Source organism: Butyrivibrio sp. WCE2006 (assembly GCF_000701985.1).
Classification (GTDB): domain Bacteria; phylum Bacillota; class Clostridia; order Lachnospirales; family Lachnospiraceae; genus Butyrivibrio.
Genome location: NZ_JNKH01000024.1, coordinates 1 through 48,923, shown reverse-complemented (window position 1 = coordinate 48,923; position 48,923 = coordinate 1). Strand labels below are relative to the sequence as shown.

Annotated in this window: 39 protein-coding genes and 1 tRNA gene; 28 read left to right on the top strand and 12 right to left on the bottom strand. The window is 37.9% G+C overall.

The genetic code is table 11. From position 1 onward, the window contains the following. Positions 1-328: 328 nt before the first annotated feature. Positions 329-1,384 (bottom strand): SGNH/GDSL hydrolase family protein, encoded by a 1,056-nt coding sequence (locus T501_RS13625; RefSeq protein ID WP_242832926.1) that lies wholly within the window; start codon positions 1,382-1,384, stop codon positions 329-331. Positions 1,385-1,458: 74 nt separating this feature from the next. Continuing rightward, complete coding sequence (locus tag T501_RS13620) at positions 1,459-2,850, bottom strand: MBOAT family O-acyltransferase (RefSeq protein ID WP_242845529.1); 1,392 nt, start codon at positions 2,848-2,850, stop codon at positions 1,459-1,461. A gap of 288 nt (positions 2,851-3,138) precedes the next feature. Here T501_RS13620 and T501_RS13615 point away from each other — a divergent pair, with 288 nt between their 5' ends. Next, positions 3,139-5,409 carry an ABC transporter substrate-binding protein gene (locus tag T501_RS13615; protein WP_044915381.1) on the top strand — a complete coding sequence of 757 codons (2,271 nt, stop codon included), beginning with the start codon at positions 3,139-3,141 and terminating at the stop codon, positions 5,407-5,409. Positions 5,410-5,625: 216 nt separating this feature from the next. On the opposite strand, the gene T501_RS13610 is transcribed toward T501_RS13615, so the two are convergent. Further along, complete coding sequence (locus tag T501_RS13610) at positions 5,626-6,483, bottom strand: MurR/RpiR family transcriptional regulator (protein WP_044915380.1); 858 nt, start codon at positions 6,481-6,483, stop codon at positions 5,626-5,628. 213 nt (positions 6,484-6,696) lie between these two features. Here T501_RS13610 and T501_RS13605 point away from each other — a divergent pair, with 213 nt between their 5' ends. Together T501_RS13605 and T501_RS13600 are read left to right on the top strand one after the other, a co-directional pair. Then, positions 6,697-7,236, top strand: a complete 540-nt coding sequence (locus T501_RS13605; protein WP_026509021.1) for an NADH peroxidase — start codon at positions 6,697-6,699, stop codon at positions 7,234-7,236. 138 nt (positions 7,237-7,374) lie between these two features. Further along, positions 7,375-8,079, top strand: coding sequence for a 5'-methylthioadenosine/adenosylhomocysteine nucleosidase (locus T501_RS13600; protein WP_044915378.1), 705 nt, complete (start codon positions 7,375-7,377; stop codon positions 8,077-8,079). Positions 8,080-8,255: 176 nt separating this feature from the next. Here T501_RS13600 and T501_RS13595 read toward each other — a convergent pair whose 3' ends face one another. Beyond that, positions 8,256-9,434, bottom strand: coding sequence for a cation:proton antiporter (locus tag T501_RS13595; protein ID WP_044915376.1), 1,179 nt, complete (start codon positions 9,432-9,434; stop codon positions 8,256-8,258). Between the two features lie 194 nt (positions 9,435-9,628). Between T501_RS13595 and T501_RS13590 the strand changes: the two genes are divergently transcribed. Further along, the gene (locus T501_RS13590; protein WP_026509024.1) at positions 9,629-11,209 is read left to right on the top strand and encodes a glucose-6-phosphate isomerase; all 1,581 of its coding nucleotides are present in this window, start codon (positions 9,629-9,631) and stop codon (positions 11,207-11,209) included. 62 nt (positions 11,210-11,271) lie between these two features. Here the strand turns inward: T501_RS13590 and T501_RS13585 are convergent, their stop codons facing one another. Together T501_RS13585 and T501_RS13580 are read right to left on the bottom strand one after the other, a co-directional pair. Next, on the bottom strand, positions 11,272-12,342 hold the full coding sequence (locus tag T501_RS13585; RefSeq protein WP_044915374.1) for an undecaprenyldiphospho-muramoylpentapeptide beta-N-acetylglucosaminyltransferase: 1,071 nt from the start codon (positions 12,340-12,342) through the stop codon (positions 11,272-11,274). A 140-nt stretch (positions 12,343-12,482) separates the two neighbouring features. Then, positions 12,483-14,165 (bottom strand): hypothetical protein, encoded by a 1,683-nt coding sequence (locus T501_RS13580; RefSeq protein ID WP_044915373.1) that lies wholly within the window; start codon positions 14,163-14,165, stop codon positions 12,483-12,485. A gap of 210 nt (positions 14,166-14,375) precedes the next feature. Here T501_RS13580 and T501_RS13575 point away from each other — a divergent pair, with 210 nt between their 5' ends. After that, positions 14,376-15,821 (top strand): glucosyltransferase domain-containing protein, encoded by a 1,446-nt coding sequence (locus T501_RS13575; RefSeq protein WP_197027962.1) that lies wholly within the window; start codon positions 14,376-14,378, stop codon positions 15,819-15,821. Between the two features lie 80 nt (positions 15,822-15,901). Here the strand turns inward: T501_RS13575 and T501_RS13570 are convergent, their stop codons facing one another. After that, positions 15,902-16,825, bottom strand: a complete 924-nt coding sequence (locus T501_RS13570) for an alpha/beta hydrolase (RefSeq protein ID WP_044915370.1) — start codon at positions 16,823-16,825, stop codon at positions 15,902-15,904. 159 nt (positions 16,826-16,984) lie between these two features. On the opposite strand from T501_RS13570, the gene T501_RS13565 reads away from it, so the two are divergent. From T501_RS13565 to T501_RS13545, 5 genes are all read left to right on the top strand, one after another. Next, positions 16,985-18,862 (top strand): HD-GYP domain-containing protein, encoded by a 1,878-nt coding sequence (locus T501_RS13565; protein ID WP_044915369.1) that lies wholly within the window; start codon positions 16,985-16,987, stop codon positions 18,860-18,862. Positions 18,863-19,009: 147 nt separating this feature from the next. Beyond that, positions 19,010-20,137: a sensor histidine kinase gene (locus T501_RS13560; protein ID WP_026509029.1), complete on the top strand. Its 1,128-nt coding sequence runs from the start codon at positions 19,010-19,012 to the stop codon at positions 20,135-20,137. 27 nt (positions 20,138-20,164) lie between these two features. Beyond that, entirely contained in the window at positions 20,165-20,854 is a 690-nt protein-coding gene (locus T501_RS13555; RefSeq protein WP_026509030.1) for a response regulator transcription factor, read from the top strand. A gap of 226 nt (positions 20,855-21,080) precedes the next feature. Then, complete coding sequence (locus tag T501_RS13550; protein ID WP_044915368.1) at positions 21,081-22,460, top strand: MATE family efflux transporter; 1,380 nt, start codon at positions 21,081-21,083, stop codon at positions 22,458-22,460. 24 nt (positions 22,461-22,484) lie between these two features. Then, a complete protein-coding gene (locus T501_RS13545; RefSeq protein ID WP_044915366.1) occupies positions 22,485-23,273 on the top strand; it encodes an RluA family pseudouridine synthase in 789 nt (262 codons plus the stop codon). A gap of 76 nt (positions 23,274-23,349) precedes the next feature. Here T501_RS13545 and T501_RS13540 read toward each other — a convergent pair whose 3' ends face one another. Next, on the bottom strand, positions 23,350-23,865 hold the full coding sequence (locus T501_RS13540; protein WP_026509033.1) for a hypothetical protein: 516 nt from the start codon (positions 23,863-23,865) through the stop codon (positions 23,350-23,352). Positions 23,866-24,084: 219 nt separating this feature from the next. Continuing rightward, positions 24,085-24,795 carry a hypothetical protein gene (locus T501_RS13535; RefSeq protein WP_044915365.1) on the bottom strand — a complete coding sequence of 237 codons (711 nt, stop codon included), beginning with the start codon at positions 24,793-24,795 and terminating at the stop codon, positions 24,085-24,087. A 158-nt stretch (positions 24,796-24,953) separates the two neighbouring features. On the opposite strand from T501_RS13535, the gene T501_RS13530 reads away from it, so the two are divergent. The 3 genes from T501_RS13530 to T501_RS13520 all read left to right on the top strand — a co-directional run bounded on the left by T501_RS13530 (position 24,954) and on the right by T501_RS13520 (position 28,189). Further along, the gene (locus T501_RS13530; protein ID WP_044915388.1) at positions 24,954-26,006 is read left to right on the top strand and encodes a DUF3810 domain-containing protein; all 1,053 of its coding nucleotides are present in this window, start codon (positions 24,954-24,956) and stop codon (positions 26,004-26,006) included. Between the two features lie 122 nt (positions 26,007-26,128). Continuing rightward, on the top strand, positions 26,129-26,800 hold the full coding sequence (locus T501_RS13525) for a response regulator transcription factor (protein WP_044915362.1): 672 nt from the start codon (positions 26,129-26,131) through the stop codon (positions 26,798-26,800). Positions 26,801-26,824: 24 nt separating this feature from the next. Further along, a complete protein-coding gene (locus T501_RS13520) occupies positions 26,825-28,189 on the top strand; it encodes a sensor histidine kinase (RefSeq protein ID WP_081843164.1) in 1,365 nt (454 codons plus the stop codon). Here the strand turns inward: T501_RS13520 and T501_RS13515 are convergent. Continuing rightward, positions 28,172-29,212 (bottom strand): putative manganese transporter, encoded by a 1,041-nt coding sequence (locus tag T501_RS13515; RefSeq protein ID WP_044915360.1) that lies wholly within the window; start codon positions 29,210-29,212, stop codon positions 28,172-28,174. The two genes, T501_RS13520 and T501_RS13515, sit on opposite strands and share 18 nt — an antisense overlap. 216 nt (positions 29,213-29,428) lie before the next feature. Further along, positions 29,429-29,986, bottom strand: coding sequence for a hypothetical protein (locus T501_RS13510; RefSeq protein ID WP_026509038.1), 558 nt, complete (start codon positions 29,984-29,986; stop codon positions 29,429-29,431). A gap of 359 nt (positions 29,987-30,345) precedes the next feature. Here T501_RS13510 and sufC point away from each other — a divergent pair, with 359 nt between their 5' ends. The 5 genes from sufC (at position 30,346) to sufU (ending at position 35,497) form a co-directional block, all read left to right on the top strand. Next, positions 30,346-31,128 carry a Fe-S cluster assembly ATPase SufC gene (gene sufC / locus T501_RS13505; protein ID WP_044915358.1) on the top strand — a complete coding sequence of 261 codons (783 nt, stop codon included), beginning with the start codon at positions 30,346-30,348 and terminating at the stop codon, positions 31,126-31,128. Between the two features lie 76 nt (positions 31,129-31,204). Then, positions 31,205-32,614 carry a Fe-S cluster assembly protein SufB gene (sufB, locus tag T501_RS13500; RefSeq protein ID WP_044915357.1) on the top strand — a complete coding sequence of 470 codons (1,410 nt, stop codon included), beginning with the start codon at positions 31,205-31,207 and terminating at the stop codon, positions 32,612-32,614. 4 nt (positions 32,615-32,618) lie between these two features. Beyond that, entirely contained in the window at positions 32,619-33,782 is a 1,164-nt protein-coding gene (locus tag T501_RS13495) for a SufB/SufD family protein (RefSeq protein ID WP_050008311.1), read from the top strand. Positions 33,783-33,792: 10 nt separating this feature from the next. Continuing rightward, on the top strand, positions 33,793-35,007 hold the full coding sequence (locus T501_RS13490) for an aminotransferase class V-fold PLP-dependent enzyme (RefSeq protein WP_044915356.1): 1,215 nt from the start codon (positions 33,793-33,795) through the stop codon (positions 35,005-35,007). Between the two features lie 28 nt (positions 35,008-35,035). Beyond that, on the top strand, positions 35,036-35,497 hold the full coding sequence (gene sufU, locus T501_RS13485; RefSeq protein ID WP_026509042.1) for a Fe-S cluster assembly sulfur transfer protein SufU: 462 nt from the start codon (positions 35,036-35,038) through the stop codon (positions 35,495-35,497). 344 nt (positions 35,498-35,841) lie between these two features. Here sufU and T501_RS13480 read toward each other — a convergent pair. Next, a tRNA-Lys gene (locus T501_RS13480) sits at positions 35,842-35,914 on the bottom strand. A 403-nt stretch (positions 35,915-36,317) separates the two neighbouring features. Between T501_RS13480 and proS the strand changes: the two genes are divergently transcribed. From proS to T501_RS13430, 10 genes are all read left to right on the top strand, one after another. Then, a complete protein-coding gene (proS, locus tag T501_RS13475) occupies positions 36,318-37,754 on the top strand; it encodes a proline--tRNA ligase (RefSeq protein WP_026509043.1) in 1,437 nt (478 codons plus the stop codon). A gap of 96 nt (positions 37,755-37,850) precedes the next feature. Continuing rightward, positions 37,851-39,200: a CCA tRNA nucleotidyltransferase gene (locus tag T501_RS13470; protein ID WP_044915385.1), complete on the top strand. Its 1,350-nt coding sequence runs from the start codon at positions 37,851-37,853 to the stop codon at positions 39,198-39,200. Positions 39,201-39,232: 32 nt separating this feature from the next. Continuing rightward, on the top strand, positions 39,233-41,026 hold the full coding sequence (locus tag T501_RS20345; RefSeq protein WP_050008310.1) for a PEGA domain-containing protein: 1,794 nt from the start codon (positions 39,233-39,235) through the stop codon (positions 41,024-41,026). After that, the gene (locus T501_RS13460; RefSeq protein ID WP_022761750.1) at positions 41,023-41,262 is read left to right on the top strand and encodes an RNA-binding S4 domain-containing protein; all 240 of its coding nucleotides are present in this window, start codon (positions 41,023-41,025) and stop codon (positions 41,260-41,262) included. Before T501_RS20345 ends, T501_RS13460 begins: the two co-directional genes overlap by 4 nt. 188 nt (positions 41,263-41,450) lie before the next feature. Continuing rightward, positions 41,451-41,768 (top strand): FtsB family cell division protein, encoded by a 318-nt coding sequence (locus tag T501_RS13455; protein ID WP_026509045.1) that lies wholly within the window; start codon positions 41,451-41,453, stop codon positions 41,766-41,768. Positions 41,769-41,810: 42 nt separating this feature from the next. Next, complete coding sequence (gene tilS / locus T501_RS13450; RefSeq protein WP_044915355.1) at positions 41,811-43,241, top strand: tRNA lysidine(34) synthetase TilS; 1,431 nt, start codon at positions 41,811-41,813, stop codon at positions 43,239-43,241. Between the two features lie 40 nt (positions 43,242-43,281). Beyond that, the gene (hpt, locus tag T501_RS13445; RefSeq protein WP_026509047.1) at positions 43,282-43,806 is read left to right on the top strand and encodes a hypoxanthine phosphoribosyltransferase; all 525 of its coding nucleotides are present in this window, start codon (positions 43,282-43,284) and stop codon (positions 43,804-43,806) included. 12 nt (positions 43,807-43,818) lie between these two features. Next, complete coding sequence (gene ftsH, locus T501_RS13440; protein WP_044915353.1) at positions 43,819-45,693, top strand: ATP-dependent zinc metalloprotease FtsH; 1,875 nt, start codon at positions 43,819-43,821, stop codon at positions 45,691-45,693. Positions 45,694-45,896: 203 nt separating this feature from the next. Continuing rightward, complete coding sequence (locus T501_RS13435; RefSeq protein ID WP_049945620.1) at positions 45,897-48,002, top strand: glycoside hydrolase family 13 protein; 2,106 nt, start codon at positions 45,897-45,899, stop codon at positions 48,000-48,002. Between the two features lie 35 nt (positions 48,003-48,037). Further along, positions 48,038-48,601: a YfhO family protein gene (locus T501_RS13430; RefSeq protein ID WP_044915351.1), complete on the top strand. Its 564-nt coding sequence runs from the start codon at positions 48,038-48,040 to the stop codon at positions 48,599-48,601. Positions 48,602-48,923 lie beyond the last annotated feature (322 nt).

Here is a 48,923-nt window from a genome sequence, read left to right as displayed (position 1 = left end):
AGCCGTCTAATTGCTCTATAGAAAGATGTAGGATGAATGTCATGCAGGGTACACCATGCTCTGTCAGTCAAGCCACTACTACGGCAGTCCTGGATCAGGCAAAGCCATTGTTCGTTACTCAGTTTTTTCTTTGTCATGCGAATCCCCCTTGTAAATGTGATACGTTTACTACACAGTGACTGGAAGAAATGTGAGACGTTTACTACACATAATGTATCATCATGGTGTAGCAGTATAGCATAGCTGAAGTGTAGCTCTATCTTACAAGATCTATTTTATGGCAAAAAGAGACCCCCGTAACTACGGGGGAGTAAAAAGCGCTTACTTTCTATTCGTATATTTGCTCGTAATTTATCATATTATTATTTTCATAAGGCTTGATCAGTTCATTTACAATCTTATCTGAGAAGTTTTTCATATCATCAAGAGATTCTTCATAGTTATCTAATGTTAATAGATATTCATCATTAATCATCTGATCAAGCATAAGCCTATTGATTTCAGGTGAAAAATGGATTGAATCCATATAGTTATCAAGATTAGTTATAACATCAGGTTCATTCTGAAAACAATAGAGTTTAACATTATCAAACTGGAGCAGAGCTTTTGTCATTTCCTTTTCACAATGAATGAATGCATCCCTCTCTCCTGTTCTATATATTCCATCCCACCAAAGCATTGAATAAGCAGGATAAAAGAAATAAAACTCAGTATCAGGATGGTTACGTACTTCGTTTGTAAGAAGCTCAATATTTCCCTGCAACTCTTCATCATATACGGACTCTTCCATCATGGGTTTAACATCATTTGGTCTGAAATATAGTCCGAGAGAAGTTTCTTTGTTAAAGCTTTTCCATTTTGCCCAATTGTATGAAAGATTCTCATCGTAATCTACAATATAAGAATTTACTATCATATATGGAATCTTTTCAAATAAAACGCCTTTATTAAAAAGATACTGAATATCATTGAAAGGATTATGATCATAAAGATACATCGGGCATCCTGTGGATTCATAAGTAGGTTCTGTGCTGGCATTTAGTGATGAAGGATCAATATTGTAAAAAACCTTTTTAATATCATTACCTGATGAAAATGCTTCATCCAGCAAATAACATAGGTCAGCTGTAGCGCCATAGGATCTAATTGCCTTAATGGATTTGCAATTAAAAGCTTCATCATACCATCCATTATCATTATTTTCTGCTACTGATGAACCAACTATGATTGCATCATAATCAAAATGTCTAAGAGTCCCGATACACTGATATTCCTTATCATTCAGTACCGCTTTTAAACCAAACCAGGGTTTATGGTAATGAAAGAAAGGATCTATAAGGAATACAATAAATCCAATCAGTATGATGATCAGCAGTGTGATCAAGCAAAATCTTTTTAAAAATTTAATATCGTTCTTTATGGTATTCAAGAAAATTCACCTGTTTTAACTAATAAGTTTTAAAACTGAAAATAAATAAAGGTACTTACCTGAGACAATGATATAAATGACCATACGAATAATATAATCAAAAATGCAGTGTACTTTTTAGAAGGAATACCTTTATATGCAATTTTTCTGGCATTTTTATTAAGTATTACTATTGCTGAAATAACTAACAAAATAAGCCAGCTGATTACATATATGATGCTTGTATATTGCTTTGCAAACAGATTAGTTGCGGTTATTATGAGATAGTTTTCTGAAATATCAAGCATTTCAGAGGTTTTATACATAAATCCGGGCCATGTAAATATAAAAAGTTGTTTAAAAAACTGAATAGCATATTTAAGGTCCTGTGATCTGAAAAATACGAGAGAAATCTGAAATACAATAAATGTAAATATATTTCCAAGCCATTTTGGAATAACAAATAAGGGCTTATTTCTAAGAAGATAATGCTTTTTAATATCTCCGGTTACTGCTATGATTCCAAGGTCATCCCAAACAACCATCAGTCCCATTAATAATCCCCAGCAGATATATGTCCAACCTGCTCCATGCCAGAAACCGCTTAAAATGAAAATAATAAGGACATTCAATGCGGTTCTGAGATTTCCCTTTCGTGAACCGCCAAGAGGAATATATACATATCTTACGAAAAATCTTGTAAGAGTCATGTGCCATCTTTGCCACAGATTACGTACACTTATAGCTTTATAGGGAGAATCGAAATTTTGGGGCAGCTCTATGCCTAACATAATACTGACGCCCTCTGCCATGTCACAATAACCTGAAAAATCAAAATATAATTGAAAAGTGTAGGATAAAAGCACAAGAAGTCCTGTGATTGTATCCATATAATAAGTGTACCTAAAGCCATAATCCACAATTTTAGAAAGGTTATCACCAAGTAAAACCTTCTTTGAAAGACCGATAATAAAGAGCTCCACTCCTATTCTGAAATTGGCAGGATTAGCAATTCTTCTTGTTCTATCTCTGAACTGAGAAATAATTTCGTAAGGAAGGGCTATTGGTCCCTGTACTATTTTTGGAAAGTAAGTTATATAAAGAAAATATTCTGAAAAACTTACATTTCCAAGTCTTTCTTCAACATTTAGTGTATTATTCTTCTCTCTGTACTGATCTATTAGAAATGCAATTTGTGAAAAAGTATAAAAACTTATTCCTACAGGGAGAATTATATTGAGTTCTGAAAAGTCTTTATTTAATACTGAGTTGATATTCGAAATAAAGAAGTTAGAATATTTAAAATAACCTAACAGTAAAAGATTGAGACAAATACTGGATATAAGAACCGGTTTATTTTCTATCTTTTTAGATAAAAGATAATTTACCAGACTTGAGGCCAGAAGTATAATTACGAAATTTACTGAAAAAAATCCGTACAAAATCAAAGAAGCTGCTATAAGAAAAATATCAGCCAGCTTCCACTTTTCGATTTTATTGAGCCCGTACCAAACTATGAGTACAAGCGGTAAATATATTAAAATAAAAGAAAATGAATTAAACGACATGTATCAATTATATGATGCAAACTCGAAAAGGTCAAAAGTCATCCTCTAATTCTTAAGATTTTCTTTATTTTTTTATTTAGAGTCTATTTTTAATTGCTATTTCCATGCTTCTAATTTATCATGCTATTAACTTTCAACCAGTAATAAATTTGGAAAAATAAGATGATAAAAGGCTTTAGTAAATTTGCAACCATTGCTTTAGCTGTAAGCAGTATGCTATTTGTCTGTTCATGTGGCAGTTATGAAAATAGTATACTTAACACTTATGACAAAGCAGAAAATGGTGACAATAATGCATATGAATATGTTTATGAATTCAATGATATAAGTTTTAATATGTCATCAAATTCTGAGTATACCTGCGTAGAAAGCAATAAAGACGGTATATATGGTCTGAAAAAAACAAGCAGTGAAGGTCATACAAATTACAGTTTTTTAAGTCTTAAAAATGATGATACCAAGCCAAAAGAAACTTTTATTGGATCAGGAAATTATGATTTTGAGAAAGTTATAATGGGCAGTGATGGATGCTTTTATGTTATCCGAACTTTTTATCCGGAAAAATCTGCAGTACAGGAAACTGGAAGCGATAACTCTTTATCAAAGACCGGAACCAGGAGGCTTGTTAAATATTCATCTTCCGGAGATGAATTGTGGAAAACATTTTTATTGGATTCGGATAAAAATGCAAATTCCAGAAATATAGCATATTTAAAAAATAAAGGGATATTGATTTACACAAAAACCGGATTCTCATTCTATGATGAAAATACTGGAAAGGGAAAATTTCTAGAAATTGAGGATAAAGGTAATGTTCATAACGATCGAATTCTGATTACAGGACAGGATGGAAAAGTTTTTGTCTTTGAAACTGATAGTGAGTGGAATTATGTAATATATGAATTTGATGTAAAAAAGATGACGCTCAAAAATAAAAAGGATGCTCCTGATGGAGTATATACATCGTCATACCTTTTTACAGGTATCTCCTATGATTTCTATTATGTGGATAATGAATGTGTTTACGGATTTAATTTTGGAGATAAAAGTGTTGATAAAATTTGTAGTTTTATAGATTCCGGTTTTTATATAGATAATACGGTCATGTTTAATGAAATATCGCCAGGAAATTTTAGGATTATTGCTTCCTATAACGAAGATACCGGCAAGATTTATTCCATGACAAAAAAAGAAAAAAATACTGATGATAAAACTGTAATTACTATTGGAACAGCCTTTACAGATGAAAACATAAAAAAGAGAATCATAGATTTTAATCAGAATAATGATAAATACATGATAAAGGTCAAAGAATACTCTGAGGGAGGGTATTCAAGCTATTATTCAGTTTATAAATCGATGAATGAGGATATTGAATCAGGAAATGCACCGGATATTCTGGTTTTAAGTTCCTATTCATCTATAGATTCGTATATATCAAGAGGATTTTTGGAGCCTCTCGATTCATATCTGAAAAAAGATACTGAAATACAGAAAAATGACTATCTTGACAATATAACTGAACTTCAGAAAAGGAATGGAAAAACCTATATGATAATTCCATTCTTTTCAGTTGATACCTGTGCAGTGTCAAAAAATCATCTGGATGGAACAAGTGTAAGTCTGCAGAATTATCGGAATTTATGTAACAAGCATAATATAAAAATTCAGTATATGCTTGGAGATGTACATTTTGAAGGCATTGATGATTTTTATACTACATCCGGATTTGATTTCATAGATTTTGAAAATAATACCTGTGATTTTGAAAACTACAAATTTGTAAATCTTCTGATCTACCTAAGAGAGATTAAGAAACTTGAAGATAATAAAGGACCACGAATTGGTCAGGATAGTTATAGAAATGAAAATGCACTACTACTCCCCTATTTCATAACTTCATTTGAGGATTATAAAATAATAAAAGACGGATATTTTGGAGAAGATATAGTATTTAATGGATATCCTTCTATCGATGGTGGATCATCCTATATTAATCCCTGGATGATGTTTGCTATCAGTAGTTCAAGCAAAAATAAAGAAATCGCATGGGAGTTTATCAGATATTTCCTGCTGGATGAATATCAATACAGTATTGACTGGGGATTCCCGGTTAATGAGAAGGCACTTGATATAATGATGGATGCTTCCTGCCATGAAAAATACTATATTGATGAAAATGGACATAAGATAATAACAAAAAGTAAAACAACAATCGGCGACAGGATTTACTCTATAAAGTCTCTTAACAAGAAAGAGGCAACGGAGTTAAAGTCATTTATAATCAAAATAAATAAGCTAAGGCATCAGGATACTGAGCTTATTGGAATAATAAGTGAAGTTGCAAATCATTTTTATAATGAAGAAATAACAGCAGAGAGAGCCTCAACTTTAATTCAACACCGTGTGGAAGAATATTTAAGAAAAGAATAAAAAAGAAAAAACTGTAAGAATTCTTATTTCAATTAAGGAGTCTTACAGTTTTTTAGAATTCTGAATTTATAGGAACTAGTGCTAATGTCGTCAAATAAGTCGACTTTATCACTTACCTGAATTGTCCTCTGCTGCGTTATCATCAATCGCCGTATCGCCCGATACGACTCATTCCTCCGTTTTGCAAAAAGAACAATTTATACAGTTATAAACTTCTTAGTAGGAACCCATTTCGTGGAACAAATCATAGGAATCCTGAAGATGTTGTCTTATATTTGTAAAATCTTTATTAGCTACTGCTGTATACAAAGTATCAACAAGGAACAGCTGTGCAAATCTTGAGCTTGTTACACCACTCTTCTTGTCAATCTCGGGAGAAGTCGTAAAAAGTACGTGGTTGCAGCCCTGTGCCAGTGGACTGTTACCGAGTTTTGTAATTGCTATTGTCTCTGAATTTTTCTCATTTGCAATTTTAAGAATTTGCATGATTTCTTCTGTTCTGCCTGAATCGCAAAGGAAAATGGCTACATCATCTGACTGAAGCTGAGCAGCATTCATCAGGCTATTATGGAAGTCCTCATTGTATGTCACATTATAAGAAAGTCTTTGGAATTTGGTGAAAAGATCATATGCTGCAAGAGAGCTGCTACCAACACCAAATATGCGGATCATTCTGGCAGCTACAATAGCATTAACAGCACCCTCAAATGATTGAGTATCAAAGAGTCTATAGGTTGTCTGAATTGCCTGGGAACTGGTAGCACATATATTGTCAGCTATAGCCTGCATGGAAGTATATTGATTGATATCCTTGAATTCTATATGTGGTGATGCCTTTTCCGCTTTCTTGGCATCAGAAAAAATTTCTCTTTTTAATCCCTTTAGGCCGGAATACCCAAGTGATTTTGAAAATCTGCTCCAGGTCGCCTGAGTAGTACCGGAAGCTTCGGCTAATTCTGCTACAGTGTTATTATAAATACTTGAATCATTTTTTAAACAATAATCAGCTGCCTTTTTTTCTTCTCTTGTAAGATTGGCATAAACACTTTTAATTCTTTCCTCTAATAATGACATAGTCCTTCTCCATTTTCTTTAAGTGAGAACAACATAAATAACCATTTATAGTATAACGCAAAAACAGTAACTACATTATTAAATAACAATAATATCTTCGCGTAATTATTAAAATTCTATAAACGATAAAATGTATATAAATAATTTGCTATACTATTTAATAGTTATTACTATATTTTTTTGGGCATAAGTTAAGAAAGGAGATATTAGGCTATGAAATGGGTATGTGCTGTTTGTGGATATGTACATGAAGGTGACGAGCCACCAAAGGAATGTCCGATTTGTCATGCACCTGCAGAAAAATTCAGTAAGCAGGATGGAGATTTGACATGGGCAGCTGAACACGTTGTTGGAGTTGCAAAGGGGGCTCCGGATGATATTATTGAAGACCTCCGTTCCAATTTCAATGCTGAGTGTTCAGAAGTTGGTATGTATCTGGCTATGAGCCGTCAGGCGTATAGAGAGGGTTATCCCGAAATTGGTGACTATTATACAAAGGCTGCTTTTGAAGAGGCAGATCATGCATCAAAGTTCGCAGAACTCTTAGGAGAGGTACTTACAGATTCAACAAAGAAGAATCTTGAAATGCGTGTAGATGCTGAGAATGGTGCTACAGCAGGAAAAACTGATCTGGCTAAAAGAGCTAAAGCTCTTGATCTTGATGCTATTCATGATACGGTTCATGAAATGGCAAGAGACGAGGCAAGACACGGAAAAGCATTCAAGGGACTTCTGGACAGATATTTCAAATAATAGTATTAAAGAGTGCAAAGCAAACGTTTTGCACTCTTTATTTGAGATGAGCACTTGACGAGATATGCTATAACTTGTTATTTTTCCAGGATTTGATAAAGTAATCTTAAATAAAAATTTAGTGAAAGTGAGTATAATATGAGTTATAAAATCGGAATAATAGGTGCAATGGAAATTGAAGTGGAAAGCCTTAAAAATGAAATGTCTCTTTCCAGAACACTTACCAAGGCAAATATGGAATTTAACGAGGGCAAGATTGGAAAGATAGATGTTGTTGTGGTTAAGAGCGGAATCTGTAAGGTAAATGCTGCTCTTTGTGTACAGATTCTTGTAGATGATTTCAAGGTTACTCACATCATCAATACCGGTGCAGCAGGTTCACTTGATGCAAAAATTGACATTGGAGATTTCGTAGTATCAACTGATGCTGTTTATCATGATGTTGATGCTACTATATTTGGTTATAAAAAGGGTGAAATCCCTCAGACGGGAAGGCTCGAATTTACAGCCGATAAATGGATGATAGATAATATTAAAAAGGCTGCAAAAGATGCAAATATTACAGGAAAGCTCTGGGATGGCAGAATATGCTCAGGAGATCAGTTTATATCTGATAACGTTGTAAAAGATAGTATCAAGAACGAGTTTGGCGGACTTTGCTGCGAAATGGAAGGTTGTGGTATTGCTCAGGCATGCGCACTCAATAATATTCCATTCGTAATTTTAAGGGCTATCTCTGATAAAGCTGACGGAAGTGATATCATGGATTATCCTGAATTTGAGAAAAAAGCTGCCAGGGACTGTGCTGCTCTTACAGAAAGCTTTATAAAGGGAATTGAATAAAGGTATTTCAAATCTCATTTTTGGTGTATAAGAATCCCCTCATTACCGGGTTTTCCTGTAATGAGGGGATTTATAGTAAATATAAATTCTGATTTTCTCTCAGAAAAACAGAAGCCGTACCGGACTAGTGCAGCTTTAATCTTTAGATGAAAGCGTATCTGGCATTAGCCTGAAATTCACATAGATTTCTCATCGGCGGCATATATTGCCTTAAGAATGATAGGTGTAAGTACTGAACTAATCACGATCAAAAGTATTACTGCCGTAAAATATCTGCTATCAATAATCTCAGCCTTTAGACCTCTTTGAGCAACAATAAGAGCAACTTCTCCTCTTGTCATCATTCCGACACCAATCTTAAGTGAATCAGATGGTGTATAACCAAGAATCTTAGCCACAAGACCACATCCTACAACTTTTCCTAAAAGACCAACAATTACAAAAGCAATTGAAAATGCAAGAATTGTCAGATCTACTGTTCGTAGATTTGTCTGAAGCCCAACACTGGCAAAAAATACAGGACCAAATATCATATATGAATTGATATCCATCTTTCTGTCTATATATTCTGAATCATCAAGAGAACTCAAAATTATTCCTGCAACGTATGCGCCGGTAATATCAGCTACTCCAAAATACTTATCTGCGACATAAGCAAGTATAAAGGCAAGAGTCATTCCTATGATCGGAATTCTTCTTGTGTGAGGCCATCTCTCATCAAGTTTCTGCATGATTTTGAAAATAACTATTCCCAGGACAAGTGAAAGAGCAAAGAATAAAACAGTTTTTATACATACCGCTCCCAAATTGGCATTAGGATCTTTTAAACCAAGTACAGCTGTCAGAACAACGATACCTATAACGTCATCGATGATTGCCGCACTCATTATTGTTGTGCCTACATCAGTGGATATTTTGCCAAGCTCTTTAAGCGCCTGAACAGTAATACTTACTGATGTTGCTGTGAGTATGGTTCCTATGAAAAGTGCCTGCATGAATCCTGTGGATCCCGGAGCCTGAAATCCGTAGAAGCACATAAAAAGTATAGTTCCAAGAATAAGAGGTACTGAAACACCTGCACAGGCAAGAATTGTAGCTTTGATTCCTGATTTCTTCAGGTTATCAATATCTGTCTCAAGGCCTGCACTGAACATTAAAAGAATTACGCCTATTTCTGCCATGCCTGCCAGAAAGTCATCTGTGGAAACTACATTCAAAAGTGTGGGGCCAATAAGAAGACCCGCAATGATCTCTCCTGCAACCTGAGGAGCTTTTAGCTTTCTTGCTATAAGACCGAAAGCTTTGGCAGTTATGATAATAATTGCAAGATTTCTTAGAATTTCTAAAGTATCCATTTCCATTTCTCCAAATTAATTTTTCTTATAAAAAATATTTCAAGATAGCATTTTATGCCTATATAATAGTTTTATCAAGATTAATATAATTTAAATTAATCAATATTTAATTAGTTAATTGTTGCGACATCATTCATGTTTTGTTAAACTTGAACGCGAAAGTGGAAAGAATCAAAGACAGGAGGATTCTACAAATGGTTAATTGGAAAAACCTTGATACACTTGATTCCTACAAGGAATTGGGAAATGTTAAACACATTGATCTTGTTTCAGCTATGACCGGTGAGTCAGGAGCAGAGAGAGTAAAGAAATACTCAGTAAAAATGGCAGCAGGACTTAATTATAATTATGCTGCTAAAGAAATTGATGACGATATCCTTTCAGCACTTGATAAGCTTGCCAAGGAAGCTCAGCTTTCAGAGAAATTTGAAGCTCTTTATAACGGCGAAGTTATTAATACAGGCGAGAAGAGACTGGTTCTTCACCAGTTGACCAGAGGCCAGCTTGGAAATGATGTAGTAGCTGATGGTGTTAATAAACGTGAATTCTATGTAAAAGAGCAGAAAAGAATTGCAGATTTTGCAGATAAGGTTCACTCAGGTGAAATAGCAAATGAGAAGGGTGAGAAATTCACAACTGTAGTTCAGATTGGTATTGGTGGTTCAGATCTTGGCCCCAGAGCAATGTATCTTGCACTTGAGAACTGGGCTCACAGAACCGGAAACTTCAAGATGGAAGCAAAGTTCATTAGCAACGTAGACCCTGATGATGCATCTGCAGTACTTAGTTCAGTAGATGTTGCACATTCTATCTTTATCCTTGTATCAAAGTCAGGTACTACACTTGAGACTTTGACAAATCAGTCCTTTGTTATGGATGCGCTTAAAAAGGCCGGACTTAATCCTGCTAAGCACATGATTGCTGTTACTTCTGAAACATCACCTCTTGCTAAGAGCGATGATTTTATAGAAGCATTCTATATGGATGATTATATCGGTGGAAGATATTCTTCAACTTCAGGTGTAGGTGGAGCAGTGCTTTCACTTGCATTTGGTCCTGAAGTATTTGCAGAATTCCTTGATGGTGCTGCAGAAGAAGATAAACTTGCTGCAAACAAGGATATGATGCAGAATCCTGCTATGTTAGATGCTCTCATCGGTTTTTATGAGAGAAATATTCTCGGCTATCCTTCTACAGCAGTACTCCCCTACTCACAGGGACTTAGCCGTTTTCCTGCTCATCTTCAGCAGCTTGATATGGAATCAAATGGTAAGAGCGTAAATAGATTTGGTGAACCCATTGATTATGTGACAGGCCCTGTAATCTTTGGTGAACCCGGAACAAACGGACAGCATTCATTCTATCAGCTTCTTCATCAGGGTACAGATGTTATCCCGATGCAGTTCATTGGCTTTAAGAACAGCCAGTTACAGAATGATGTTGATATTCAGGGAAGCACAAGCCAGCAGAAGCTCTGTGCAAATGTTGCAGCTCAGATAGTTGCCTTTGCATGTGGTAAAAAGGATGAGAACCTTAACAAGAACTTTAAGGGTGGTCGTCCTTCAAGCATAATTATAGGTGATGAGCTTAATCCCAAGTCACTTGGTGCACTCCTCTCCCACTTCGAGAATAAGGTAATGTTCCAGGGATTCATATGGAATCTCAACAGCTTTGATCAGGAAGGCGTTCAGCTTGGTAAGGTACTTGCAAAGAAAGTTCTTGCACACGAAACAGATGGCGCACTTGCTGTTTACAGTAATCTGCTTAATATTTGATCAATATAAATTTAAAGACCTCAGTTTTCTGATTTCAGATAACTGAGGTCTTTTAGCATCTATTATTTTGAAGCAGCTTCTTCTATGATTTTAATGATTGTTTCAGTAGCACCGGACTGGTTACTGTCATGCATCTTCTGTATGAATTTATCTCTGTTTTCATAAACATCAAAAATGCTTTCCACCAGAATATCTTCATCAAGTTCTTCATTATCAATGACAACTGAAAAGCCCTGCTGCTCGAAGGATTTCGCATTTATTATCTGATCTCCTCTGCTGCTTTTTGCAGATAAGGGAATAAGTACGTTGGGCTTTCTAAGAGCTGCCAGTTCACATATGGCATTCGCACCGGCTCTTGAAACAACAACATCAGACATGGCGAAAATATCTTTCATCTCATTTTTTACATATTCAAACTGTTTGTAACCTTCCATGTTTAGTTTAAGGTTATCCATCTTCTCTTTTCCACATAAATGAACTATGTTGAAAGTAGGTAGAAGTCTTGGAAGTGCATATCTTATGGTTTCATTTATACTCTGGGCACCGAGACTGCCACCTGTTACCATGATCACCGGTTTATCATCAGTAAATCCGCAGAGCTTTTTACCTGCCTCCTTTGAACCCTGAAGAAGTTCTTTTCGGATTGGAGTACCCGTAAGTACAGCCTTGTCTGCAGGAAGAAGATCCAATGTTTCAGGGAAGTTGCAGCATATAGTCTTTGCTGAGGAAAAACTAAGCTTGTTCGCAAGGCCGGGAGTCATATCTGATTCGTGGAGAACACAGGGAATACCCAGTGTAGCGGCTGCACGTATGACAGGAACTGAAACAAATCCTCCCTTTGAAAAGACAACGTCAGGCTTAATTTTCTTAAGAATCTGCCTGGCTTCAACAAAGCCCTTTATTACACGGAAAGGATCGGTGAAGTTTTTGGGATCAAAATATCTTCTTAGTTTTCCTGTTGAAATTGAATAATAAGGTATATGAAAATCTGCTATCAGCTTCTTCTCAATTCCTTCGTGGGATCCTATATAGTTGATTTCATATCCAAGCTTTTTAAGTTCAGGAATCAGCGCCATATTCGGTGTAACATGACCTGCTGTACCTCCGCCTGTTAATACGATTTTCTTAGACATATCAAATATCTCCTCTAATAACGACAGTTTATTATCTTATAAAGTCCAGTCGGATGTCAGTACCGTTACCCACTCACTTCGTTCATGGACGGTACCAGGCTCCTTAATTCATAAGATTATCATAAAAATGACCGGTATGTTCATAAATCTTCAGGAAGCTCATAAAGGATATATCCTTTATCCATTGCTCTGATTTTTGATCTTTTTATTATCTCCATAGCTGTTTCTTTCAGCTCAGGATTCTGATCCATTGCGTTTTCATCCACCAGAAGAAGTTTAACGGCCTCATCTGACAAATCCGGGAATCTGGTGTTTACTTCATCTATTGTACTTATAAGATACACTCTTTCGTGTGAAATGGTAAGGTCCATTGGAGGCTCATAATGAACTTCGTTAGTAAATGAAAAACATACATCATTGTAGTCAGTATTTCTATATAAAAATTCATCCAAGGTATAATCGGCTTCACCATCTCTTGATGCTATATATTTTGAAGTTGAAGTAGGAACACCTGTTATAAGTATTATTATAAAGAAGCTGATTCCAAATGCCGGGATCAATGGAGCAATTTTGTGACCAAGGAAATAGGTACTACCGTTTGATTCATGGCCCATATTAATTGCCCTGACATAACTAATTGCTGCTATAGGAGCGGTCATAGCTACGCACCATCCGGCTTTCATCATTGAAAACTCATGCACAGCTGAATGATTTTTAAGCAGGATTATCTGAAATGCTACCGAGATATAGGCTGCCACAATCAGTGAAATATCAGTATTTGTAAATATAGTTCTTAATCTTGAACCTTTCTTTAAGGTAAGAAATGCAATTATCAGTGAAACAACCTGGAAAAGACTTAAATAAAACATAAAACTTCTCTGCTCCTGAGTAAATGCAGAGGTGTAATTTTCAATAAGTCTTGCTACTATGGCAGAAAAACTGTCATCTCCACCTGTTCTGAATTTCAATTTGTATATAAGAGTATCAAGCCAACCGTCTACAAACTGTAGCTGGACGAAAAAGGTCAAAATAGCAACGACTACCGGTACTGCATAAGAAAGACCTGTTGAAATAATAGTTTTGATTTCATTTTTATTAAGTGCTGCACCTATGATACGCATAAGGAATACAAAGAACGCCAGAATCCAGAAGTAATAATCTGTAAGTATTCCTGCGTAGATAGTAACAAAGTGGAGTATGTGCAGAACAATAGTTGCAAATTTATGATTCTTTAGCTGCGGAGTATAAAGAAGAAGCTCCAATAGCAAAAAGATCATTACATAGAATATGACACTCTGATCTGTAAAGAAAACGTTTGGAAGATACCATGCATTTACAGGAAGAAGCATCCATAGAACGACTGTGGATACTGATATTATGGCATCAGAAAGCAGACTGCCGATTTTGTGTTTCCAAAGAAGTATGAATATAAAGCTTGAAAAAAGCAGTGACTCAATGGCAAAAAGAACCGTTTGCAGGTGTTTAACAAATGAGATATTGATCATGCTCTTTCCCGCAAGCTTAGCACATAACCAGACAAGTACAATATGTCCGCTGGGATAGCTTATGAAGGGTACCCTGTCATTAAAGCTCTGAAATTCTATAGAGCGATAATTCTCACAGGCAGTGAAATGCATTTTGGCTGCACCTTCTTCGAGCCAGATATTTACATATTTGACGGTTGATGCTGATTGCCATATATTATCACCACCCATATTTGTATATCTGATAGGATATTTAAAATTGAAAAGTGTAAGAAAAATTAAAAGTGTTATCAGATTTACAAGAAAAAAATAAAGCGGAAAGTTTTGAAATTTCTTCATTTATAAGTCCTCTATACATAATATCATTCTGTTCATACTACCACATTTTCTGCTATAATTGAATTCGATTTTAATATACTAAAGGAGCGTCTGATGGAGAAAACGAGCCAAATGCCTGATTATATTAATAGAATATGGGGTAGAATTCCCAAAACTCTTAGATTCTGTTTTTTTACGAGTTTGATAACAGGACTTTTGGTACATTTTTTCATGATTTCAAATAAAATTACAAACCTTGACGACCTTGTCTGTGTACCGGGAGTCGGAGGAGGTAAGGTCCTTGGAAGGTGGTTTCAGGAACCTGTTCATGATCTTTTTTCTCCCTGGTCAAGTCCTGCTTTTAATGGAATAATGGCGATAATCTTTATTGCCTTATCAGCATGTGTAATATCTACGATTCTTAGGGTAAACAGTATAACAGGGGCGATGCTTATCGGCTTAATGATGATTACTCTGCCAAGTACGGCAAGCAATATGTACTATATGTATCTTGCTCCTACCTTTGCACTTGCAATTCTTGCCAGTGTAATAAATGTCCACATCACTATCAAGTACAAATTCGGCTTCATATTGGGAGCATTATTACAGTTTTTAAGTATGGCATGCTACCAGGCATATTTTGGATTATCAGCATCGCTGTTCGTACTGGCATATCTTCTTATGCTGATGGACGGAATGAATATTGTACTGGTAATAAAAAAGGGACTTAGAAGCCTTATTGGACTTATTATTGCCATGGCAGGATATCTTATAAGTCTGAGATTCGTTGACTTAAGCGATTATAAAGGACTTAGTGATATAGGTCATAGCTCACTACAGGATATATTACTTTCTGTATTAAGGGCATATCACAGAGTTATGCAATATTTTGTTACTGCCCCGGAAAGCTTTATGAAGGGGGCACCTACTCTGTTTAACAGAGCTCTTTGTCTGCTTCTTATTGTTTCCGTCATTCTTTTATTTGCTTGGAAAAAGGTATTTTCAGAGCTTTTAAGAGGAATACTGTCAGTTATATTATTATTGATACTTCCATTGGCATTGGGACTTGTGTATGTAATGGCGCCACAGCTGTCTCATGCTTCAACAGTTATGATATATTCCTACAGCGTATTTTATTTTTTCCTTATAGCTGTCATGGAGAGACTTGTAACAAAAAAGGAAGGCGCAGGAAAGAAAATTGCTGTTTTGATTTCCTCGCTGATTTTTATTACTCTCCTATTTGAGGGATATGCAAGTGCCAGAGTTGTAAATAATGCATATTACAGAAGCTATGTAGCTCAGAATCGTGTTATGCAGTACTACAACAGAATAATTACTAAGCTTGAGGAAACTGAAGGATATAAATATGGTGAGCCAATGGCTATACTTGGTGGATTTTATCCTGATCCACTTCCGATTGCCAGCCACAATATGAATGGTAAGGAACTGGTTGATTTTGAAGGTGCAACGCTTGAAGATCTCTTATTCCTTCCGTCTAACAGAGACAGATTTATTCAGATTTTCCTTGGAATAGATACAGGTGATGTAACCATGGAAAAGAAAGAAAAACTGATGGCTACCGATGAATTTAAGAACATGCCCTCGTATCCGGCTGATGGCTGCACAGGAATAATTGATGGAATCTTTGTTGTAAAACTTAATGAATATGATGGTTAAAAAAGAATAGTGTAGCTGTTTTTATATTTCCCCACTATATTATTTGATAGTCGAGTTAATATAAAACAGCTACACTATTTTTAATACCCGGTCTTTTCCATTAATGAATCAACCTTATTCCAATATTTATCGGGATCAACGTATGCACCTGCCACATGGTCTGCACCAAGAATCAGACAATACTGCTTGGGAGCGGTGCATTTTTCATAAAGTCGTGAACACATCTGAGGATCTATCAGCTTATCCTCATCTCCATGTATAAACAGGGTAGGTGTTTTTGATTTTGAAACTGCTTTCAGAACATCTATCTTATTTATGTCATAACCACATCTTATCAAAATCAGAAACCGCAGGATAAAGAGCGCAACAGATACAGGAATAAAAGCATTAAATGATTTATATACTGCTGCAAATTCTTCTGACAAAGTAGTATAACTGCTGTCTGCTACTGCAAAAACTACATTATCAGGAAGCTTTTCACCGGTAGTCATGAGGGTGATTGCGGCACCCATACTTGTTCCATGGATAAGAATGTGAGCATCCTTGTCCATGTGAGTAATGTAGTAAATCCATTCCATTATGTCCAGGCGGTCAAAGTAACCATAACCTGTGTAATCACCTTCACTTAAGCCGTAGCCTCTGTTATCAGGCAACAGTACATTGATACCCATGTCATGATAATGCTTTGCATACATTGACATAAATTCTCCGTCACTGTTAATTCCATGAATACATATTGCATACTTATGACTGTCTGTATCGGCTTTAATAAGATGGGCGTGAAGCTTCAAACCGTCAATTGAATTTATATACACATCTTCTCTTGATGGAAGTGATCTGAGCCATTTTATAGCCTCGCTATCAACAGGTGAGGAATCAATTTCCTCTTGGGTTTTCTTTTTAGGTACGACTGCCATGTTATAAAATATTGAGGCAGCTGCGGCTCCTCCTCCCATAAGGACTGCGAATAAGCCTAAAAATACGAAATTTCGCTTTTTGCTCATAGGAACCTCCTTAAATATTAATGTACTAAAATTTTAGCAAATACTAATAAATTCTGCAATTGATGATGCTCACCATAGCACATATTTACTAAATATGGTATTATTAATCTATCTGATATTTTGCAATTATTTTTTCTTGAATGTATATGAGGGGTACAGATGTTAGAAAGAAAACTTGCAGAGAAATTCAGGAAGCTTTACACTGAAAACTCTTTAAAGCTTAAAAATTATGAAGATCAGCTTTTTACTCTGCAGGATCCATTCGACTGGATTCAGCTTCTTTCTGAGCGCTCTTATGTAATGCGTGAAGTATATGCTGAAAATGAGGAACTCATGGCAGAACTGTGGGATAATTGTTCTGATGAGATAACTCCTGAGGAAGCAGAGCTTTTATATGATCTGGCGATGGGTTTCTTTTTTGATGGTCATCACGATTTTGTTGTGTTGACGGAATTCTGTGAACGCATCCTTCCGGTTTTTATTGATATTGATGAGCCGGAGTTTCTGGTTGCAATTTACCATGTCTTAGGAAGTGAATATGCTAAATTTTATCGGTCAGTAGGCGATGATAAGGGAATGCACACTGCACTGGATTATTTTCGCAAATCTGTGGAAGAGGCTGAACGTTATTCACAGATTTCAAGCCCCGAAATCAGAGAATTCATTTTTCAGGATTATTCCAATTTATTGATTTATTTATCGGGATTTCAAAATAACAAAAGTGAGAGCATAAAGCTATATGATGATGCCTGGACGCTTTGGGAAAATGAAAATGTCCAGGATTTAGATGCAGACAATGAGAATATCAAGAAGTCTCTAATGACAATCGAGGATGCATTTGTAGCCAAGAGTAAAGGTATTGATTCCTTATCTGATGATGACAGAGAAAGGTATCTGGAGTTATTTAATAAAGCCGCAAAAAGATCCGCTAATAATGGCGGAGTAGACAAAGGATCACCTGAATTCAGAACCTGTATAACCTACAAATGGCTTCGTGGCGAAATGTCATCAGAGGAAATACTTAATGATCTGATAGATAGCATCAATGATATTATCCCCACACCGGATTTTGAGAATGATGATCCGGTGAATTTTGAACTTGTAATGCGACATTTTAAATATGCATGTACTGCGATAATGGTCCTTGGTTCAATGAAACTAAAGGCATCGGTACTCGAAGAATGGACAGATAAATTTCTTCCGAAGTCCATGCAGATTTTATCAAATATACCATATAGATTTTTTACCGGAGATATGCAGCCTGTCTGTGAAAGATGGTATCAGTCTGTTGAACCTATGCTGGAAGGTGAGCTTAATAAAGTACAGCTCATTATGAAAATGATAGTGAGACGGCAACCGTTTACATATATACACTCACAGATGGTAGCCAAAATAGCAACACTTATAGGTAAGGCAATAATTGAAGCTGATCCTGACCTGCTTATTGGTGTAAGAGGCATAGAATCATCAGCAGAAGTTCAGAAAAATAAAGCATATCTGCTTTCATTTATTACTATAAGCGGACTGGTTCATGATATTGGTAAGTGCTATATTCCGGATACCATAAACAGACAAAACAGAAGTCTTAATACCAAGGAATATGCAACTATAAGAAAGCATTCAGAGGTAGGATACAGAGAAGCACAAAAGAACGCCGCACTCAGACCTTATGCGGATGTTATTTTAGGACATCATAAGCATTTTGACGGACTGCATGGCTATCCGCTGGTATATGACAATACCAAGTCACATATAAGAGTGATCATTGATCTTATATCCATTGCAGATTCTGTAGAAGCAGGAACAGATACACTTTCAAGAAGCTATACCAAGGGCAAGGATTTCAAGAAGCTTTTAAAGGAGCTTCAGGCTGAGGCAGGAACGAGATATAATCCAAGGATAGTGAAGGTTATCGAGAGAAACCATGAACTTATAGAAGAACTTGAAAATCTGACCGGACAGGGAAGATATGATTTATATTATAAGGCGATGCAGGAAATTTTGGGTAAAGAAAAACAAGAAATACCCGATATATAATATATGAGTCATTGGTGGTAATAAACACCACAATGGATTGTGTTTTCCAGTTGATATGAAAAAATAATGTTTTCCTGTGCGCCAGGTTCAATACAGATTTAAATTTCAGAGGAATTCAATAGTCTATGATATACTTAAGGAGCACACATGCGCTTTAGAACCAGACTGATGATTACATCAGCAACTATAGTTATATTACCTTTTATCCTGGTCGTTGCTTCATTTGTAGTCATACAGAATTCAGTGGCAAATTCCTATACCAGCCTGATAACATACATGGTGGTAGCTTTTGCACTGATCATGATAGCAACCAGTCTTATTCTTACGGCATGGCTTAGAAAGGGTTTTTTTGAACCGGTCGATGAATTAAATGTGGCCATGCAGCATATTAAGGATGGGAATTTTGATTATATGCTGCCAACCGATATTGGGGATAAAGGAGAGATTGGCGAACTTTATAGAAATTACGAGGATATGAGGCTAAGGCTCAAGGAATCAGCTGACGAAAAGGTTATCAGGGAGGGTCAGAATAAGGAACTCATAAGTAATATTTCCCATGATCTTAAAACTCCCATAACTGCGATCAAGGGCTATTCACAGGGACTTCTTGAGGGAGTTGCCGATACGCCTGAGAGACAGATGAAGTATATTCGTACCATATACAATAAAGCTAATGATATGAATAACCTCATCAACGAGCTTACCCTATATTCAAGTATAGATAATAACAGAATCCCTTATAATTTTACCCGGATTGTTGTGGGAGATTATTTTGGTGACTGTATAGAAGAAATTGGAATGGACCTCGACAGTAAGGACATAAAGCTTAATTATGCAAACCTTACAGCTCCTGATACACAGATAGTGGCTGATCCTGAGCAGCTTAAGAGAGTGGTCAACAATATTGTAAGTAACAGCGTTAAATATCTTGGACGTGACGATGGAACCGGAACAATAGATGTAAGAATACTTGATGAAGTTGATTCGGTCAGAGTTGAGATTGAGGATAACGGAAAAGGAATAGGTTCTCAGGATATTCCGAATATCTTTGACAGATTCTACAGAACAGACTCCTCCAGAAACAGCAAACAGGGAGGAAGCGGAATAGGACTTTCAATAGTAAAGAAGATCATAGAGGATCACGGTGGATACATTTGGGCGACCAGCCATGAGGGAGAGGGTACCTGCATGCATTTCGTTCTTCGTAAATACATGGAGTATCATGAAAAGGCTGACGGAGAAGCTGTGGTAGAACATGATTTTGAGAGTGTATAAACAATAAAAAGATTGGAGGCCAATGGTATGAGCAGAATACTTATAGTTGAGGATGAAGAAGCGATTGCTGACCTCGAAAAAGATTACTTGGAACTTTCTGATTTTGAAGTGAAAATTGAAAACTCCGGTGATGTTGGATTACAGACAGCTCTGAACGAGGAATTTGATCTGGTAATATTGGATCTCATGCTTCCGGGAATGGATGGATTCGAGGTATGTAAGAAAATTCGTGAGAAGAAAGATGTTCCGGTTCTTATGGTATCAGCTAAAAAGGATGATATCGATAAGATAAGGGGTCTTGGGCTTGGTGCGGATGACTATATAACGAAGCCTTTTAGCCCTTCAGAGCTTGTTGCCAGAGTAAAAGCACACATGGCGCGTTATTCAAGACTTGTCGGAAGCGGACATGAATCAAACGATGTTGTTGAGATCAGAGGTCTCAGGATTGACAAGACTGCCAGAAGAGTATACGTGGATGGCGGAGAAAAGAGCTTTACAACTAAGGAATTTGATCTTCTCACATTCCTTGCTGAGAACCCTAATCATGTGTTCACCAAAGAAGAATTGTTCCGTAAAATCTGGAATATGGATTCAATTGGTGATATAGCAACAGTTACAGTGCATATAAAGAAGATTAGAGAAAAAATTGAATTTGATACTTCCAATCCCCAATATATTGAAACAATATGGGGCGTTGGATATCGCTTTAAAGTTTAATCTTATAAATGCTAAGCGTTTGCAGTTTTTGGCTGCAAACGCTTTTTTTGTCATATCAGAAAATTCCGCTGGATTTCTTATATGACAAAAAAAGATATTCATAAATAAATTTTTTTATGCTAAAATAAAAATTGTATTCAATTTTTATTTACTGTATCTCTGTTAATCAAATATCTGAGATAGGTTCTATAAATCCAACACAGAATTTAATAAAATCGGAGGAAATATGAATATAAAGAATTTATTTGCTCCTGTGGATATGACTGAAGGCAGTCCGGTTAAACAGATTGTGAAATTCACAATTCCTATGCTTTTAGGTAATATTGCGCAGCAGCTGTATAATACTGTCGATAGCATTATTGTAGGAAGATTTGTCGGGGATAACGCTCTTGCCGCTGTTGGAAGTGCGGGACCGCTTCTTAATCTGATGCTGGTTCTTTTCATGGGTGTTGCTGTGGGTGCTTCTATCATGGTATCCCAGTATTTTGGAGCCAGGAAAAGAGAAGCTCTTTCAAAAGCAATAGGTGCAAGTATAACACTAACAGGTATTGCATCTTTATTTATCATGATAGTAGGACCGCTTATTACAAGGCCTATATTGGAACTGCTGGGGACACCTGAGAGTATAATTGACTGGTGTACAAGCTATCTATGGATAATATTTATAGGTATAGCAGGTGGTGGATACTATAACATCATGAGCGGTATCCTGAGAGGACTTGGAGATTCTGTTTCAGCTCTTGTATATCTTCTTGTAGCAACCGTACTCAACATTATTCTTGACCTTGTATTTGTAGCCTACTTCAGAATGGGCGTAGCAGGTGTTGCTCTTGCAACTGTTCTTGCTCAGTTTGTTTCAGCTTTCCTTTCACTTTGGAAGCTGACGCAGATGAAAAATATATTTGATTTAAAGAAAGAGTATCTGTGGCCGGAAAGACACTATATAAATACTCTGGTAAAGTTGGGATTCCCTTCCGGTGTAACTCAGGCAATCTTTTCAATGTCAATGATAGTTGTTCAGAATCTGACCAATACTTTTGGAGAGCAGTATATCGCAGCAAATGTTATAGTTATGCGTGTTGATGGATTTGTAATGCTTCCCGCTTTTTCATTTGGATCAGCCATGACAACCTTTGCCGGTCAGAATATCGGAGCAGGCAAACTTGACAGGGTTTCTAGGGGAGCTAAGAACGGAACTCTTGCTGCAATGGTAATATCAGCTGTTTTGTCCGTTCTCATTCTTATATTTGGAAAATTCATTATGGGAATTTTCACAAGCACACAGGAACTTATAAACCTTAGCTACAATATGATGTGTATACTGATCATAGGATATATTGCAATGGAGGTTACACAGTGCCTGTCGGGAATAATGCGCGGAGCCGGAGATACAATGACACCCATGTGGATTTCAATGTTTTCTTCAATAATTATGCGTGTTCCAATGGCTTACATTTTTGTTAATCTGACAAAAACACCGGAACTGCCACAGGGAAACTGCTACATGATGCAGGTTTCAATGTTAATAACCTGGTCAATCGGAGCATTTATCACTTTTGTTATGTACCGGATTGGTAAGTGGAAAACTAAGGCAATAGCAAGATAAAGCAGAAATTGCGTATGAGGAAGTATGGATAATATAGAGATACTTTATGAGGATAACGATATTCTTGTCTGCAGAAAGCCTGCGGGAATTGCAGTTCAGAGCAGTAATGTTACTATCCCGGATATGGAGACTCTTCTTCGCTCAATTATTATAAGAAGAGGAGAGTCAAAGAATAAATCGACTGTACTTCATGTGATTCACAGGCTGGATCAACCGGTTGAGGGCATCATAGTATTTGGAAGAAACAAAAAGGCTGCAGCTGCTTTGAGCTCCCAGGTTCAGGCAGATGGTGATATGAATAAAACATACCTTGCGGTGGTATATGGCAGCTTTTCTGAAGATTTGAAATCAGGAGAACTTAAGGATTATATATATAAAGATTCAAAGACAAAGCGAGCAGTTGTGACCGCATCAAAAGATTCTGATAAGGATAATCCTTCAAGCAGAGCAAAAGAGAGCAGACTGGAATATAAAGTAATATCAGAGCTGGAAATACCTGCTGACAAGATGCCGGATACTTCCGATGAAGAAAACATAACCAATAAAATATCCCTGGTGGAAGTAAAACTGTATACAGGAAGATTTCATCAGATAAGGGCACAGTTTTCAAACATTGGACATCCACTTCTTGGAGATAACAGATATAATTCTCCAAATAGTGCCAAGTTATCCACAATAATAGGGGTAAAAAACGTTGCACTTTGTGGATACAGACTGACTTTTAAACATCCTGTATCCAAAAAAGAAATGAATTTCGAAGTTACTCCAAACGCACAAATATTTAAAGAATTTGATCACAGTGATCAAATTTAGATCTTTCTAAAATATCAAAAAAAGAAAAGCTAAATCAGATTAGTATTCTGACTTAGCTTTTTATTATCAAGACTTGTTAAAGAATAACAGGAGCATTAGCCTGATCAGGTACATCTACTTCCTTGATTGATTCATCTATATCATGAAAGAATGATCTGGTCTGAATAATGCCCTGTTTGGCATCTTCAAACTCCCAAATAAACTGATTGGGAATATTTTCTCTTCCATACATGGAAATTCGACCTGCATATGCATGGATTATGCTGACATATTTTTTGTCCAGCTCATAATTCCTGTAAATCTCTCTGCGAAGTCTCGGACGCTTGGCTACAAACTTACGAATATCTATCTTAAGATCAAGAGGAAGCTCCTGTTCTCTCTCATGTACTGCCTTTAAGTATTTTGTGTAGGTATCCTCATCAATTTTCTGGAAATGCTCAGCATACTCAAAACATGCTGCTCCGTCCGGAAGATCAAGTCTGTATTTACCATCCGGATATATCTCTTCGATTCTGGCAACAACCTGAGGTACCAAAGGCTTGCCGTTATAATCTAAAATAATTATTTTATCACCCTGCTTATATTCTGCCATAATAAACTCCTCTTAATGCCTTTTTGCCCTTTTCTTGCAAAAAAACTATAGTCCTAAAATAGCTTAAATTCAAGGCTTTTAAAGGTTTTTTAACACCTTTTCCCATTTTTTAAGAAAATCTAAAGAATTAAGGTAAATTTTAGGTTGGAGTCTTATTATTATATCTGTCAGTAAAAAATAAAAAAAGAAGTCATGTTTTGCTGGAATCATCTAATGCAATTAATTGCTGGAACCTTCACTGGCGGTTACTGAGTAATCACCTATTATGATGCCCTCTTCAGAAGAACCGATAGTAACAGATATTCCGTTTTGGGAAGCTGCATTAACATCGCCAAGCTCAAGAGCATATTCAGCAGTTTCCCCGGAAGCGTCAGTTACCAAAAGACTTCTCGAGGTGCTGTCTGTGTATATCGGAAGTACGACGCCTTCAAGGATTTCTCCTGATGAAAGGCTGTGACCTTCCAATATGAAATTGTCTGATTCTGATGAAGTCTGTGCATCTTTTAAAATAATTGATGTAATATCAGAATCTGATTTATTCTCAATCCGGCAAAGTATTTCTATATGTTTTGCAGCTTCATTTGAGATGCTTTCCTCATTTTTTAGCTCAGCATCCATTTTGTCGAATACGGATTTATATGATGAAGTAAGTTCTGATATCTGATTTAAGGTATCAGGGGCTTCCTTATCACTTAGCTTTGAAATATCCATGGATTTATATTCATCATACTTTGATGCCAGATCAGAGAGTTCTCCTTCATAGGAATCTGTAGTCAGTTTGCCATACATTTCTTCTGTAAATTCTTTTTGAGTGGTCAGTTCATTTATGGCATCAGTCAGCTTGTTATGGTTTTCCTCTGAAAGACCACAGGCAGATAAAAGTATTGAGAATGCTGCGATTAAGGCATATATATGAAAACTTCTTTTCATTGAAACACTCCTTTATACGTGATAGGAATCATGTAAAACTATGTCGTTAACTATATCATATGAGATTATTTGCAACAATATTCACAATATTTTCGTATATAATATCTATTATGAGTATAAAGAAAAATAAAAAAACTAATAATAACAAGAAAAAACCAATGAAAAGAAAATTTTTAAAGAGTAAGAGCCTCTATCTGTTTTTATTTACCATTATATTGAATGCCTTATCATGGGTAATTCCGGGCTTTTCAGACAAATATACTCAATATGTCTTTCCGCTGTGGGTTAACAGTTATGGAAGAGTCACTTCATTAGTGAACTTTTCAGTAGGAGAATTCCTGATAATAGCGGGGCTTTTATGGCTTGTGATGATTCTGTTTTCGAAAAATATCAGAAGGCTTACACCGGGGCTGCTTTCAATTATTTTTCTTATAATGACCCTTAACTGCTTTATAAATTATCACTGTACACCCATCGAAAAGACCTTTAAGAATGAGAAGGAATTTACTATAGATGAGCTGGCTGAATTAAGGGATGTGATTGTTACAAAATGTAATGAACTCTCTGAAGAGGTATCCCGTAATGATGACGGTACACTTTTTTATGATGAAGAACTGATGAATAAAGAGGCTAAGGAATCAATGCAGGCTCTTGGAGGCAGGTTTCCAAAGCTTTCAGGATTTTATGTGACACCTAAAAAGCTGCTGTTTTCGAAGTTTATAAGTCAGCAATATATGCAAGGGTATTATTTCCCGTTTTCCATGGAAGCAAATTATAACAGTATCATGTATGTAACGAATAAACCCTTTACTATGTGTCATGAGCTTGCTCATACAAAGAGTTATATTTTTGAAGATGAGGCGAATTTTCTTGCATACTTGGCATGTGTAGAATCTGATGATACATTTTTCAAATATAGTGGATATCTTGGCGTTCTTAACTATGTGAACAACGCCTTTTATCTGAATGTATCCAAGGAAGAATATAATTCTCATGTGAAAATATCTGACAAAGTAAAAATGGATAATATCTTCCTTACCAAAGACAGCTGGAAAAAGGTGGAAGAAACCGCAGTGATAGACACAGGAACAGTAAAAAAGGCGGCTGATACATTTGTAGATACCACTCTTAAAGTAAATGGTGTAAATGACGGCAAGGCAAGCTATGACAGAGTTGTTGAGCTTTTATTATTGGAGCATTATTCAAAATAGAGTGTATTTATTAAATTTTAATTTTTATTTCTTTATAACCTGCATTTTAAGCGGATTTTTATAATTACTTAACAGATAAATTAATCTTATTTGATATCATAATTATTAAGGGGAAATGAGAAATGAAGTTACTTCTTGCAGAAGATGAAAAAGAATTATCCAACGCACTTGTTGCAATATTAAAGCATTCAAGCTATACAGTGGATGCGGTTTATAATGGGCAGGATGCTTTGGATTATATATTAGCAAGTGATTATGACGGGATTATCCTGGATATCATGATGCCGGGACTTGATGGTACCGAAGTACTAAGAAGAATCCGGGAAAAAGGAATCAATACTCCCGTTATATTTTTGACTGCAAAATCGGAGACTGATGACAAAATCAAAGGTCTTGATCTTGGAGCTGATGATTATCTGACTAAGCCCTTTGAAATGGGAGAGCTTCTTGCCAGAATTCGTGCAATGACCAGGAGAAAAGCGGATTTTTCACCTAATAATCTAAAGTGTGGGAATCTCGAACTGGACAGGGCAAGCTACGAGCTTAAGACTCCGGAGCATGAGCCTGTCAGGCTTGTGGGCAGGGAATTTCAAATGATTGAAATGCTGATGGAAAGCCCCGGCAGAGTAATTTCTGTGGATTCCTTTATGGACAGGATATGGGCAGATGGTGAAGCGGATGTGAATGTGGTCTGGGTTTATATCTCAAACTTAAGGAAAAAGATTGCAGCATTGGATGCAGACTGCGAAATAAAAGCCTCCCGTGGAGTTGGATACTCCATGCATGAAAAGTAATATATAGATCTTCCATCGGAGGTAATGATGGTAAAGAAACTTAGACGTAAATTTGTACTTACGGCAATGATTTCACTTCTCTTAATTCTGATTGGAATAATTGGCGTAATAAACATAGTGAATTTTACTCAGGTTCAGGCAGGCGCTGATGATACATTGAATATTCTTGCAGAGAATGATGGAATGTTTCCTGATATGAGAGACAGACTTAAAAAGCCTGTTGATGAATCTGAATTAGTGGAAGGCGAAAGTGCTCCTTTCGAGAATGTGGCCCCCCAAGATTTTAGCAGATCAATATTTGATAAAAATCTTTTTTATAACAGAACGATTGAGCTACCTTTCCAGTCAAGATATTTCTGGGTAAAGATTTCGGAGATTGGTAAGGTTGAGGTGGTAGATACAGGGCATATTGCTGCTATAACATCGACTGATGCAGGTAATTATGCTAAGAGTCTTTTCTTTAACAGTAGAAACAAGACCCGTGGTTATATAGACAATCACTATAGATATCTGATTTCCCAAAATGATGACGGATCATATCTTATGATCTTTTTTGATTGCAGCGACGGCTTTTATAGTGCAACAAGACTATTGCTTATGACACTTCTCATAGGATTTGTTGCGTTGATAGCCATGTTTATACTTGTATATCTCTTTTCAGGAAAAGCTGTTCAGCCGGTTGTGGAATCTCTTGAGAAGCAAAAGCGTTTTATTACTGATGCCGGTCATGAACTGAAGACACCACTCGCAGTTATATCTGCCAATATGGATGTCATCGAGCTGGAAGCAGGAGCAAGTGAGTGGACGAAGAGCACCAAGAATCAGATTAAGCGAATGAATGAGCTTGTGAAAAATCTGCTCGCTCTATCCAGGATGGAGGAGGAAAACATACACCTGGTCTTTTCAGACATTGATATAAGCAAAATTGTTAATGAAAGCACGGCATATTTTAATGCTGTTTCAGATTTTAAAAATATCAGATATACAACGAATATTGAAGATGATGTCCATATAAATGGGGATAAGAATGCATTTAATCAGTTATGTACACTGCTTATAGATAATGCCATGAAGTATACCCATGACGGCGGGGATGTAAGTGTAACTCTTTCGAGTGATAGAAAGTCAAGAAATGCAATATTAGAGGTGGTTAATAGCTGTGAGAAAATGCCGGAAGGAAATCTGGACAGACTGTTCGACAGATTTTACAGGGAAGATAATTCAAGAAGCCGCGAAACCGGTGGCTATGGAATAGGTCTTTCTGTTGCCAGGGCAATCGCGACTTCACATGGTGGAACAATAGAAGCTAAAGCAGATGGTGAAAATAGAATTAAATTCGTAGTTCGGGTTCCCATCATGAAAATAAAGACATCAGACAACAATGCCTAACAGATCCAGCATGAACCCTGTAAATGTGCCGATTAAATACAGAATTGCTGTGATCTGTATGTTTTTAACAGGTTCTTCATTTACGCGGTAAAGTATCAGAAGACCCACTCCTGCACCGACAAGAAGACCTGACATCATCGTTCCAAAGGTGATTATTTCATTCAGGTACAGCTCTGTAATTACTATTGAAGCAGCACAGTTCGGAATAAGTCCGATAATTCCGGCAATTCCGTGACTCAGGATTACATTTTTCTGCAGGATATTTGAAAGAGCATCTTCGCCAATAAATGCTATAACTGCGTTAAGGATTAAAGTAAATATCAGGACATAAATAAAAATGTGAGCTGTATGTATAAAAGCTGAATGTAAAATATTCCCATGTCCCTCTTCGTGGCTGTGTTCATGCTTGGAACTGTTCTCTTTTGCAATATCAGCTTTGCTTATAGATTTATTCAGAGCAGATTCATGGGAAATGGTGCTCTCGTTAGAAATCTCTGGCTTTTCTGTACGTCCTCTGTGAGCAGATATCTTGGGAGAATCATCTTCACAATGACAATTTTCTCTTTTGCATAATTCATCGATTCTCACACGATCTCTTATTGCTCTCTTCTTAATCTTTCTGTAGTGTAAAACAATGAAATCCACTAAGAATCCGTAAAATACACCAAATACGGCTTTCATAGCGATTATTGCAGCCATCTTGGAAATGGGCGCTTGTTCTGAAATAAACAGAGGAAGCATCTCATCTGAAGTAGAAAGGTATATTGCTATCAGAGTTCCAAGAGTAATTACTCTGCCGGCATATAGATTTGTTGCAGCAGCGGAAAAACCGCATTGTGGAAAAGCACCGAATATTCCACCAAAGAGTGGACCAAATTTGCCCGCCTTCTGCACAAGCTCCTCAGTCTTGTCCCCTGTTCTGTGCTCAAGATACTCCATCATTAGATATGTAATAAATAAAAATGGAAGAATATTTATACCGTCTTTGAAAGTGTCAACTAACACATCAATCCAAAAATCCATTATCAGCTCCTTTATAAAAATAAAATCAGAATTTTAAGTTTTTTAGCATAGGAACATTTATACACAATATTGTGATAATTTGCAAATTCCGAAATATAATTGCCTACTATCAGTATAAGAGCAAATGAGGATATTTATTATAAAAAAAAGGTAAAAAAGGCATAAAAAAGCTGCCGCATTTTATTGCGGCAGTTTTGAATTTTTGTTTAGAACAAATTATTTAATTTTGAATTCAAAAGTATTGTACTTAGAACGTGTTGACAATATATCAAAATAAACATAAATTGTTTCACCCGCATTTACATTAATTGTAGCTTTTCTCTTAAGCGGGAAATCAGGACTCTTCTTATTGTACTTACTTGCAAAGTGAAGACTTCCGGGTGCATTTGTCTGAATTTCATCATCATGAATATAGCTGCGATTAGGGTCAGAACTCAAAAAGCTATAGAATCCACATGCGTATGAGCCACTGTTTGACTTTAACTTACTTAATGTAAATGTATAACTCTTTGTCTCAGGTGCGGTGAACTTGATATAAGCTCTTGAATCATACTTCTTTGTTTTGATTTTAAATTTGTAGTTACCCTTGGTAACTGCAGTAGCAACTGACTCAGCATAAGCTGTATCAGGGCTGAAGGATGCAACAGCCTTAAGACTCTTTGTCTTAGTCTTAGCTTCAGCACTGATAGGTGTAGCAAATACTAATGAAGCAACTAATGCAACAGAAACTACACGTTTAACGATTCCCCAAAATGATTTGTTTTGTTTTTTCATACTAACTTCTCCTTCATGAAAAATTTTTTCCTTCGATTACAGATTATATATTCTTATATAGTAATTGTCGACATGTTTTTTTTCGAATTATCCATTGAAATATCGCAGAAAAAGCAGACTTTGTATGGTTTAATTCCGCAAATTCAGATTTAAAGCATCATGCGGCGTTATGTGCGTTGTTAAGCCCGTAATTATTTGACTTTTACAGGTATTGCTATTAATAGAGACATTTGATAATATAATTCCTAGTAATTTGGTAGGAAAAGAAAAATAGTCTTATTTCTACAGCGATTATGATATAATCTATAAGATTATGCGCAAACATAGTGTTCACTTTTATATATTAAAGGAGTAATAGCATGTCAGAACAGTCATTATTGCAGATCAGAGATCTTTCAGCATCAGTTGATGATCTTCAAATCCTGCACGACATTAACTTAGAAATTAAAGCGGGCGAGACTCATGTACTCATGGGACCCAATGGTGCAGGTAAATCTACACTTGGATACACTCTTATGGGTAATCCTCATTATAACGTAACAAAGGGAACTATTCTTTTTGATGGACAGGATTTAACAAATGAGTCCGCAGATAAGAGAGCTAAGGCAGGAATGTTCCTTTCATTCCAGAATCCTCTTGAGGTTCCCGGAATTTCTCTTGGAAGCTTTATAAGAAATGCCTATCATGAGCAGACAGGTAAGCCGGTCAAGCTGCTTCAGTATAAAAAACAGCTTTCTGAAGCAATGGATCTACTTACTATGGACGGTGAGTATGCAGACCGTGACCTCAATGTAGGCTTCTCCGGTGGTGAAAAGAAAAAAGCTGAGATACTTCAGATGCTTATGTTAAATCCTAAGCTCGCTATTCTTGATGAAACTGATTCAGGACTGGATGTTGATGCTGTAAGAACAGTATCTAAGGGAATCCAGGAATACCAGAAAAAGAAGGACGGAGCTCTTCTGATCATTACTCATAGTACAAAGATTTTAGAGTCACTTCATGTTGACTATACACATGTACTTGTTAAGGGTCATATCGTTACAACAGGTGACGGGAGTCTTGTTGATGAGATCAATGAGCACGGCTTTGAGAAGTATATCAGATGCGAAGGCTGTGACGGATGCAATCCGATCAACGAATAATAACCAGGACATGATTTTAAATTCTTTCTTCTATTATTAAGAAGATGTCAGCATTGCTGATAGATGAGGTTAATTAATGAGTGATAATAATAAATCCGTTGTAGACATTGATCGCAGTGTCTATGACATAAAAGATGTGGAGAATGAGCAGGATTTCTACCGCATGGAGGATGGTTTCACCGAGGATATTGTAAGAAAGATATCTGAGGAGAAGCATGATCCTGACTGGATGAGAGAATTCCGCTTAAAATCTCTGGAAATATATAACAAGCTTGAAATGCCGGATTGGGGTCCGGATACCGATGAACTGGATATGAATCTCATTTCCTCATATGTGCGCTCAAAGTCAGATATGAAGGGCAGATGGGAGGATGTTCCGGAGGATATTAAAAATACTTTTGAAAGACTTGGCATTCCGGAAGCTGAGCGTGAATCTCTTGCAGGTGTCGGAGCTCAGTACGATTCAGAGCTTGTTTATCATAATGTAAAAGATGAAGTAGCAGCGCAGGGCGTTATCTATACAGATATGGAAAGTGCTCTTACAGGAGAGTATGCAGATATGGTTCATGAGTATTTCATGAAGCTGGTGCCTCCTACAGATCATAAATATGCAGCTCTTCACGGTGCAGTGTGGTCAGGCGGATCATTTGTTTATGTTCCCAAGGGAGTTAAAGTAGACATCCCTCTGCAGTCATATTTCAGATTGAATGCAGCCGGTGCAGGTCAGTTTGAGCACACTCTTATAATTGTTGATGAAGGGGCTGATCTTCACTTTATTGAAGGCTGTTCAGCACCTAAGTATAATGTTGCAAATCTTCATGCAGGCTGTGTTGAACTTTTTGTCAAGAAGAATGCAAGACTTCGTTACTCTACAATAGAGAACTGGTCAAAGAATATGTACAACTTGAATACAAAGCGTGCCCTTGTGGAAGAGGGAGCTCGTATGGAATGGGTATCCGGTTCCTTTGGTTCCCACACATCATACCTGTACCCCATGACAATTCTTAAGGGTGATCATTCAGCAATGGAGTACACTGGTATCACATTTGCCGGAAAAGGACAAAACCTTGATACAGGAGCTAAGGTTGTTCATCAGGGAGAATATACTTCTTCTCTTATTTCAACCAAATCAATTTCAAAGTCCGGTGGAATAGGTACTTACAGAAGTTCAGTTATAATCAATAAGGAAGCTAAGCACGCAAAGACCTCCGTATCCTGTGATTCACTTATGCTGGATTCTATCTCTCGTGCAGATACTATTCCCGGTATGGACATTAGAACCAATGATGCTGATGTAGGCCATGAGGCAAAGATTGGAAGAATAAGCGACGAAGCTGTATTTTATCTTATGTCCAGAGGCCTTTCAGAGGAAGATGCAAGAGCGATGATAGTAAGCGGCTTTGCTAATCCTGTATCAAAGGAACTTCCTTTGGAATATGCAGTAGAAATGAACAATCTGATTAAGCTTGAGATGTCAGGAGGCTGAGAAATTGAATAGTGTATTAAAAGTAAATCATCTTCCTGCCCTGACTTATCGCTTTTTAAAGTCAAACGACAGTGAGATAGAAATAAAAGATTTTAATGTGAAGGTTGTAAATACACCTGAGCCTGAGAATATACCTTCAGCAGTTACATTCAAAAATGATGTAACAGAGAAGGATATTACTGAACTGTTTGCAGATATCAATGAAAAGATAGCATCAAAGAGAATTGGTCTTCCGGGACCAAACGGAGATACTTCTTTGTTAAACGAAAGCCAGACAGTTAAGACAGGCATGGGAGCAGAGATTGACAACCTCATGAAGGAAATGAATGTTCCTGTCAGCCTTATAACCGCAGAAGAAGGATATATAGTTGAGGAACCTGTAGTTATCAGTTATGCTTTAAATGACGGAGATTATGTACTTGGTAATCAGGTCATTCATGCAAAGAAGAACTCTGAAATTACAGTAATAATGGAATATGATTCCGAAGCTGAAAGTAATGGATTTTTAGGAGTTCAGACAAGGCTTCTTGCAGAAGAAGGGGCTAAAATCAACCTTGTAAAGGTTCAGATGCTCGGAGAAAAAATAACTCACTTTGAGGATATTGGTGGAGTCTGCGATACAGATGCAGATATTGAGACCATAAATATGCAGCTTGGAGCCGGAAAAACCTGGGGAGGATGCAGAGTAACCCTTTTGGGAGACAGCAGTGTATTCAACAATCACACAGGTTATCTGTGCCGTCATAAGCAGTCATATGATATGAACTATGTTGCTGACCAGATGGGAAAGAAGACCCAGTCAAACATGGTATTTAGAGGAGTACTTCTCGATGAGGCTGAGAAGACCTTCAGAGGAACACTTGACTTTAAGTCAGGAAGTGCTGGCTCAGTAGGTGATGAGCAGGAAGATACACTTCTTTTGAGTCCCGATGTAATTAACAGGACAGTTCCTGTAATTCTGTGCGAGGAAGAAGACGTAGACGGACGCCATGGCGCATCAATAGGACAGCTTGGCGACGACACTCTGTTTTATATGGAAAGCCGCGGAATAGATGAGGAGACAGCCAAAAAACTCATGATCCGTGCACGTATGGAAAGTATAGCCCGCATGATACCGGATGAAGCGCTGATTATCAGAATTCAGCAGTTTATTAGAACAATACTTTAAGGAGAAGCAAATGTCCAGACCTGAAGATTACCGCAAAGACTTCCCTATATTAGGTAAAGGGAATTATATATATTTTGATAATGCAGCAACTTCTCAAAGACCTAATGCAGTTGTGGATGCAATAAAGGATTTTTATGAGAATTCAAACGCCAACCCGCTTCGAGGACTATATGATTGGAGCGTTGATGCTACAGACCGATATGAAAATGCCAGAAAAACAGTATCTGATTTTATAGGCGCATCATCTACAGAAGAAATAATCTTTACCAGAAATACTACTGAGTCACTTAATCTTGTGGCATACAGCTATGGCCTTTCTAATGTTGAGGAGGGCGATGAAGTTGTCATAAGCGTTATGGAACATCACAGTAATATACTCCCATGGCAGATGGTCACAAAGCAGAAAAAGGCTAAGCTTGTTTTTCTTGAGCCTGATGAAGAAGGCGTTATAACCCCTGAGGAGTATAAGAGTAAGATTACGGAAAAGACCAAAATAGTTTCTATAGGTCATGTTTCCAATGTTTTTGGAATTACCAATCCTGTAAAGGATATTGCTGCATATGCTCACGAAATGGGTGCTACGGTTATTGTGGATGGAGCTCAGGCTGCGCCCCATATTCCGGTAAATGTTCAGGATCTGGGAGCAGATTTCTATGCTTTTTCAGGACATAAGCTTATGGCACCAATGGGAATCGGTGTTTTGTACGGTCGAAAGAAACTGCTTGAAAACATGAATCCTTTCCTCACCGGCGGTGAGATGATCGAATATGTTACAAGAGAAGATGCCACATATGCAGAGCTTCCTCACAAATTTGAGGCAGGAACGGTCAATGCAGCAGGGGCAGTAGGTCTTGAAGCAGCAATCAAATATCTTCAGAATGTGGGATTTGATTTTATTGAAGAGCAGGAGCTTAAGCTTACAACACGTATGATGGAAGGCATGAAAAAGCTTCCTTACATAAAAATATACGGTTCATCAGATCCCGCAAAACACAGCGGAATAGTTACATTTACTATGGAAGGTGTTCATCCTCATGATATATCATCGGTACTGAACGATGATCATGTATGTGTCAGAGCAGGACATCACTGTGCACAGCCACTGATGCAGTTTATCGGTGCCGGATCAACAGCAAGAGCAAGTGTGTATTTTTATAATACAGAAGAGGAAGTAGACAGGTTTCTTGAGCATCTTGCAGGTGTTAGAAGTGTAATGGGATATTAAGCTTATAGAGCGAATTATTGAGGTTAAAATGGATTTAAAAGGTTTATATAGAGAAATAGTTAATGAGCATAATCTTCGCCCTGCTCATAAGGGCGATATGGAAAATCCCGATCTGGTTCTCAGGGGAGTTAATCCCAGCTGTGGAGATGATATAACTCTTCAGCTTAAGATTGTGGATGGTGTCATTGAAGACGCAATGTTTTCAGGCTCAGGCTGTGCCATATCACAAGCCTCAGTTGATATGATGGCGGATCAGGTAATCGGTAGAACCAAGGAAGATGCCATAAAGCTTGCCGGTACTTTTATGGGCATGATAAAGGGTGAAATAAAGGACGAAGAAGAACTTGAGGAGCTGGACGAAGCTGCAGCCCTTCAGGATATTTCACATATGCCTGCCAGAGTAAAATGTGCGGTTCTTGGATGGAAGACTATGCAGAAGATGCTTGAGCATCCTGAGGATGCTGAAAATATTTCATCTGAGAATGACTGATATCTACTATTTTAATGATTGAAATCAAAGAATATAAAAATCGAAAACCCATCTGTTTAATCAGCAGATGGGTTTTATTATATAGATACCTGTTTTTCTTCAGAAAAACGGGAATCGTATTGGACCAGGTCCTCGCGAAGCGAGGAGCGTGTCCTGCCGAAGGCAGGATTTTTGCGGGCGATTTCCGCTTTTGCCCACAAAAAGTCATAGATTCTTGAATGTTTTTTCTTATTTGATAAGTATTTGGCTGTGGGGACAAAAGCAATTAGAGACTCATCATAATTAATTCAGGATACAAAAAAAGTACCGCCCCATGGGATATACCCACAAAACAGTACTCGGCGTGCGCCTCCAGGGGCTCGAACCCTGGACACCCTGATTAAGAGTCAGGTGCTCTACCAACTGAGCTAGAAGCGCTTATCTGTTGTTGTCTGCCGTGTTATCTCGGCGACAAGTGATATATTACTACTGTTCTTTTCATAATGCAAGCACTTTTTTGAAAAATTTTTAAAATTTAATGTTTTTTTACAATTAGTACTTAAATAACGTGAAAAATACGCCACATATTTTAATAAAAATAATAAAAGTTTCCTAAGAAAATGGTTTTGACCTGTGTAAAGCCTTCCGGATGCCACATCATTGACAAACAGTGCATTTAAGCTTTATCATGATACAAACTGTCACTTCATGAATGCAATACAGTAAAAGCTTTCATGAATCACGGTTATTACATTATGATAGGATATTCTGCAATGGCGGTACATTTACCTGTCTGCTTTTGTCAGAATTAAAATATTGTTTACAGAGGAGAAGATTTATCATGGCACAGGATGGAAAGAAACTTGTATCAGAGATAACCTCAATGGATGAGGATTTCACACAATGGTACACAGATGTAGTTACTAAAGCAGGACTTATCAGTTATTCAAATATCAAAGGCTTTATGGTAATTAAGCCCGCAGGATATGCTATATGGGAACTGATTCAGAAGCATCTGGATGAGCGTTTTAAGAAGACAGGTGTAACAAATGCATATCTGCCAATGTTGATTCCGGAGTCTCTTCTTCAGAAGGAGAAGGATCACGTTGAAGGTTTTGCTCCTGAAGTAGCATGGGTTACACACGGTGGTACAGAACCGCTTACAGAGAGATATTGTGTACGTCCTACATCAGAGACTCTTTTCTGTGACTATTATAAAGGAGAGATTCATTCATATAAGGATCTTCCTCAGGTACTTAATCAGTGGTGCAGTGTTGTAAGATGGGAGAAAGAGACAAGACCATTCCTTCGCTCAAGAGAGTTCCTTTGGCAGGAGGGGCATACTGCACATGCTACATTTGAAGAGGCTGAGGAGAGAACACAGCAGATGCTTAATGTATATGCTGATTTCCTTGCTGAGGATATGGCTATTCCGGTTATTAAGGGTCAGAAGACTGAGAAGGAGAAATTCGCAGGTGCAGAGGCAACTTATACTGTAGAAGCTCTTATGCATGATGGACGTGCGCTTCAGTCAGCAACAAGCCATAACTTTGGTGATGGTTTTGCTAAAGCATTTGAGATCCAGTACGCAGGAAAAGATAACAAGCTTCATCATGTATTCCAGACATCCTGGGGAGCAACAACAAGACTTATCGGAGCTATGATCATGGTTCATGGAGATAATTCAGGTCTTGTACTTCCTCCCAGAATTGCTCCTGTACAGGTTATGATAATACCTATTCAGCAGAAGAAGGAAGGCGTTCTTGAGACAGCAGGTAAGATGCTGGAGACTCTTAAGGACTTTAGAGCTAAGCTTGATGATTCAGACAGAAGCCCCGGATACAAATTCTCTGATCAGGAGATGAGAGGTATTCCGCTCAGAATAGAGATTGGACCTAAGGATATCGAAGCAGGAAAGTGCGTCCTCGTAAGAAGAGACACATCTGAAAAGATTGAATGTCCTATCGATGAGGTTGCAGCTAAGGTAGGAGAACTTCTTCCTCAGATACAGAATGATATGTATGAGAGAGCTAAGAATCATCTTGATACACATACATTCGCTGCTACTAATAAAGAAGAGTTCGAAGAAGCCTTCAAAGAGACCAAGGGATTTGTAAAGGCTATGTGGTGTGGCGACAGAGCATGTGAGGACAAGATAAAGGAAGATTATTCTGTAACCAGCAGATGTATTCCTTTTGAGCAGGAGAACCTTGCAGGCACATGCGTATGCTGCGGCAAACCTGCAACCAAGATGGTTTACTGGGGCAGAGCATATTAATTTTCAAGGAAATAAAAGGTGGATTTTGAATTTAGTACCTTTTTGTGCTGAAGCAACATGATTCCATCTGTAGGGAAAAAGTTGGAACGAAAAGATATTAGGATTAACATACCGGAACCTGCGGCTCAAATTCTTAATAAACTCCATGAAGCAGGCTATGAAGCCTATGTGGTAGGCGGATGCGTCAGGGACAGTATTCTGAATAGAGAGCCGGGGGACTGGGACATAACAACCAGTGCAAGACCCTGGCAGGTAAAAGAGATATTTGGAAGAACTATAGATACAGGTATACAGCATGGTACTGTAACCATCATGATAGGTAAGGAAGGCTTTGAAGTAACCACCTATCGTATAGATGGTGAGTATGAAGACGGAAGACATCCAAAGGACGTAACTTTTACTGCCAGTCTTATTGAGGATTTAAAGAGAAGAGACTTTACTATTAATGCAATGGCATATAGTGAAGAGGATGGACTTATTGATAAATTTGACGGTCTTGCCGATATAGAAAAAAAGGTGATCCGTTGTGTGGGCAATCCAAAGGAGCGCTTCACAGAGGATGCCTTAAGAATGATGAGAGCTGTAAGATTCGCAGCACAGCTTGGATATTCCATTGAGGAGGATACAAGACAGGCCATTATCGACATGGCACCAACACTTAAGAAAATCAGTGCTGAGAGAATTCAGGTAGAACTGGTAAAGCTTCTGATATCTGCTAATCCTGGTGAGATGCGCGAGTTATATCAGACAGGTATCACTTCGGTTATAATGCCGGAATTCGACAGATGCTTTGAAACACCCCAGATAAATCCTCATCACTCATATAATGTAGGCGAGCATATAGTAAGGAGCGTGGAATCAGTAAAGAATGACAGAATACTGAGAATTACTATGCTTCTACATGATATTGAAAAGCCTTCCTGCAGGACTACTGATGAAAGTGGAAGGGATCACTTCAGAGGACATGCAGAAAAAGGCGCAGATACAGCTTTTGCAATATTAAAGCGCCTGAAATTTGACAGGGACACCATGGATAAGGTTAAAGTGCTTGTGAAGTACCACGATTGGAGATTCCCTGCTGAAAAGAAAAATGTAAGAAAAGCAGTCAATAAGATAGGAGACGAGCTTTTTCCGTTCCTATTGGAAGTAAAACGGGCAGATACCGCTGCACAGAGTAATTATCGCAGAAATGAGAAATATGAGTGGATTGATAAATTAGAAACTCTGTATAATGATATTAAACGTGATAATGAGTGTATTTCTCTGAAAATGCTTGCAGTCAACGGCAATGACCTTATAAAAAAAGGCATTAAACCCGGAAAAGAACTTGGAGATATTCTCTCTGCCATGTTGGAGGATGTTTTGGAAGAGCCTTCGCATAATTTGAAAGAATATCTTTTGGATGAGGATATATTTTTCGGATTTGTAAATAAAAAGGAGAAGTGAAGCAAGTACTTTTTTGGGAAAAGGGGGAGCCTATGAAAAAGTGTTTTCAAATATTTTTCATATTGCTATTTACTCTGATTTTTTCATTGATCAGACCTTCGTATGCTTTGGCATCGGATGTGATCATAAACAAAGATGAAAAAGTCAGAGTTTCTCTTTTGGCAAAATATGACTCTGCTGATACTGCAATTGTTAAGCAGGTCAATACTTATGCTAAGTCTATCCAGTTCAGAAATCATGATATAGGGAAGAATTATACATTAACCTATGATAATACTTCCATGATCTACGATGTGCATGGAAATCCGATGTCTGCATCAATGCTTGAAGTCGGACAGGTTGTTAATATCACATTCTTAAAAGGCGTAAAACATTTGAATTCTCTTGCAGTGTCAGCTGATGCATGGGTAGAGGCAGGAGTAAATGATTTTGATCTTGTAAGTGATGATGAGACGGCCAAAATAAAGGGCACGGTTTTACATATTACTCCCAAAACACTGATAATATCCGAGGGACAGGCAGTTAATCCTGAAGATATCCTTTCTACCGACACATTACGTGTAAGCGGAATAGATAAAGAAATATATAGTATCGTGGTCACAAAGGGCCATGGATATGTGAGCCTCTCTTCAGACACGGTAAATGACAGAAGTCTTGTGGGAGCATGGATAGAGCTTGATAAAGAAGTAATCAGGAAAATAACTCCCAGAATGCTCATCAGTGCACCTGAAGGTACATATAATGTAGCCATCATGGGAAATGGTGCGAAGTTTTCATCTGAAATTGTTGTAAACAGGAATGAAGAGACCGTTATAGACACCAGCGTTGCAGAGGTGGAAAAGATAAAAGAGGGTAATGTAACATTTGTGGTTACTCCTGAGGAATCAAGAGTATTTGTGGATGGAGAAGAGGTGCTCACAGAGGTTCCTCACAGCTATACCTATGGTATGCACAAGCTGCATGTAATGGCTGATGGCTATGAACCACAGGATCACACTCTTAAGGTGGCTGAGCCGGATGCTACTCTTTTTATAGAGCTTGAAGAAAAAGAGGGTTCAAAGGATAAGGAAGCAGAGGAGGAGGCTTCAAGTGAGGAGGAATCCAGTGAAGAAGTGGATTCTGCCGAGGAGTCTTCGACAATTGTTTCTGATGAGCCCAAGGTGGCAACTTCAACAGATGAATGGCTCGATGAGATGAAGAAAAAAGCCGCTGATGCGGCAAAGTCCAAGTCTGATACCGCAAAAAAGAAATCAAATACAAAGGCTTCTTCCAGTTCCAGCACAGGTTCAACTGCATCCGTGGACTCTGAGGCGGCAGCAACGCAGGCTCCCGCAGAGGAAGATGCCGCAACCTATTCAGGAACAGGGACTACTAACACATCAGATGCAGCTTCTACCAGCAACACAGGAGATTCATCAGATGGAGAGAATACCGAAGATAAAAACAATGTAATAAGTGGATACAAGGTAACCTTTGATGCACCTATCGGAGCAGAGGTATACATGGATGGAAACTATGTCGGAATCATGCCTGTGAGCTTTGCAAAAACTCCTGGAAAGCATACAATTACTCTTCAAAAAGATGGATTTGAAACAAAGAGCTATACAATACAGGTGGATAAGGAACAGACAAATGTGACCTATAGCTTCCCCGAAATGGTACCGGTAAAGAATACTGATAATCCGGATGAGAATAACAGCGGCAATAATGATTCTACTGATTCTGGAGATGAGAATAAACCAGAGGAAGGCAAACAAGAGGAAGATAGACAAGAGGAAGGTAAGCAAGAAGATAAACAAGAGGAAGTCAGCGGAGGACAGCCATGAGATTAGATAAATATTTAAAAGTGACAAGACTCATAAAAAGACGAACAGTAGCCAATGAAGCCTGCGATGCAGGTAGAGTCATGATAAATGACAGAGTGGCTAAAGCCAGCACAGATGTTAAGGCAGGTGACATAATAGCTATCAGCTTTGGTAATAAAGATGTGAAGGTTGAAGTACTGGACGTTAAGGAAACAATACATAAAGAGGATGTATCGTCACTATATAGATATATTTGAGTACCCTTTAATATCTGCATAACATATTCACTGTTTGTACCTTACAGCGTGAGAATTATCGCTGATTTATATAGCGCTATCGACTATAGTGTACTTGTTGACAGCATTTTTTGAGCGTACTAAAATATATTTGAGGGGTTTATCTCCGAAATAACGTTAATGATAATTGTTTCGGATGGGGAGTTTTAATGGCAACAAGAGCGAGATACAAGAGAGTTAGTGTACAAAACAAATATGGTATGATAATGGCCACTGTTGCAGTAGCCTTGCTTCTTGTTGTGGTTTTAGTAAGAAGTATAAGCCTGGTTGAGAAGAGGGATTCATACCATAATAGAATTGATATACTTCAGTCTCAGATTGAGCAGGAAGAAAAACGAAGAGAAGAAATTGCTGAATTTGAGACATATACAACTACAAGAAAGTATATCGAACAGGTCGCTAAAGAAAAACTGGGGCTTGTTTATCCCGGAGAGATTATTTTCAAGGATAAGAGCGCTGGAAAATGAGTTTATAAGGGCTCCGGAACACTCCGGAGTCTTTTTGGTTATATGATGAGCAATTTGACTGAAGATGTAAAGAAATTTATTGTTGATAAAGGACTTATAGCAGACGGGGAAATCATTCTTGCGGGTGTGTCGGGGGGTGCAGATTCTGTCTGCCTTTTTCATGTTCTGAGAAGCCTCAGGGAAGAACTGTTATTTAATTTTGCCGTGGTCCATATAAATCATATGATAAGGGAAGCTGCAGAAGGCGAAGCAAAATTTGTCGAGGAGCTATGCAAAAAGTATGATGTACAGTTTTTCAGAAGGGATATAGATATCCCGGGAATATATCATGACAACAATGTTTCTGAAGAAGAGGCAGGCAGAAACGAGAGATACAAAGCTTTTTGTGAGATAGCAGGTTATCTTTCGGAAAAATATGGAAGAAATGTGAAAATTGCAACCGCTCACAACAGAAATGATCAGACGGAGACAGTTCTTCATAATCTTTTCAGGGGCAGCAGAATAAAGGGCTTATCAGGAATAAGAGCCAAAGGATCAAGAGATGGTTTTGAGATAATAAGACCTCTTATAGAGACCGATAGAGATAGTATCGAGAATTATCTTGATGAGCAGGGATTTAAACACTGCAACGATGACAGCAATTTTACTGATGATTATACGAGGAACAGAATAAGACATAATATTATTCCTGTAGCAAAAAAGCAGATCAATCCTCAGGCAGATAAGCATGTAGCAGAAACAGCTGACTATTTTGCAAAAATAGATGATTTTTTAGAGGCTATGGCTGATGAGACAAAGGGATGGATTGTGAGCCATAAGGACGGCGAGGTTATTCTGGATTGCAACGTTCTTGCATCTAAACATGAGGTGGTGAGGGAACGTCTGATTATAAAAGGAATACAGATGCTGTATCCGCACGTTAAGGATATTCAGGATGTGCACATCAATACGATAAGCAGGATGGTTCTTTCAAATGAAGGATCCAAGGAACAGGATCTGCCCTATGGAATAAAGGTTATAAGAGTATACGATAAACTGAAATTCTATTTTAAAGCTGCTGAGAATCCTTTTACAGAGACTGTGTTTCCCGATATGGAAGCGCTTGATGGAGGAGAGCACGTTTCACTTAGAATACCAGGCATGGGGAAGGTTAATCTTAGAGTTTTTCCTTATGAGCAGGGGGCTAAAATCCCTACGGGAGAATATACGAAATGGCTCAATTATGATAAAATAAATAATAGTTTGCAATTCCGAACGAGAAGTATCGGAGATATTATCTCAATCGGAAATGGAAATAAGAAACTGAAAAAATTCATGATAGATGAAAAGATACCGGTTGATGTTAGAGATTCTATTTATATTCTGGCTGACGGGAATAACGTTTTATGGGTTCCGGGATACCGGATAGGTGATCTTTATAAACTGGATGACTTTTCAAACAGGGTTTTGGAAGTTAAAGTAACAAAAGAATGAAGAAGACGGAGTGATTTACACTCCTGGAAGTGAGGTAATTATGGCAGAATCAGTTAGAGTTTTACTTTCTGAGGAGGAAGTCGACAGAAGAATACAGGCAATAGGAGAGCAGATCAGCAAAGATTATGCTGGCAAGACTGTTCACCTTGTATGCGTTCTTAAGGGTGGAGCATTTTTCATGTGTGAGCTTGCAAAGAGAATCACAGTGCCTGTAACAATGGACTTTATGTCTGCTTCAAGCTATGGATCTTCAACAAAATCCAGCGGAGTGGTTAAAATCGTTAAGGATCTTGACGAACCTCTTAAGGACAAGGATGTGCTTATCGTTGAGGATATTGTGGATTCAGGAAGAACTCTCAGCTATCTTATAAAGATGCTTGGAGACAGAGGTCCTGCAAGTATAAAGCTCTGCACACTTCTTGATAAACCTGAGAGACGTGTAATGGATGTAAAAGTGGATTATACAGGATTTGAGATTCCTGATGAATTTGTTGTGGGATACGGACTTGACTATGATCAGAGATATCGAAACCTTCCTTACATTGGGGTAGTAGAGTTCGATTAAAGGGGATAAACAGTGAATAAAAACAGGGGATTTAATTTTTACTTTGGTCTGATAGTGGTATTACTTCTTGCACTTGCTTTCCTTGAGTATGGGAAGGGTAGGATTCCCACATCAGATACAGCTTACACAAGGGGACAGCTCGTACAGGATTTAAAGAGCGGCAAGGTATACAGCGCCGTTATCATTCCTAATGAGGAGACACCTACCGGAGTTATACAGATAACTCTTTCGGATAATACCGAAAAGGTTTTGTATGCAACGGATATTTCGCAGATAGAGGATATTCTTGTACAAAATGGTGTTGATCCGGTAGTCAGGGATGTTCCCGGAGAGAATCTGCTCATTAGCAGCATAATTCCTATATTGGTAGGCCTGTTTGTAATTACGTTCCTGTTTGTGATGATGAACAATGCTCAGGGCCAGTCATCGGGCAACAGCCGGATGATGAACTTTGGTAAAAGCAGAGCCCGTATGTCAACAGGGGAAGACAATAAGATAAAGCTTACTGATGTAGCCGGGCTTGTTGAAGAAAAGGAACAGCTTACTGAGATAATTGAGTTCCTTAAGGATGCGGGTAAGTTTACAAGAGTAGGTGCGAGAATACCTAAAGGCGTCCTGCTTGAGGGTGCACCCGGTACAGGTAAAACACTTCTTGCAAGAGCTGTTGCAGGTGAAGCCGGAGTTCCTTTCTTTAGTATATCAGGTTCTGACTTTGTGGAGATGTTCGTCGGTGTAGGTGCGTCCCGTGTAAGAGACCTGTTTGCAGATGCTAAAAAGAATTCACCATGTATTATTTTTATCGATGAGATTGATGCTGTTGCAAGAAGACGTGGAACAGGTATGGGCGGCGGACATGATGAGCGTGAGCAGACTCTTAACCAGCTCCTTGTAGAGATGGATGGATTCGGAGTTAACGAAGGCATCATCGTCATGGCAGCTACAAACCGAGTAGATATTTTGGATCCCGCTATACTTCGTCCCGGACGTTTTGACAGAAAGATTACTGTGGCAAGACCTGATGTGAGAGGCAGACATGAAATACTCAAAGTTCACGCAAGAAACAAGCCTCTTGCAGAGAATGTGGATCTTGAAAGTATTGCCCAGACAACAGCCGGATTCACCGGCGCTGACCTTGAGAATCTTTTGAATGAATCTGCCATAAATGCAGCGATGGACAACAGAGGATTTATTGTTCAGTCAGATATTCAGAAAGCGTTCGTTCAGGTTGGTATAGGTACTGAAAAGCACAGTCATATTATTTCAGACAAGGAAAAGAAGATAACAGCCTATCACGAGGCAGGACATGCCATTCTATATCATGTTCTTCCTGATGTGGGACCGGTATATACAGTATCAGTAATACCCACCGGTATGGGCGCTGCCGGATACACCATGCCCCTTCCTGAAAAGGATGAGATGTTCCTTACAAAAGGAAAGATGCTTCAGGAGATTATGGTTGTTCTTGGCGGAAGAATAGCTGAGGAGATCATATTTGGTGATATAACCACAGGTGCATCAAGTGATATCCAGAAGGCAACAAATGAAGCCAGAAAAATGGTAACCGTATATGGTATGTCCAAGCGAATTGGTATCATTAATTACAATGAGCAGGAAGAAGACGTATTTATCGGATATGATATTCAGCATAACAAGAGAAATTCTGAGCTGATGGCCGGAGAAATAGACAAACAGGTTAAGGATATAATTGACCTTTGCTATGCGAAGGCTAAGGAGATAATAAGGTCTTATGAAGATATTCTGCATTCCTGTTCTGCAGTTTTAATTGAAAAAGAAAAGATTGGACGTGAAGAGTTTGAAGCACTTTTCGCTTCCCATCCGGCTGTTTCACTAAGGGAAGAAGTAGCAGCACTTGCGGAAAAAATATAAACTTGTGCATATTATACAAAAATGTATGAGGGCTTTTAGTTATTTTGTGAAACGTGAGTATTTACCACAATATAAGGTGGTGCTAATATAATCTCGTAACCCCCAATACATTAAAGTTTTTTGCTATACCCATAAGAAAGAAATACCTTCTCTAAAAAAGACAGCAACCCTAAGCTGTCTTTTTTGCTATGTAAGGGGTTTTTATGATTAGAAGAGATCGATTATTTCATGATATGACTTTGGACTTTTATCAGCCTACACAACCAAAGCCGGGGAATATTATGTTCATATACTTCCGTTGTGGTGAGGGTGATGCAGAGAAGATAGTTCTTGTTTACAAAAGCGATTCAGATTCCGGTGAGATTGATATGAAAAAGCATCACTGCGAAGATGGATTTGATTATTATCTTGCTAAAGCTAAGGTTCCCGAAAAAGGTGGGACTGTCTTTTATTATTTCCGAATTGAAGATAAAGATGAAACACTATTCTATGATCAGAGCGGTGTTAACACATCAGTAACAGAAAAATACAGATTTAGAATGATTCCTGAATTTGGGACTCCTGACTGGGCAAAAGGCGCAGTCATGTACCAGATTTTTGTGGACAGATTCAGGAATGGAAACCCTGATAATGATGTTCTGACAAACGAGTATAACTATGTTGGGAAAAAGTCCGTGCAGGTTACAAACTGGAAAAAATATCCTGATCCTGACGGGAATATCAGGGAGTTCTATGGTGGAGATCTTCAGGGTGTACTTGAAAAACTCGATTATTTAAAGGATCTTGGAATTGATGCGATATATTTTAACCCTCTTTTTGTATCTCCTTCGTGTCATAAATACGACACCCAGGACTATGATCATATTGACCCTCACTTCGGGGTAATTGTTACAGATAACGGTAATCTCTTAAAGGATGGGGAAGATAATAAGAAAGCAACGCGATATATCGAGAGAGTAACGAATAAGAGCAATCTTGAAGCTTCTGACAAGCTATTTGCCAAAGTAATCTCTGAAGCCCACAGAAGAGGAATACGCGTCATACTGGACGGAGTGTTTAACCATTGTGGCTCATATAATAAATGGATGGACCGGGAAAGAATATATGAGGATGTTCCCGGATATGAAAAAGGTGCCTATGTTGCTGAGGATAGTCCATATCATGAATATTTTGGTTTCCAGGGTGGTAACTGGCCATATAATAGCAATTATGAAGGCTGGTGGGGGTATTATACACTTCCAAAGCTAAACTATGAGGGAAGTAAAAAGCTTGAGGATTATATAATTGCTATCGGCAAAAAATGGGTTTCCGAACCCTATAATGCAGATGGATGGCGACTTGATGTAGCAGCGGATCTGGGACACTCAGCGGAGTATAATCACAGATTCTGGAAAAGATTCAGAAAAGAAGTTAAGGAAGCTAATCCAAATGCTTTGATACTTGCTGAGCACTATGGTAGTGCTCATGAATGGCTAAAGGGTGAAGAGTGGGACAGCATAATGAACTATGATGCCTTCATGGAGCCGCTGACATATTTCCTTACCGGTATGGAGAAACACAGTGATGAATTTCACAGAGAGTACATCGGTGATGTTGACAGATTCTGGGACACAATGATTAAGTCAGAAGCAGACAACTTTGTACAGGAATCATTGTTTGTTGCAATGAATCAGCTTTCAAATCATGATCACTCAAGATTTCTTACGAGAACAAATCATGTTGTGGGAAGGTGCGGCACAAAGGGACCTAAGGCTGCCGAGGAAGGTATAAACAAGGCTGTCATGAGGCAGGCAGTTGTGGTGCAGATGACCTGGCCCGGAGCACCTACGCTATATTATGGTGATGAGGCGGGAGTCTGCGGTTTTACAGATCCTGACAACAGAAGAACATACCCATGGGGAACTGAGGACCATGATCTTATTCAGTTTCACAAAGAAATGATCCGTATACATAAGTCCAGCATGGAATTAAAAACGGGTTCTCTTGTAAGGCTTGAAGCGGATAAAGGTGTACTGGCTTATGGAAGATTTAACAGAACCACGGCAACAATTGTGGTGGTTAATACAAATGCATATCTTACGGTATGCGAGATTAAAATTGCGCCGCTGGGGATACCGGACGAAGCAAGGCTTCTAAGGGTTCTTGAAACCAGCAGAAAAGGATATAAGACTAATCCTGTAAGCTACAGTGTAAAAAACGGCAAACTCGTAAGACCTTATGATGCAGACTCAGCAGTCGTGCTTCAGTACAACAGAATAACGGCAGTGAATGAAGAAGCCTTCTGGGCTACCAACTTCTTCCGTATGTAATAAACGATAAATAATAATCCGAGGTTAACCTGATAATGAAAAAGAAATCTACTCAAACCAATAAGGCAGGCTATATTCTTTTTACGATACTTTATTTTGCTATGGCAATCCTTGTATGGGGATGGTTTGTAAAGAGTGGAAAGTCACTTATTAACAGTTCTGATGCATTTGAGCAGCATATTAATGCTCTGGCAAAGTACGGAAGATACTTAAGAGGAGTGCTGTACAGGATTTTTGTGGAGCATAAGCTTTCCATACAGAATTATGATCTGGGAATAGGTTATGGTGCCGATTTTCTTACATCCATGCAGTACTATGCGGTAGGAGATCCGCTTAATCTTCCTGCAGCATTTTTACCTTCAAAATATATCTATTACTATTTTCAGTTCCTTATCGTGCTTAGACCATATCTTGCAGGACTATCATTCCTTCTTCTGGCATCTGAAAGCAGGAAATTTTCACTCAGCTCACGTCTTAGCGGAGCTTTGTCATACTCCTTTTGCGGAATAGTTTTGTTCATAGGAATGTGGAATCCGCAGTTTGTACAGCCTATGATATGCCTGCCGCTTCTGATATATGGAGTAAGTCCAGCGGTGTGATGTCAAGTAAAGAAAAATAAAAAATCTTTTATTTTTTGACATTTTTCACGAAAAGAAAAAACGACCACCTAAGCCCTGTCGACCATATTTTTAAATGAGCAGGGCGTACTCATCAGCAAGTAGGTGATACTACTATGCTGGACGATATAGACGATTGTCTTTCAGCAGTCGAAAGACTAATCGCACAAGTTTACGAGCAGTTAATGCGAGTGCACGTTTGTGTTGGTATCTGTTCACCTCTTTGTACTTGAGGTGATAGAAGTCGCTGTATTCTTTGTCGCATCTTACAAGAGATAATGCTGCTTCACACAGATAATACTTT

Coding starts and splice junctions, on each gene's coding strand:
- T501_RS13615 (WP_044915381.1), top strand. CDS start 3,139: ATGATAAAAGGCTTTAGTAAATTTGCAACCATTGCTTTAGCTGTAAGC.
- T501_RS13610 (WP_044915380.1), bottom strand. CDS start 6,483: ATGTCATTATTAGAGGAAAGAATTAAAAGTGTTTATGCCAATCTTACA.
- T501_RS13605 (WP_026509021.1), top strand. CDS start 6,697: ATGAAATGGGTATGTGCTGTTTGTGGATATGTACATGAAGGTGACGAG.
- T501_RS13600 (WP_044915378.1), top strand. CDS start 7,375: ATGAGTTATAAAATCGGAATAATAGGTGCAATGGAAATTGAAGTGGAA.
- T501_RS13595 (WP_044915376.1), bottom strand. CDS start 9,434: ATGGATACTTTAGAAATTCTAAGAAATCTTGCAATTATTATCATAACT.
- T501_RS13590 (WP_026509024.1), top strand. CDS start 9,629: ATGGTTAATTGGAAAAACCTTGATACACTTGATTCCTACAAGGAATTG.
- T501_RS13585 (WP_044915374.1), bottom strand. CDS start 12,342: ATGTCTAAGAAAATCGTATTAACAGGCGGAGGTACAGCAGGTCATGTT.
- T501_RS13580 (WP_044915373.1), bottom strand. CDS start 14,165: ATGAAGAAATTTCAAAACTTTCCGCTTTATTTTTTTCTTGTAAATCTG.
- T501_RS13575 (WP_197027962.1), top strand. CDS start 14,376: ATGATTTCAAATAAAATTACAAACCTTGACGACCTTGTCTGTGTACCG.
- T501_RS13570 (WP_044915370.1), bottom strand. CDS start 16,825: ATGAGCAAAAAGCGAAATTTCGTATTTTTAGGCTTATTCGCAGTCCTT.
- T501_RS13565 (WP_044915369.1), top strand. CDS start 16,985: ATGTTAGAAAGAAAACTTGCAGAGAAATTCAGGAAGCTTTACACTGAA.
- T501_RS13560 (WP_026509029.1), top strand. CDS start 19,010: ATGCGCTTTAGAACCAGACTGATGATTACATCAGCAACTATAGTTATA.
- T501_RS13555 (WP_026509030.1), top strand. CDS start 20,165: ATGAGCAGAATACTTATAGTTGAGGATGAAGAAGCGATTGCTGACCTC.
- T501_RS13550 (WP_044915368.1), top strand. CDS start 21,081: ATGAATATAAAGAATTTATTTGCTCCTGTGGATATGACTGAAGGCAGT.
- T501_RS13545 (WP_044915366.1), top strand. CDS start 22,485: ATGGATAATATAGAGATACTTTATGAGGATAACGATATTCTTGTCTGC.
- T501_RS13540 (WP_026509033.1), bottom strand. CDS start 23,865: ATGGCAGAATATAAGCAGGGTGATAAAATAATTATTTTAGATTATAAC.
- T501_RS13535 (WP_044915365.1), bottom strand. CDS start 24,795: ATGAAAAGAAGTTTTCATATATATGCCTTAATCGCAGCATTCTCAATA.
- T501_RS13530 (WP_044915388.1), top strand. CDS start 24,954: ATGAAAAGAAAATTTTTAAAGAGTAAGAGCCTCTATCTGTTTTTATTT.
- T501_RS13525 (WP_044915362.1), top strand. CDS start 26,129: ATGAAGTTACTTCTTGCAGAAGATGAAAAAGAATTATCCAACGCACTT.
- T501_RS13520 (WP_081843164.1), top strand. CDS start 26,825: ATGATGGTAAAGAAACTTAGACGTAAATTTGTACTTACGGCAATGATT.
- T501_RS13515 (WP_044915360.1), bottom strand. CDS start 29,212: ATGGATTTTTGGATTGATGTGTTAGTTGACACTTTCAAAGACGGTATA.
- T501_RS13510 (WP_026509038.1), bottom strand. CDS start 29,986: ATGAAAAAACAAAACAAATCATTTTGGGGAATCGTTAAACGTGTAGTT.
- sufC (WP_044915358.1), top strand. CDS start 30,346: ATGTCAGAACAGTCATTATTGCAGATCAGAGATCTTTCAGCATCAGTT.
- sufB (WP_044915357.1), top strand. CDS start 31,205: ATGAGTGATAATAATAAATCCGTTGTAGACATTGATCGCAGTGTCTAT.
- T501_RS13490 (WP_044915356.1), top strand. CDS start 33,793: ATGTCCAGACCTGAAGATTACCGCAAAGACTTCCCTATATTAGGTAAA.
- sufU (WP_026509042.1), top strand. CDS start 35,036: ATGGATTTAAAAGGTTTATATAGAGAAATAGTTAATGAGCATAATCTT.
- proS (WP_026509043.1), top strand. CDS start 36,318: ATGGCACAGGATGGAAAGAAACTTGTATCAGAGATAACCTCAATGGAT.
- T501_RS20345 (WP_050008310.1), top strand. CDS start 39,233: ATGAAAAAGTGTTTTCAAATATTTTTCATATTGCTATTTACTCTGATT.
- T501_RS13460 (WP_022761750.1), top strand. CDS start 41,023: ATGAGATTAGATAAATATTTAAAAGTGACAAGACTCATAAAAAGACGA.
- T501_RS13455 (WP_026509045.1), top strand. CDS start 41,451: ATGGCAACAAGAGCGAGATACAAGAGAGTTAGTGTACAAAACAAATAT.
- tilS (WP_044915355.1), top strand. CDS start 41,811: ATGATGAGCAATTTGACTGAAGATGTAAAGAAATTTATTGTTGATAAA.
- hpt (WP_026509047.1), top strand. CDS start 43,282: ATGGCAGAATCAGTTAGAGTTTTACTTTCTGAGGAGGAAGTCGACAGA.
- T501_RS13435 (WP_049945620.1), top strand. CDS start 45,897: ATGATTAGAAGAGATCGATTATTTCATGATATGACTTTGGACTTTTAT.
- T501_RS13430 (WP_044915351.1), top strand. CDS start 48,038: ATGAAAAAGAAATCTACTCAAACCAATAAGGCAGGCTATATTCTTTTT.